The following is a 41,767-nucleotide window of genomic DNA, read 5'->3' as shown; positions in this document are numbered from 1 at the left end:
AGAATATATTTGTAAACTTCAATCAGTAATTTCTTCGAATTCTGTAAACCTATTTCAGTATAAGACAGTATCGAAGGAAACTTAAGGGAATCCCAAGGGAAATAGGAGTGAGAAACAAAACTAAGTGTGAATAATGTTTATCTAAGTAATTTTTGACCTGGAAGATGGTTAAAGAATTGAAAATTTAATGGGCTAAATGTCCTTTTACTAAGAAATAAACCTGCTAGATCAATTCATGGCTTAAATTAACATCATTTGATAGGAAATGAATTCAAATGAATACTCAAAAATAAATATCTTTGGGTATACAAATTCGATTTAGTTGCTTGTCAAATCAATTAGGTCGAATATTGGGAGGAAAACTGATCAATCGCATACTCGCTGGTTATCTGGAACGAAAGGATAAAGTAATCAGCCAAAAATGTATAACAAATGAAGAGGTTCAATAAATTCATATTTTTAATCAGCTTAGTTTTTTTATCGGTAACAGTGTTGCGCTTAAATGCTCAAGAGCGAAATTTAGGTCAGTACGTTAAGCCTTTAATTGGAACGGCCAAGATGGGACATACCTTTCCCGGGGCTACTGTACCCTTTGGTGCTGTTCAATTGAGTCCTGATACAGATACTATTCCCTATGCCGTAAAAGGCGTTTACACAGGCGATGTCTACCGTTATTGTGCCGGTTATCAATATGATGATCCGACAATCGTAGGTTTTTCCCATACCCATTTTAGTGGTACTGGCCATTCCGATCTTGGAGATATATTGGTGATGCCCACTACTGGGAAAGTTCAATTGAATCCAGGGACAGCAGATCGTCCGCAGGATGGATACCGATCGAAATACAGCCATGAGAATGAATTGGCGGAGCCTAATTATTACAAGGTAAAATTGGATGACCATCAGATTACCGCTGAGCTTACAACAAGTACTCGAGTAGGTATGCACCGTTATACTTTTCCAAAATCAGATCAATCGCATTTGATTTTGGATTTGACTGCAGGAATCTACAATTACGATGGAAAAAATGTGTGGACAGTTGTTCGTGTGCTCAATGATTCCACCATTACAGGATTCCGACAAACGAACGGATGGGCGAGAACTAGAACAGTTTACTTTGCGATAAAGACCTCCAAGGCTTTCAAAAATTATGGCGCCAAGTATTTTGATAGTGATGTACAATACAAGGGTTTTTGGCGAAAATTCGATCAGACGGATAATTTTCCGGATTTAGCTGCCCATAACATCAAGATGCACTTGGATTTTGATACTCAGGAAGGGGAGCAGCTTATGATGAAAGTAGCATTGAGTCCGGTAAGCATGCGTAATGCTTTGGCAAATATGGAAGAGGAAGTACCGAACTGGGCATTTGATGCGGTTGTTGCACAAGGAAAACAAGCTTGGGAAAAGGAGCTTGGGAAGATTGAGGTCGAAATGATGAATAAAGAAGATTTGATTAATTTTTATACCTCCGTTTACCATGCTAGTCTTATGCCTACCGTTTATATGGACGTCAATGGCGAGTATAGAGGATTGGATCAGGAAATACATCAAGCGAAAGGCTTTACCAATTATACGTCATTTTCACTATGGGATACCTTCCGTGCATTCCATCCATGGATGAATTTGGTGAATCCTAAGCGTAATGCAGATATTGTATCATCGATGATGGCTCATTACGATCAATCGGTCATGAACATGCTGCCTATTTGGTCTCATTATGCTAATGAAAACTGGTGTATGAGCGGTTATCATTCTGTTTCGGTCATTGCAGACGCGATTATAAAGGGCGTTTATCAGGGCGATGCCAAAGCTGCCTTAGCTGCTTGCGTTCAAACGGCAAAAGCAAGACGATATGAGGGGATAGGGGAATACATGGATTTAGGATATGTACCTGATGATGTCAATGGAACCTCTGTTTCCAATACCTTAGAATATGCTTACGATGATTGGTGCATTGCTCAATTGGCAAATTATCTAGGAGATCAAGCAATCGAAGAAGAGTTTACAACAAGATCACATAATTGGAAGAATTTATACGATAGTCGTATCGGTTTTATGCGTCCGAAAGATAGTAAAGGTAATTTCAGAGCTAAATTTGATCCATTGGATACGCATGGACAAGGATTTATCGAAGGAAATACATGGAACTATTCACTGTATGTGCCGCATGAACCAGAGGCCCTTATGGAAATGATGGGTGGGCAGAAGAAAATGGAGGTTTACCTAGATTCCTTATTTGAAATGCATTTACCAGATAAGTATTTTGAGCAGACGGAAGATATTACTCGAGAAGGCATCATAGGAAATTATGTACATGGCAATGAGCCTTCACATCATATTGCCTATTTATACCATTGGACCGGTAAAGGATGGAAGGCAGAAGAGCGCATTCGTCAGATTTTACGAAATCAATACCACAATGGACCAGCTGGTCTTGGTGGGAATGATGATTGCGGGCAAATGAGTGCCTGGTATTTGTTCAATTCATTAGGTTTTTATCCGGTATCTCCAGGTAGTGCCGTGTATTGGTTGGGAAGTCCATTGGTGAAAACGGCAAAAGTTAACTTAGAGAATGGTAAAACATTGCATATTCAAGCAAAGAACCAATCTGAAAAAAACAAATACGTCAATAAAGTGACTCTTAACGGGAAAGAGATTTTGGGCTTTAAAATTGGGCATGCGGACTTAGTTTCTGGTGGAGACCTGGTTTTCCATATGTCTTCGAAACCGAAGAAATGATAGGAGGGTAGATTGGGCTTTTACTATTTGGCTAAATAGTTTGGAATAAAGATGGTTTAGTATGCTTTTTTGAGATTTTAGATCAATAAAATAAACTTCATACCTTTTTACCATGTCCAATCTGTTTTATCGAAATTGTTATCAAAATATTCTAAAGACTCTATATTTTGTAAAGAGTTTGCTTTTAATAACTTTTCCTCCCAATCTTTACGAGGCTTTGATTTTATTGCTTCAATAATGATTTTAGAATCTTTAACAGTCAAAGTTATTTCATCGGTGACATGAAATTGATCTAGAATCTTCTTTCCTATTATTATTATACAAGAATTTCCGATTATTCTAATCTTTGTTTTCATAATACTAAAGTTCCAACAATGTTATAACAAACCAAAACTTATTCAGCAATAAAACATTAAAGATTTTTGTTTTCGGAATCCTAAAAGCCAAATAGTGAATGCTATTTGGCTTTAAATTTTGTTTCTGATATTGTATTAGCGATTGAGTCGTTTAACCATTTTCAATCAATAGCCTATCTATTAAGCCTGACTGGGTATTTTCGAAGTATATCCGTCAATTCTTGGGCGGTACTATCTATTTCTAGGATGGATACTGGTATAGCACCTTCTTTGGTTTTTAGGAAAGTATCTCTTACAAAGAAGTTTTTGATTTTTCCACTATACTTTTTCGGGTCATGTAGGATGATATGCAGTATGTTCTTCTCCAAATGAATGAATTGTATGTCATCCCATGCAACAAGTCCTATAGCTCTTGCAATTGGCGTTGTAAAGCTAGATATTCCTTGTTGGCTGATGATCATAGCGGCAGCATCAGCTTTTTTTGGCCAAATAGTTAGTTTGAGAAATGCTCCAAATCCTAATAGGGTTATAAAAATGGATGTATATCTCCCAAAAATAACACCGTCATTTTTCATGAACCAGGAATAATAAACAAAAGCGAGACCTATTACGCCAATACCTAAAAACAATAAAGCTGTTTTTCGTTGTCCGCCTGCTCCGTATTTGATTGTTGTAGTTTCCATTTTTTAAGATTTAGATTTATTGTTTTAATGCACTAATAAAGTTTTTGATTTCTTCTTCAGACCAAGGGGCGAACCATTGATAACCATGATCGGTTTTGATTAAATCAACTTGGCGAAGACTCACCATTTTTTCATTTACTATTAAAGCAACTATAGTTTTAGGGTCTTTGTTTAACAATTCGTCTAATAGTTTTTGGTCGCTTTCCTTTAACTGGAATGAAATACCGTATGAGGCCATACTAATCTCTTCGAATTGAGGGTCAATAAAGTTTTTGGCATCGATTAAAGCATTGGTAGCTATCTTCGAGTTTTGAGGTAAATAACTATCATATGCTTCTACCAGATAAATGCCATTTGGGCGTTTTATAGTAAAGAATTCGAAAGGCTTTTCTGGGTTCGCTTGACCAGTCTCCTGAATGCCAGAAAGTAGTTTGTTGCCATCGATGTAAATTTCATCATACAATTTCTCTAAGCGATCTTCAAAGCTTTTGAATTTGTTAGGATCATGGGAAATCATAGCCTCCGGATCCAGTGGCTCGATCATGTCTAACTCTTCCTTACTGTATATGGTTTCCATTTGTTTTGCAAGTACATGGCTTAGATCAGGTTCAAAATATTTGGACTTATAGCTAGCTAGACTATTGCTGTCAATTGTAGCATTTTTATTTACTAGTGCTTCTGGTGTAAAATCTTTTACGGCATTTTGAAAATTCTCCATTACCCCCAGTTTTTCTAGGATACGGATAGTCTGATTATCTGAATTGTTTTTCTGTGCACAAGATTGCATACTGCATAAAATTATTATTACGAATAGATAGGTTTTCATGTTTCTCATATGAGCTAAAATAAACTTAGAAATAGCTTAATCCTAGCTTAATTGGCCATTTGCTTATTGCAATTATATAATTAATGGAAACTTTCCCTAGAAAATCAGTGGATATTATCTTGTCATTGGGATTAAGGGAATAAACTTTTATTGAAAAACATTAAAATTAATTAACGGTCAATCTTTTAAAACACCTTTCAAATGGTGATTCTGCAATCATTCGAATATAATCTACAAAGTTGAAAATACCCTATTTTGGGTATATGTCTATTTCTTTAAAGGATTTATATTTGAATAATGGTGTTTAGTTTAATTTTAGGTTGTTTTGTTGTGGAAAGGTTAATACACCGCATTGAAATAGAATCAAGATAGCCAAAAATCGTATCGATGTGTATTAAATTACTTTGTTTCTTATTAATTGTTTATGTCTTTTTGACAAAGAATCCATGTTTTGGTCAGCAGGATAGTATGTATTATTCTCAAGAGCCCTATAGGGCATCTATACCATCTCAAGTTTTCAGAAAATGTTATTTAGCGCCGAGCATATTATTGACTTATGGTCTAACAGCTATCAAGAATCCATTTCTTCAAGCCCAAAATCAATATTTCAAACAAAGTTTACAAGAGCGAAACCCCATGCGTATTCATCTTGACGATTATACACAATACGCCTCTCAAGCAGCTTTTTTAAGTTTAGATGCGCTTGGCGTTCGGGCGAAACACCCCATTCAACAGCGATTGTTTACTGGTTTGGTTTCCCATGCCATTATGGCTTCTGTGGTTAATTTGATGAAGAAAACGGTACCTATTATGCGTCCTGATGGTTCCGCAGATAATTCCTTTCCTTCCGGACATACGGCTACTGCATTTGTGGGTGCCGAATTGTTATGGCAAGAATATTACGAGAAGAACATATGGTATGGGGTTGCAGGGTATGCTGTGGCTACAGGAACTGGCTTCTTTCGAATGCACAATAACAAACATTGGTTTTCGGATGTAGCAATGGGGGCAGGGATTGGTATCATGAGTACGAAAATTGCTTATTGGCTGTTACCTTCGTTTGAGAGTAAATGTCTCAAACTACCTAAGAATTATTCCTTAGTTCCTTCCTACAATGGTGAGTACACCCAATTAAGTCTGTATGTGAAACTCTAAATTAGGATTAACCTCATTAATCAAATCTGATTTTGTGAATTGGGCAATTAGGGTTATTTTTAATTAATGGATAAGCACACACTAACAAATACTACTAATCCACAAAATGTTTTGGATTACCCCAATAATAATACCTTCTTTTTGACATGGAATCTAAAAGAAGATTTGCCTGTGGAAGAATTACAAGATAAGATGAAAGGCTTATATGCATTAGTGATTAACCTAAATCATTCTGCATTAAATAGATTTCCAGATTCTAAGGCGAGTTGTACTTTGGGGATAGGTCATGATGCTTGGTTAAAGTTGGCTCTGCCAACGCCATTACCAAAGGAGTTAGAAAACTTTATTGCGATCAAAGGTATCAAACATACTGCTGTCAGTACTAGTGGAGACCTACATCTGCATATACGTGCTGATAAGCATAGTTTTGCTTATGATATGGCCGCTGAATTATCTAACTGTTTAATTTCTTTTGCAGAATGTGTGGTTGAGGTTCAAGGGTTTCGGTACTGGGACAGTCGTTCCATATTGGGCTTTGTAGATGGAACAGAGAATCCGCATGGTGCTGCCCGGGAATACTTTGCCATAGTAGACGAACAGGATCCCAAATATAAGGGTGGAAGTTATTTGTTTGTACAGAAATATATTCATGACTTGCAAGCTTGGAATGCAATTGGAGTACGCGATCAAGAAAATGTAATTGGGCGATCAAAGACCAACGACATCGAGATGAGTGATGCGGTGAAGCCCAAAAACTCCCATAGTGCCTTAGCGAACATTGGAGATGATTTTAAAATTGTTCGGGATAATATGCCCTTTGGAAATGTATCTAGCAATGAAATGGGGACTTATTTCCTATGTTATGCCAGCACCTTTAGTACCGTAAAAAAGATGCTGGAACATATGTTCATTGGAAATCCAAAAGGGAATTACGATCGGATATTAGATTTCAGTACTGCCAAAACTGGGGCATTGTTTTTTGTGCCTTCCATGGATATGCTTTCTGATTGGGCAGGCTAGGTATTTAACCTTTAGGAACTAATACGGTCGATTCAAAAGAAACGCCATCCCAACCGTTTTCCATAAATTGTCTGATATTTTGGTGGTCTTCGCCTTGAGGTCGGTCCAATACTGCTTGGAAATGCTCCGCAAATAAGGATAAGGTGTCTTCCTGATTTAGGTTTTCAAGTTTGGCAAAATACAGTACTTTAGCTGAGCCTTGATTTTCATTGCTGGAATTTTCCTGTTTACCATTTTTAAAGGCTGAAGCTTGATAATGATAATGCTCTTCAATGTAGCCTAATACATCTTTAAATTGAGCCTGTTGATTGCTCAGATTGGATAATAATTGAGTAATTGTCATAGACAAAGATATCCTTTCAGAATCAAGGAAAAAATAAGAATGGAAATAAAAACAGCCTTTTCCCAAATAGAAAAAGGCTTGAATATTAATTTGAAAAATCTAAAATTATTTCTTTCCTCCACCTCTTAACAAGGCTACTAATAAAAGAATGAATACGGCTCCCCCAACGACCCATACCCAAGGTTTTGCGAAGAAATTGTCTTCTCCTTTGTCAATATCTACATTGATGTCAAGGCCTTTTTCTTGTGCGAATGTTTGTAAAGACAAAAATAGAAACATTAACATAGCCATTGGACGCATTTTTAGAATTAGATTGTTTTTCATAGTCGTCATGTTTTGGTTTATAATATGATGTTTAACAATCTATGTAATAAAATGTTTGTACATGTATTTTTATCAACTGGAGGTATTTTCAGTCAATAACCTTAAGTTCTGTGAAAGAACAGTAATGCTTCTTGCCAAAACGATTATTTTATTAAAAAGCTGCTAATTGATCAATTAGCAGCTTTTCTATATATGGATGACCAATATTGGTCATTGTTGATATATAGGACTATTTGATAGCTTATTTTGGCTTATAGACCTGAAGTTTCTTTTTTAAGATTTTACGAGCAGTATGGATACGTGTTTTAATCGTTCCTTCCTTTATATTCATGTACTCCGCAATTTCATAGTATTTAAATCCTTCCAAATACATATTAAATATCTTATAATTTTCATCTGAAAGGCTGTTTATACTATTTTGAATATCGGAAATGACAAACTTAGATTCGGCGGAATTATAGGAGTTTACATTGTATTGCATATTGGATGAGATCTCTTTTTCAGCAACACGATGTATAGCCTCTCGTCGATACCGATTTAGATAGATGTTTTTCATGATGACATACAGCCAAGAAACTAATTTTGGGTGATTTATAAATTTCTCCAATGATTTTAATGAACGGACAAATGTTTCCTGAACAAGATCATCTTTTTCAAATGGATCTGTGGTGAAGTTGTTTGCAAGTCTTTTTAAAATGGGTGAATTCTCCAGGATGGTCGTTTCTAATGCAGTTTTCATAAAATCCGTAATTTAAGTAAGCGATGTTAAAAGTGTACTATTATAACGTATTGAATTACAGGATGTTTTGTGGTATTGAAAATATATGTAAAAACGCGTATTTATACAGGTCTTGACGTATTTTGCCCAAAGGAATAAATACGGTGTTTCCCTGTCATAGCAAGGTATAATTACCATAAAATTAAAACAATGGCCTAATTTATAAGTTATAAAAGCGAAGTGAAAAAAGGTATTTTTCCGTTCTCTTCTATTCCATGGGAATTAAAAGATAAAGATAAATTGCTTTGTTGTGTTAAATACCTGAAATAATTTAAAAATACGGTATTCAGCTTAATTGGGATATAAGATGTAAAGAGAAATAAATTTATTCTATAAATTTGAAAGTAGTTAAGAAAGGGCATGCTGGTATGGAGGCTTTAAATGCATCTTAATGAAAATTACATCGACTTAGAAAAGTATTTCATTACTACCTAATTAAACTTTAAAAAGTTTATTATTATGAAATCATCGGAAAATGAATCCTCAGACGATTCTCAAAAAAGGAATCAATATTCCTTATTTGACGAGCGCGCAGATTTAGAAGCTTTAAGTTATGACCTCTTTTTTAAAGAGGGGCCATTTGCGATTATTATATTAGATAAGTTTTTCCAAATTAATAAGGTTAATGATCGGATAAAATCATTCTTTGGTAAAGATAATTCACAGATGATGGGAAGGAGCATATTTACCTTCTTACATAGTGAAGATGCCATAAAGTTAAGGCATACTTTTCAAAATAGACATGCGGGACAATCTCCATTATTGATAAAATTGGGTTTTATAAAGAATTTTGGGCAACCTATTCCAGTTGACACCTTTGTTAAGAAGTTTTGCAATTCATTTGGAGAATCCAATTATGGATTATTAATGTTTGACAAGGAGTTTTGCCCAGATTCTGATTGGCTTTCCCACAATCATGAAATCTACCAAGCCATAATCGATACACAAGAACAAGAGCGACAACGAATAGGCCAACAGCTTCACGATAGTGTTGCACAATTATTATACGCTATTCGTTTAAACATTCAGCATTTGGTGATAAAAAACAAGGAATTAAACCAAGATGTAATTCCTTTAAAACGGTTGTTAAATGATGCTATACATCAAATACGTCATATATCAGTTGACTTAGTACCTGCTGTTTTATATGATTTTGGATTAAAGACAGCCGTCATTACCATGGCTGAACGTTTTTCTACTATAGATTTTAAAATTACTTGTCAAATTCCAGAGCAGGTAAATCAGCTAGATAAGGAAATTCAATTGATTATTTATCGGATTGTTCAAGAATTATTGAACAACTCGATGAAGCATACGGATGGTACGGAAATTAAAGTTTCCATAAGCCCATTTCAAGAAAAAATTGAGGTTGTTGTAATGGACAATGGTACTGGATTTAAGGAAGATACTAAAGAAAGTTTTGAAAAAGGAACAGGACTTAAAACGATCAAAAATATGGCGGAGTTATACAAAGGCGAGATGAACATTAATAGTTCCTCGACAGGCACAAGCATACAGATCGTATTACGCACAAAATAAATATGACTAGGATAAAAATAATGTTGGTCGAAGATCATTCGGTCGTGAGAAACGGAATTAAATTACTGTTGAATTCACAAGAAAATTTTGAGGTTGTAGCGGATGTTGGAAATGGAAAAGAGGCCTTAGATTTATTATACGCAGGATTAGATTGCGATGCAATCCTTACTGACTTAAATATGGAGGTAATGGATGGCTTGCAATTAATTGAGGAAGTGTCGTTGAAATTTCCGGAAATTAAGAAGATCGTGTTAACGATGTTGAATTGCGACCAACATGTAGCAAAAGCTTTTGAATCTGGAGTGGATGGTTATCTAGTGAAAAATGTGGCGACGGACGAGATGATATTTTCCATTAATCATATTGTCGCGGGTGGAAAATATATATGTGAGGAGATCTCCTTAATTTTTGTCAAAAAGTTAATTGAAAAAAATAAAGCAATTGAACAAGAAGAGGGTAAATTGAATATCGAATTATCCGCAAGAGAAGTTGAAGTTTTGGAATTGTTAGGTGAAGGATATACTAATCTGGAGATTTCAAAAAAACTCTTTTTAAGTAAGCGCACTGTGGAAGGGCATAGGCAGAATTTAATCGATAAGACAGGTTCAAAGAACACTCCAGCGCTAATTAAATTTGCTGTTTTAAATGGGTTATTAAAATAAATGGTTTGATCCATAGCAATGATGTATTATTATTCATCAGAGCTGCTAAATGAATTCTATAAATAAGTTGGTCAGGATGCGGAAAAAGTTAAAACACTTTTTCCGCTTTTTTATTTTAGACTTTCTATAAACCTTCTCGGAGCAATCTTGTTCATTAGGGAAAAGGTTTATGGCAAAATTAGGAACATATCAAAAGAAGCGTGATTTCTCTAAAACCTCGGAACCTTCCGCTGCTGATAAATCGACAAGCAAAGGTTCAAAAGGGAAAAAGAAGAAATTGATATTTACTATTCAGAGGCACCATGCCACCCGCTTACACTATGATTTTAGATTGGAGGTCGATGGTGTTTTAAAATCATGGGCTGTACCTAAAGGACCATCACTGAACCCTAAAGATCGAAGATTGGCTGTACAAGTAGAAGACCATCCCATAGATTATGCAGATTTTGAGGGAACCATACCAAAGGGGAATTATGGAGCTGGGACTGTTATCGTCTTTGATCATGGGGCTTACAATTTTCTAGAGGCAAAGGATGAAAAGGAATTTCTCAAAAACTTGGAAGCTGGATCTATCAAGTTTTCACTAAGTGGTAAAATATTCAAAGGTGAATTCGCATTAGTACGAATGAAAAATGACGAAGAAAACCAATGGTTACTCATTAAGCATAAAGATAAATATGCAACAGACCAATCCTTTGATGCAGAAGATTTAGTGACGAAGGGGGTGAAGCAAGCGGGACAAGATTTTAAAAAAAAAGCCCCAACAAAAACAAAGGAAAGCACTAAACTAATAGACGAGCAGAAGCAAGAACTGCAATCTCCTATGCTTAGCAAACTAGCAACTGATTTACCCTTAGAGCAGGGTTGGTTGTATGAAAAGAAATTTGATGGTTTTCGTGCTCTCTGCTCCATAAAAAAAGGTAAGGTAGAGTTGATTTCTAGAAATGGAAATAAGCTAACCAAGAAATATCCAAGCTTAATAAAGGCACTAACAGCTATTTCACATGATGTTGTTTTGGATGGGGAAATCGTGATCGAGGATAAACAGAATAAGCCTTATTTTCAATTTTTAGCATCAGGTGAACCAATAGATAAGAAGTTAAATCTAGTCTATTATGTCTTTGATGCTTTGTTTTTGAATGGGGTAGATTTACAGTCCTACAGCTTATTGGAGCGTAAAGAGATACTGCAGTTATTATTCAAAAAGATAGAGACGGAACATATACAATTAGTTGAGCCATTTAGCTTAGAAGCCAATAAATTAATAGCACATGCGGAAAAATCGCATTGGGAAGGTATTATGGCTAAACGAGCTGATAGTACCTATCAGGCAGGAAAAAGAAGCAGTGCGTGGCTAAAGGTGAAATTAAGACAGACTCAAGAGGCCATTATTTGTGGTTATACAGAACCTCAGGGTGGACGGTCAAAGTTTGGTGCTTTGGTATTAGGGATAAATAGAGCGGATGGCTTACATTATATTGGAAATTGTGGTACCGGATTTAATGAGGAGATGCTAAAAGATCTTCATGCTGAATTTTCAAAAATTACCACTGAAACAAAGCCTTTTCCAAAAGAGGAAAAGGTGGCTAAGGAAGCACAAGTTACTTGGCTCAAACCTGAATTGGTATGTGATGTTTATTATTCAGAATGGACTGCAGATCAACACTTAAGGCATCCCGTATTTAAAGGTCTCCGAACAGATAAAAAAGCAGATCAAGTTGAAATCGAAACAAAAAATGATTTGATTATGGAAAATGATGATCAAAAGGAAAAACAAAAAGAATTGACTTTCGGTAAGAAGAAGGTTAGTCTTACGAATTTACAGAAGATTTATTGGCCAGAAGAAAAGATAAGCAAAGGGGATATGTTGAATTATTATGAGACTATAGCCCCCTTTATCTTGCCTTACTTAAAAGATAAGCCAATTTCCATGCATCGTTTTCCAAATGGAATCGACCAACAAAGTTTCTTTCAGAAGGATGTCGAGCCTGGACAATTACCGGAATGGATAAAGACCACCGAAGTTTACTCCAAAAGTACCGACAAGCATATTGATTATATGCTATGCAATGATGAGGCAAGTTTATTGTACATAGCCAATTTGGGATCGATAGAAATTAACCCTTGGTTATCTACCTATAAAATTCCAGAAAAGCCTCAATTTGCTGTATTGGATTTGGATCCTAACGGAGCAGATTTTACAGAGGTTAAAGCTGTAGCACTTACTGTGAAGGCGATTATTGATAAAATCAATCTTCCAGGATATATTAAAACCTCTGGATCAACAGGGCTTCACATTTATTTCAATGTCAATCAAAAGTACGATTATGATATTGTACGGGACTTTGTACAGTTGATAGCTGAATTGGCACAGCAAAAGCATGAAAATACAACCAGTTTAATTCGTGATCCTAAGAAGCGGAAGGGACTAATTTACTTGGATTACCTTCAGAACAAGCAAGGTCAAACTATTGCAGCCCCTTATTCAGTAAGACCAAAGCCCGGAGCGACGGTAAGTGCACCCTTGACATGGAAGGAAATCAATGATAAATTGGATATCAAAGATTTCGATATATTCAATATGCTCGAGCGTGTGAAGGTGAATGACCCCTGGTCTACTATTTGGAAAGATACCGTTGATTTAAAGAAAGCCTTGGCCATGCTTTAATGAAAGAGGCAGCTTTTTATTAAGCTAAGCTTGCTTTCAGTTTTTCCAATAAATCGGTTGCTTTGGTGTTTTCAACATTGATTTTGCGGATAGTAGCCCGTTTTCCTTTGCTTTTCTGATTGATGATTTTTAGTAATTCTTTACTGTATTCATTCTTGAACCGGGAAATGTTAAATTCATTGCTGTTCATTTTTATCAATTGTAAAGCCATATCCATCTCTGCTTTGGAAATTTTAGCTGAACTTGGAATTTTTAATTCATCAGGGTTTCGAATTTCTTCATCAAACCTTAATTTATTTAAAATAAGCACCTGATCACTTGCTTTTATGATAGCCAGGTTTTCTACATTTCGCATAACAAAGGTTCCAAGACCAGCTGTTTTACTCTTTTGAAGTGCTTTTAAGAGCAATTGGTAAGCTTTTTCACCTGATTTTTGAGGTTCTAAATAATAAGGGGTATCAAAGTAAATACTATCGATTTCCTCTAACTTGACAAAAGATTGTAAGCTAATCATTTTTGTTTTTTCTGGCATGGCTTCTTCAAAGTCAGCATCCTCCAGCACAATGTATTTATCCTTAAGCATGAATCCTTTGACAATGTTATCCCATTCTACTTCTTTACCCGTATTTTCATTGACACGTTTGTATTTGATATTAGCATGATCCTTTCGGTCAAGCATATCAAAATCTAAGCTAGAACTCTGTGTTGCGGAATAAATTTTTATTGGAATATTTACCAATCCAAAACCAATAGCACCTGTCCAAATAGCTCTCATAATATTTTCTTTTTATAGTAAACAATTGTCAGCTTATTAAGTTCTTAACTCGCTGTTGCTTCAAATAGAAAACGATTTACGAGGAAGAATGTTTAACCAAAAAGGGAGAAATCATGAGTCAGATAAATCATAAGCAATTAAACGAACTAGGAAATCAATTGCAGGAAAGAGGATTAAGTTTAGCATTTGTTGAAAGTATGACCGCTGGATTTATGAGCAGTGTATGGAGTTTGCAAGTGAATGCAGGAGCGTGTTTAAAAGGTGGTATAGTATGTTTTCATGAATCGGTTAAGACCGATTTATTAAAGGTTCCTGCCTCGCTAATCGAACAATATACAGCAGAATCCATGGAGGTAACCATGGCTATGTTAGATGGATTGAAAAAATTAATAGATGCTGATATTTATTTTTCAATCACGGGCAGGGCATATGAAGGAGATGAACCTAATCCACATACAGCGGAAGGTGAGGTTTTTTTAATCTGTTCTTGTGAAGAGCATATCTTACAACAAAGGCTTTATATAGCAACTGAAAATGCTGCTGATATTTATATAGAGACATTCAATGCCAGTTTGAATAATTTAGAGGAGTTATTGCATCTTAAATCGTTATACGACCACCCGTTGCAGGAATCGTAGCACCAGAGATATAGGAAGCAGCTGCACTGGCTAGAAATACATATACAGGAGCAATTTCTGCAGGTTGACCTGGTCTTCCTATGGGTGTATTATCACCAAAATGTTCATGTTCAGGGATGGTACTAGGAATCAAAGGTGTCCATACAGGTCCTGGAGCAACTGCATTGACACGAACTCCCTTGTTTTCTTCGAGGAATTTTTGAGCCAAGTTGGAGGTGAAATTTTGAATGGCAGCTTTGCTTGCTGCATAGGGAATGAGGGTAGGATTGGGATCATAGGCATTTACCGAAGTCGTATTGATAATACTTGATCCTGCTCGTAGGTGTGGTAATGCATGTTTTACCAAATAGAACATGGCAGAAAGGTTAACTTCGAAAGTCTTATTCCATTCCTCCGCCGAAATCTCCTCAATAGTTTTGTAAGACATCTGATAGGCAGCGTTGTTAACTAAAATATCGATATGTTTAAATTCTTGAACAGCAAGGTCTATTAATGATTTGCAGGTATCTTCAGATCGGATATCCCCTTTGAAAAGTATGGCTTTTCTTCCAGCTTTAGTCACCCAATCCAGGGTGTCTTTCGCATCTTCATCTTCGATACTGTCCTTGTAGGCAATCAGAATGTCTGCACCTTCTCTTGCCATGGCAATGGCAGTTGCCTTGCCAATACCAGAATCTGCACCAGTTATTATGGCTGTTTTACCTCGTAGAAGATTATTGCCTTCGTAGCTCAGTTCACCATGATCAGGACGAGGGTCCATATGCTTAGTTTCACCAGGAGGATCTTGATCTTGTTTTTTGAAAGGTGGTTTAGGATATAAATTCTTCGGATTTCCTTCTGTTCTAGTTTCCATAGTATTTGAATGATTTTAATATTCAAAGCATTTTGTTTACTTCTAAACAATTTAATGGCATAATCGTTCAATAATAAAAAAACAATTATGGACGGAAATACCTTATATACCATGATATTTGATGGTGTTGAGCCTTCATTTCTTCTAGAAATTATTCTTCGATCCCTATTTATGTTTGTGTTAATCCTAGTGATGTTACGAATTTCTGGGAGGCGAGGGGTTCGGCAATTGACTTTATTTGAGGTGGCCATTATATTGGGTTTAGGTTCAGCAGCTGGGGATCCCATGTTTCAGGATGATTTTCCATTAGCGAATGCGGTTATGGTCTTTATTACCGTAATTCTATTTTATAAATTGATCACTTGGTTAGCCGCACGTTTTGATTTTGTTAATCATCTGTTAGAAGGGGAGATATTTGTTATTGTTCGGGATGGTGAATTTGCGGTCACCTCGGAAAACAAAACAACATTTACAAAGATGGAATTCTTTTCGGAATTGAGGAATGCATCGATTGAACATTTGGGACAAGTAAGAATGGCGGTATTGGAAATTGATGGTTCTTTAAGTGTATTGCGTTATGCGGATGAAGAGGTAAAGTACGGACTCCCATTATTTCCTGATCATTATAAGGAAATTGAGGTTATCGTAGAGGGGAAAGGACCTGTTGCCTGTATGTTCTGCGGTAATATTGAAAAAGAAATTCCTTTGGATAAGGATTGTTGTAAATGCCATAAAAAGAAATGGACTTATGCCATTAACAGTCTATACCATTAAAATATGTTGTGCCAAAAAAAGAAAATCCCTAACAAAGCGATGTCAGGGATTTGGGGTGTATGGTTGTATAAAAAAATATTTTTTTAGAAGTATAGATTTGTAGCACTATAAATCATTTGAATTTGTTTTTTTCTTATGAGAAGCCCGAATATTATTTACCGTAAAGCCTATGACTAAAATCACTACTACGCCTAAAAATATAGATAAAAACATGCTGTCGAAAATTTTATTGTTACCTATTCTTTAGAACAGCCGAACTTGGGTTTAGTTGGGTTTGATATTGAAAAGGCGTATTTGACATAAGAAAAAACGTATTTTTCGCATAAAAAACAGGTAAGGAAATTGGGGTTTTCGCTTACCTGTAATCATATGGATATTTGGGACAAGGAATTTATCGATCTCTTAATTCACGAATATGTTGATGAGCGACTTGTTGATCGCTTAATTGTGCTTGTAATAAATCCACGATTCCGGAATAATCTTCTAATGCATCATTTAGGATATCTTTATAAGCATCTCTAAATTCATCTTCACCGCGTTCACAACTATCTAAAACCGTTTGGGCAGTATAAGGGGCTACCAATGATTTTATATCCATCCACATGCGGAACAATTTACCGCTCATATTAGTACCTTCCTCTGGCTGTTCCCCGTATTGTAGTACATAGGGTGTTAGCTCTGATTTGAATGTTATGGATTGCTCTTTATACTTTTGAAATATGGGTACTAAATCTTGCATGTCGCCTCCACTTACAATCTCGATGGCTTTTTCATAACCTGCAATGCGGTCATTATTAATTTCAATTGCTGAATTAACCACATTGACTTTTTTATCTGTATTTTCCATGATATGATGTTTTTGTTGGATGAACAGCTTGGAGACTTAATTAGTTGAAACTATTTTGAATTTGGGAATTAATTGGTTTTCAGTAGATTGAAAATCAATATGGAAAGAACAGAGAATCCGACTTATTAATGTTGTAATAATTTACGATGGATTGATTTTTCTTGTTCTAATGCAGTTTTTGAAGCTGTGGATGAGATCCATTTATCGAGTTCTTTACTTTCATAGGATTGAATTAGTTTTGGATCAATATAATGTTTTCGGGTTACTGCTCTACTGTTTCCCAATTGCTTAGCGACATAATCGATTGCTGATTTAAGTAATTCTTTTCTTTCTTTATCCTGAGAAGGAATTTCATGGTTGACAACAAATTCTAAAAAATAGAAACAAGCATTCCAAGTTCGAAAGGTCTTACAAGTAATTTCAGAATCGAATATTTCTTGCAAGTAATTGTTCAGGTCTACGGCTTCTAATGGGCGAACCTTTTTATGCTCATCATAATATTGAAAAAGTTGTTGACCAGGTAGATCTTTAATACTTTTCAAAAGCTTGGCAAGACGTTTTTCTTTTAGGTATTTTTGTTGGAGTACACCTTTTTTTCCAACATATTTAAAGAATATTTTATCGGTTTCAATTTTAACCTGCTTATTGATTAAGGTCGTTAAGCCATAAGAACCATTTTGTTTGCAATAGAAGCTATTCCCTGATCTTATAGATGTTTCATCCATAACCCATAGTGCGATAGCACACACTTTTGTTAAGTCTAAGTTTTTTCTTTGGATATCTCTTTTTAACTTCTTTCTAAAGAGTGGAAGTGTTTTGCCAAAATTACTTAAAAGATGGAATTTGCTGCTGGAGCGAAATGATGACCAAGAGCTATGATAAAGGTATTGTTTTCTGGATTTCTGATCCATACCAGTAGCTTGGATATGTCCATTTTCATGTGGACATATCCATACTTCTGACCAATTTGGTGGAATTACTAAAGCCTTAATGCGATCCAAGACCTTTGAATTCTTGATGATCCGGTTTTGGCTATTGAGATAAATAAAACCAGATTTTAAAGCTTTTCGCTTATACCCCGGATCTTTACAATCAACATAAATTAAATTAAGTGCTTTATTGTTTTTAAGAAGCTTGGCAGCATCCATCATATAAATACACCTTAATGATTTCTAATGGCATTAATTAATTCATCTTTATTCATATCGTGTCTACCTTTAATGCCGATTTTCTTTGCTTCTTCCAATAATTCAGTCTTTGACCGATCTCCTAAATCACTAGCTTTGCCACCCTTCTTGCTCGAGTTAGGGTCATTAGAAATTCTAGCTGCCTTTTCTTTCGACATACCTTCTTTTCTTAATGCTTCATACTTTGCATCATTCTTAATGCTGCTTCCATGATCTTTTGTCATCTTATCCTCCAATTCTTTATTTGTGAATGTATGCATTGAACAGTTCATTTTACTAATTGTTACCCGTATAAGTACCTGAATTTGAATTTAAAATAAACGATTATATGCCTTTGCTCAATTAACCTGAAGGATTATGTTGTAGAATTAGGTGGATATTAAAACTAAAATAATTTGATTTGTGGTACTTGAAAATTAATTTTCCCTACCGTTAAACTTTACTTTCTATCTGAAGTCCATAATTACGAATGGCCCCATTATTTCCTTAATGGATAAGTCTTATTTTAAATACTAACAAATACTTAATTATGAAACTCAGTAAAAAACTGCTATCCTTTTTATTATTCTCCTTCATTACTATTACTTCGTATGCACAATCCGGTGAGAAACATCTGATCATCAATAATATCACCTATGAAGAGGTGAATGCAGGTCTTAAGGAATTTGCTTTGCAAAATGATTTTTTTATTGAGAAAATTGACCGGGAAGAGGGTTTTTTCCAATTCAAAAAAAAATATATTCCGAAGGGTATTTTTAGTCAACATCTCCGAATGACCATTAATTTTTTGGTAAGTGACCTAGGAGAAGAACGACAGCGGATTGATATACAGATATACCTCGTTAATTTGGAACATACTGTACAATTGGGATATCAAGAAGAGGAGATTGGCATGCCTGATAGAAAGAAATATTATGATGAGGTTAAGTTAATTTTGGAGGCATTCTTTAATATGAAACGACCTAATTAGCAAAGAAAATCTTGAAGCAAAACTAGCTGGACATTTTTTGAAAAAATATGCCATTTTAAATTAATCCTTTTCGAGATTTTTAGCTCCAATATTAAATATCATAATCATGAAATTATTAGCCACATTCATTACTTTATTATTGTTTAGTCAACAGTTATTTGCACAAGCAGGTAAAACTAGAACCAATATATTTGGGGACTTGGAATTTACTTCTCAGGACGGGAAATATGATGCCAAATTAAAAAAGGATATTTTTAACGCGTTGGTTTTTAGTGATAATCAGGGGAATGAGATTAAATTTGAAAAGAAATATATAGATGTCTATTTCAAGGGTGATCCTGATGAGAAGAGTTTAAAGAGTCGCTTATTCCGTCGGTTAATTCGCGAGAATTATGGTGAAAGGGACTATAAGGCAAGCTTTGAAGTCGATATTTTAGGAACGGAAATCGTCAAAGAAAATAGGAACTCCGAAAGAACATCAAATATTAGGAACAATCGTGATCATGGTAATGAAGGCGATAATAGGTCGGCGAATATTTCAATACGAAGGAACGATCAAGGCTTGGAATATAAAAACGATGGTGAGTCAGCAAGTTTGGAAAAGGATAATTCTGGGAAATGGTGGTATAATGATAGTAAGAGAAATGAAGTTCAATTTAATGAAGAAAGCTGGAGAAAATTACTTGATAAATTCAGTAGTGATACCGAAGTATTACGGTACCTGGTAGACCTTTACTTATATTAAGATATTATTTAAGTTGTTTATTATTTGATAAAAGCCCTGATGCCGTTCAGGGCTTTTTTAATGCTGTGAATATCCTTGCTGCTATAATTCTTCTAAAGAAGGGAATAATCTAGAGCTGAATATTGGAAAGAAGTCATCAGCTAATCCTTAAGCATCGATGAATTCTTTGTTGATGATTGAGATAATGGATTTCTAATCATTTTTATATATCCTTCAGAATCTCCTTTTTCTTGGCATCAAATTCTTCTTGGGTAATAATGTTCTCATCCAATAGAATTTTGAGCTTCTGCAACCTCTTAAGCGGATCATCTGAAGGGTCACCTTTACTTACCTCATCAACTTTGTCTGTAAAGATTTGACTTAAGCTTACGCCTGCGCCTAAAGATGCTCCAACAGCAGCAAGACCACCTTCATTTTTAGCTGCATCACGCAAAGCTTTTAATTTTTCTAGTTCAGCGTAGGAGAGGCCTCCTTCAGCTGCTGCTAAACTATCGGAAGTGATATCGGCAATTCGACCAATTCTTTTCTCCGTTTCTTCATCAAAGAAATTGCCTTCAATACGGAAATCTATTAATTGCATGCCAAGGATTTCAAACTCATTGTTTAATTCCTCTTTTACTTGCTTGCTGATTTCATTCAATTGGGAGTCAATTTTATTGAATGGTAATTGAGCTTTTGAGAAATGAGAAGTAAGGATCTGCAAGATTCTGGATTGGGCAACATCTCTAAACTCTTGCGTGGAGTATTGACGAACTGTTCCCACTAACTGGGTAAATAGTTTTTCAGGATCAAGTAGTCTATAGGAAAAATTCCCATGTGCAGCTAGCTGAATAGGGATGTTGTATTGACTATCCATGTATTTGATAGGGCTGCTGGTTCCCCATCCTTGGTTCATTACATCAGCAGAGCGGAAATAATATAAACCAACTTTATGCTCACTTTCGAATAATTGTACGGCCTTTAGCACATTGGTGATAAAAGGGAAGTTATCTGTGCTTAGGGAAAAAGTGCCTTGTTCCGTGAAGACATCAGTTACCTTTCCTTCTTTTACGAGTATACATCCTTGCCCTGGTGAGACAATTAATTTACTGGCATTTTTTATTTCATCTGTCGCTGCCGGATACTTCCAGATTAACAAATCACTTTGCTGCGGTTGCCATTCTATAACCGTCTGCAATTGTTTCTTAAAAAAATCAAATAAACTCATAATCAATTGATTTTATGGGGTGTTGTTCTCTATAACTTTTATTACATCGACTTCCTTCACAATTTTGCCAGTTTGGTCTAGTTGAACAATTCGATTGTTCGAACTGCTGTTTGTGAGGAATAGATGCATGATTATTCCACCTTTGAAAGGTATAAGCTCATCATCCAAACGATATTTTCCTTCAGGATGAGCATTGAAAGACCATAAAACCTTACCATCATTGGTATCTATTTTTTGGATAATACGGTTGCTTTCTGGGTTGGCATTGGGAAAACCAGATATTATTAAATTGGTACTGTCCTGATATTCAATTTTAGGATCAAAATATAATCGATCTGGTGTCAGGTCAATAAATTTTCTGATACGAGTATCGGTGAATAGTTTTTTCTTGTAAGGGAATGTGCCTATAAAAATACCTGAACCTTTAGGGTATTGATATTCCTTCTTCCATTGTAAGCGATATGGCTTTTCATATGGATAGCCCAAGTTATATCTGTACCAATACTTCAGTAATTGAATCTTCTCGTCTGGGTAATCTGAACTTTTAATTGAGAAGATGTATTTTGGAACTTCAATAGCATTGGGTTTTAAAGTGTTTTTTCCTTTGTTTATCTTTCGAACAGCCGAATATTCTTTAAATATTAAATCTGGTCCTGGGAAGTAGAAAAACTCCTTTCCATCATTGGTCATTATTTTAAAACCATCTCCTTCATTTACATAAAAGAATTCCATAGTTGCAATTCCAGATGAAAATTCAGGCACATTATTAAACAGTTCTTCGGTTACATCAGTGATTGTTTGTTTATCAAAATTGGCTTCATAAACACGATTAATTTTATCAGGAATGATATAAGTTTTACCATTATCAAATGTTCTAAAGCGTAGATAATTTCCCTCACTCCAGTTCTTCATTTGAATATCTGATAGTACTTTTCCAGTATTCCAATCGTAAAAACGTATAAAACTTTGTTCTTTTTGTAAATCTCTGTTGTCAAATCGTCTTTGCATTCGCATCAATATGATAACATTATCCTTGGCTTGGTTGCTGTTAAAAATAAAGTCAGATACATAGTCGCGATAACCTTTCTCTTTTTCTTTTGGAGCTTCCGGAATAACAGGGTTAATTACTGTTTGATTCGTATTACTGAACAAGTTAACAAACAATGGGACTAGAATAATGGCAGCCACGAAAACAAATAGAATGACTAGGTTTTTTTTATTTGAATCATTCCATTGCCACGTATTAGGTCTATTATAATTATGCTTTATATTAATGTTGATATCGTCATTATCTAAATAATATTCAGTTCCGCAATTATTGCATAAATAATGATCCTCTTTGATGGCCTGCTTTTTTACAGATCCACAATGAGGGCATTTTAAAGCTTTAATGTTTTTTGCCATTCGCAGGTAGTGTGATTATTGACATAAAGTTAAAAAAATAGCGGATTATCGCAAATCTATCCTGCCTATATGTAGCGCATTATCCTATAATTTATGCTGGAATTTTGAAATCTGCTGACTATCATTTATTTTTGTTGCCGATAAATATTGTTTAATCTTTTAACACGACAGAGATATGTTTGTACTCGTTACTACCAAAAACAGCAGTCAGTTAGCAAAAGAATTTGCTAAAAGACCTCTTCGTGCTTATACTTTATCATAAAATCAACAATTGATAAATACAGAAAGCTCGAAGAATATTCGGGCTTTTTTTATGTTTTCCTAAGGGAGTATACAAATCTCCAAAAGACCTAAAATATTTGCCCGGATTAATCTAAGGGGTCAAATCATAATGACCCAATTATTAAAAAGTATAGAAAAATCAATGGGAAATAAACTTTCAGGAAAAGACCTAATCAAGTTAGGCTTTCCACAAAATAATACAATAAACATAGCCTTAGGGCAAATATCACGTTATCGAAAGGGTGACAAGAAAGATCACATCCTTTTGGAAGCAAAGGATGTCCTGCTATCGCCAGATAAGTACTTAGGACACGGTACTTGGGGTAAAGTAGCAGAGGGATTGATTAAGCCGGTAGAGGTGAGAAAACAGGAATTATTAAATCATCGAGTACCCTTTCAGATATATGGAGAAAATGAAATTGATGAGGTAGCGAAGCGTCAATTATATGATGCTTTAAAACTCCCAGTTGCTATTCAAGGAGCCTTGATGCCTGATGCACATTCTGGGTATGGCTTACCAATTGGTGGAGTCTTAGCAACAAATAATGCCGTTATCCCTTATGGTGTAGGGGTGGATATTGGTTGTAGAATGAGCTTATCAGTATTTGATCTTCCAGCTTCACATGTTAAAGGACGTGAATTTCAATTGCGGAATATCCTAAAGGATAATACTGCTTTTGGATTAAATGAATCGCAAACTAATCGCTCTGATCACGCAATTCTGGATCATGCAGCATTCCAGGATATACCCTTACTGAAATCTTTAAAGGATAAAGCGTACAAGCAATTGGGATCATCAGGTACAGGGAATCACTTTGTAGAATTTGGGGTCGTGGAATTATTTGAGGATTATCCCGGTTGGAAACTTGGTAAAGGGAGATACTTTGCTGTTTTATCCCATAGCGGTTCTCGAGGATTAGGTGCTAATATTGCAAAGCATTATAGCCAATTGGCAACAAAGCAATGTCCATTGCCGAAGCAAGTGCAACATTTGGCTTGGTTAGATATGGACACGCATGATGGACAGGAATATTGGTTAGCTATGAATTTGGCAGGTGAATATGCCAAGGCTTGTCATGATGATATTCATCGTCGCCTAGCTAAAGCCTTGGGAGCAAGAGTGCGCCTCAATATTGAAAACCACCATAACTTTGCCTGGAAAGAGTTGTTGAATGGTCAGGAAGTTATTGTTCACCGTAAAGGTGCTACACCCGCTTCTGAAGGGACTTTAGGTATAATACCGGGCTCTATGACTACGCCTGGATTTATTGTTGTAGGAAAGGGGAAAGAAGACAGTATTAACTCTGCTTCACATGGAGCAGGACGTTTGATGTCACGAGGCGCATGTAAGGAGAAGATCAGTAAGAGCCAAATGGAAAAAGTAATTGCTGAAGCTGGGATTGAATTAATAGGCGGAGCAGTTGATGAAGCTCCAATGGCTTATAAGGATATACATACGGTCATGAAACTTCAGGAAGAATTAGTAGATGTCCTCGGTACATTTACTCCAAAAATTGTTAGGATGGCCAAGTAATTTCGAGGAATTAATAAACGAAGGAGATTTATTCTCCTTTGTTTATTTCGTTAAAAAATGTCAAAAATATGGTAAAAGAGCTTGTATTTATTCATATTTTACTATTTTGATGGCACATCAACATAAATACTATGAAATGTCCGAATTGTAATGAAACATTATTAATAACAAATCGTCAAAATGTGGAAATAGATTATTGCCCACAATGTAGAGGTATTTGGTTAGATAGGGGGGAGTTAGATAAGCTATTGGACTTTGCCGCTTCAAGTACTGCAAGTCAACCAAGAGGTGATGATTCTTATGAAAGAAGAAATAACGATTATCAAGATCGCCATGATCGCTCCGATCGATATGATGATCGGGATCGAAGATATGATGGGCAATATGGAAAGGATGGTCATCGATACCCTAAAAAGAAGAAATCATTTTTATCAGATTTCTTTGATTTTGATTAGAAATAAAAGAACTTCAGTGAAAACTGAAGTTTTTTTATGGAATTTTAGGTAAATATGACTCTTAATTTAAATAGCCTGCTTATGAACCGAAGACTCCTATTTCTTATTGTTTTCCTTCTTCCAATATTTGTTTTGGGACAGGAACTACAAGATGCTATTCGGAAATTCAAGAGCTTTAAAACGCTTCACTACATTGATCATGTTAAATTCACGGATATTTTTAGTCAAGAGATTCATATGGATACCATTAACGGGTATTTTGATTATTCCTCAAAAGATAGCTTAGTTCAAGTGAAAATGCCGAGATATGAGGTCTGGCGTGATTCTGAAAAGCTGATATCCATACAAGTTCCTTATAAAACTTATGCTATTAAAGAGCCATCTTATCTATCGCCTACCATTTGGAATTCTCTACCTAATTTGATGATTAAGCTGGAAAAGGAATTGAAAAAGGCAAAGGAAGTTAAGTTGGAAAGAGATTCAGTTATTGATGGGATATCCTATAAATCTTATTTAATTACAGTTTTTGATTCTTTGGATCAAGAAAAACGCGTTTTAAAACAACTAAAGATCTTGTTGGATAAAAGCAGTAGCCTTCCGGTGTTTATTCGTATGAAGAGTGAAGGGTTTTTAGATGAAAGTGATCTTCATGTTACTTATTCGGAGGAACATGATATTAAGAAGATCAGTTTCGATCAACAGAATTTTCCAGATTTAAAAAGACTACAAGTCCCTTCTGACTTTACCTTAGAAGTTAAAAAGGATAGAAAACCTTTATTGAAGAAGGGGGTAGCTGTTCCAACGTTGCGATTCATGGATCATTCTGGAAAGTCTTTAGATATCAAGGATATGAAAGGCAAATTGATTTTGTTGAATGTCAGTTGGGTTGGTTGTCCTCATTGTATGCTATCCATTGAGATGTTGAATAATTTGAATGAAAGGTATACGTCGGGTCAAATGCGCATAGTTTCGATTTATCCTCTTGATAAAAGAGAGGATGTGAAAAAAATGAATGAGAGATTTGGAGTTAAGTATGCTTCTTATCCCAATAGTTCAGAGACAAGTACGGATTTAGAAGCTTATCATATTTCTGCGTATCCCGTTTTTTATTTAATCGATAAACAAGGGGCAATAATAAAAGGCTTTGCAGGATATAGTTCAGGAATAGGGAAGGAAATAGAGGAATTAATTGAGAAAAATCTTTAAAGAACAGGATGATTAATAAAGAAAATCTAAATTCTGGAAAACCTTAGTTTTTCTTCATTTTTAAACTTATGCATTACCGCTGCTTTTCCTTTTTTGGCATTTTTGTTTAAAATAATCTTGTAAATATTAAATACATAGGCAACACCGCCAATAATGTAATAGGTAGTTGGACTCATAAAAGATAATTTTTAGTGAATGTTTTGTTTGAAAATAGCGATTGACAATGCTAATTTTTAACCATAATGTATAACTGTGCCTAATTAAATTAAAAATGTTGCATTTTTTTTCAAAAATGTCTTAGCTTTAAATTTGATTTGTAATCAAAACCGTGATTCATAAAAACATTTCGCTTCAACTTATTCGAAGATTTAACTTTTACAGCAACTAATGTCTATTTTTTCATCTGATATTGCATTTAAATATCCTTGGCGAAATTATCAACAACGTGTTTTAAATGACTTGGCGTCCCATCTTAAGGATGACCACTTGCACGTAATTGCCCCTCCAGGTTCTGGAAAAACTGTCTTAGGGTTGGAAGTCATGCTCAGGATAGGAAATGGAACATTAATTTTAGCCCCTACATTAGCAATTAGAAACCAATGGATCGAAAGGTTTGTAGAGTTATTTATCCAGTCAGATCAAGAACCTGATTGGATATCCAGAGATATTCGAAATCCAAAGTTATTAACAGTAGTAACCTATCAAGGATTACATGCTGCATGCCATGATAACCAGGCTGAAAGCATCATTATAGATTTTAAGCATGAAACGGATGTTAGGGAGAAGAAAAAATCAAACTATTTCTTATTGCCGCAGATCGTTAGTAATCTAAAAAAGGTAGGTATTAAAACATTGATATTAGATGAAGCACATCATTTGAAAAATGAATGGTGGCTCACTCTAGATCAAATTAAGAAAGAATTAAACCCTAAGATAGTAGGTTTAACGGCTACACCACCTTATGATGTTAGTCGGATGGAATGGATGCGCTATATGACCATGAATGGCCCTATTGATGCTGAAATTTCTGTGCCTGAACTGATAAAAGCAGGTGATCTTTGTCCTCATCAAGACTTTGTTTACTTTTCATCTTTAGGATTAGTTGAAACTGAGAAAATTCGTCAAATTCGTTCTCAAGGAAAGATTTTCTTTAATGAAATAGTACAGGATCCAACTTTACTACAGGCGATAAAGGAACATCCATTTATGTTGGCACCTTTAGAGCATGATTTTCAAATTCATGAAAACCTAGCATTTTATTCTGCCTGTCTAATCTTTCTTTCTTATCATCAACAAGAATTAGATCAACAGCATTTTGAATTATTGGGAAGACCAAAGGAAGAAAGCCAATTGAAGTTGCCTGATTTGGATTATGAATGGATGGAGGAACTCCTAAAGCAAGTTCTTTTTGATGAAAAGGGCTATTTTGCCATGAAGTATAAAGAATTCCAAGATACTTGGCAACGAAAGCTTCGACGTGCCGGTATTTTAGAAAGAAAGCGTATTGGCTTTGAAAAACAACAAGATATCCTCAAGTACTTAAGCAATAGCAATGCTAAATTATCTTCCATTAACCAAATAGTCGATTTTGAATTTCAAACTTTAGGGAAAGAGCTTAGACAGGTAATCTTGACAGATTATGTCCGTAAGGAATATCTTGACACCATCTCTGAAAATAATATCGAGCTTCAAAAGATTGGAGTCGTTCCAATATTTGAACAGTTAAGACGAAATAACGATAATAATAAGCTATTAGGAGTATTAACCGGAACGCTTGTTATTCTTCCAGAGTCAGCAATAGCGACATTTAATAAATTATGTCTCCATATGGGACGAGTCGTAGAGTATGTTCAGTCGACATTACCTGCTGATCCGAACTTTCAAATTATTCGAGTCAATGACCAGAATAGGGATGCTATCGTTCTTTTAGTAACCAAATTATTTGAACTTGGAGAAATTGAAATTCTAATTGGAACTAAAGCCTTATTGGGAGAAGGGTGGGATGCTCCATCTATCAATAGTCTTATTCTCGCATCAGTTATAGGCTCATTTGTTTCTTCCAATCAAATGCGAGGGAGGGCCATTCGGACGAATCTAATGGTTCCCAATAAGACGAGTAATATTTGGCATTTGGCAACAATTGATCCAACTTCAAGTACGGGTGGAGCTGAATTAGATCTAATCCGTAGAAGGTTCCGGAATTTTGTAGGTATTTCTGAAAAGGAAAATGGGGGAATTGAGAATGGGTTCTCTCGATTGGGAATTCCAGAGGATTTAGAACCTCATTCATGTGATGATATTAATAAAAACACCCTTGCCTTAGCAAAACAAAGAGCCCGCTTGTCGGAACAATGGAAGACTGCGATTAAACAGGGTACTCAGTTAATAGAAGAAATTAAGCTCCCAATATTTGAACCTGAGCAGTACAATCAAGTAAAGGCAGCTGAGATGCATAAGACCATTCGAAATATGGTGGCTACCTGTACTGGTGCCATTGCGTTATATCTGGAATGGTCTACACAAGCTATTGCAAACCTTAGTAAGTTCGTAGGTGTTCATAGTTCTACAGCAATTATGGGTATGATAGGAGTATGGACTGTGTTTTTTGCTAGAAGAACATTTAGAACCTTTAAATACTATACCTTATACCGAGATATTAGCTTAGATATTTACCATATCGGGAATGCTTTGACTAAGACTCTCGTGGAATGCAAGATGTTTACTACACCAATAAAGGATTTGAAGGTTTTAACCTATGCTAACGATCAAGGCTCGGTTTATTGCCACTTAGATGGAGGTACTTCTTTTGAAAAGTCCATGTTTGTGGAGATGATACAGGAAATCGTAGATCATATTGGAAATCCTAGATATATCATTATTCGAAAGAGTAAGGTGTTTAAAATAATCCATCAACAGGATTTTCATGCTGTACCAGAGTTACTTGGAAAAAAAGCAGCTTTAGCTAACAGTTTTGCTAAAAACTGGGAAAATGAAGTAGGAAAGTGTGAGTTGTTTTTTACCCGAAGTATTGCAGGTCGACGATTACTAATTCAGTCTAAGGTGAAAGCATTAGCCAATCATCTAAGTGACGATAGCACAGTACAACATGTTCATGTTTGGCGATAAAGTGAGATTTTCCATATTCTATTCACCACATTATACATTAGTCTCATGTCAAGAGAATGCTATTTTATTTAGGTTATCAGTTTGGTCTTTAATATTTTATGTAATTTTACATAAGTAAACATTAGGGATTCGTCCGATGAAAAAGATCTATATTATTATGGCAGGAATTATATTGACCGTGTTGTTGATGAACATAACAGGATTTACTAATAATACTAATTCCAACAAGACAGAGAAGAAACAGGATTTAATAAGTGATCAAAAGGATAAGCATACCGTTTATTTTGCAGGTGGATGTTTCTGGGGAACGGAGCATTTCTTTAAGCAGGTGAGGGGTGTTGTTTCTACAGAAGCTGGCTACGCCAATGGGCATGTTGAAAATCCAAGCTATAGACAAGTGACTACTGGAAAAACCGGATTTACGGAGACCGTAAAAGTTGTTTATGATCCAAAAATAGTAGGTTTAGATATGCTGATGGATCTTTATTTGAAAACAATTGATCCAACGAGCTTGAATAAGCAGGGTAATGATATTGGAACACAGTATAGAACCGGTGTTTATTTTACAGATCCTAAGGATGAAGCTATTATTAAAAGCAAGCTTCAGGAAATCGCGAAAAACTACAACTCGAAAATTCAGGTGGAAGTATCAAAGATTCAGAACTTCTATGATGCTGAAGGTTATCATCAAGATTACCTAGATAAAAATCCTAACGGTTATTGTCATATCGATCCTTCTTTATTTGAATATGCTAAAAAAGCCAATCCAAAGAAGTAGGATTCATTGTTATTTTTAATTTCTTAGGCTAGTTTATAGTTTAATCTATATGCAATCTAAAGGTGTTTCCAGACCATATATGGTAACACTTACTAATCTGTGCCTTGGTCTCCCAAAGCGCATTAGAATAGTAGTTTAAAATTGAAAATATCATACATGGCTTATGTTCCGATACTAACCCTTCGATGTATTCGATCGAACTAACTAAAACTAATCAGGTAAGGTTTATTATTTGCCTGATATGCTTTATTTAATTGATAAAAAGTAATTTATTTGGAAATATTTGTTTAAAACTTTCCTACGTGGAAAGTTTAACAGGAGTTTCAAACAACGCAATTGATAATTTAATATATTTGTTATGAGAATCAATGCGAAACTACACAAACCTGGACGAAAATGAATTATTAGAAGCAATAGCATCTGATGATTTATTGGCGTTTAATGAGTTTTATTCCCGTTATGTTGATGGTCTATTCCAATTTGTAAATCAAAGGATTGGTGACATAGCGGAAAGCGAAGACATTGTTCAAGAGATGTTTGTTGCTATCTGGTCCGATAGGAACAAAATCAAACACATTGACTCTATTTCATCATACCTATTTAAAACGGCATTAAACAAAAGCTTAAATACATTCCGAAGAGATAAAATAAAGGAAGATTATATTCAATCTTTTGCTCTATACCTATCCAAACATCATTCTTATCAAGAAGATCTAAATCCTGAAGAGGATCAAGAACAGGCCATCAATCTTGCGTTGATGAAATTACCTTCTAAAATGCGCTTAATTTTTGAATTGCGTTATTTTAAAGGCTTAAGTAACCAAGAGATAGCAGATAAATTAGAAATCTCCATACATACAGTATCTACCCAAATGAAAAGAGCGTTAAAAACCATTAGGAAGCATATCCATATCCTGGTTTTTATTACTGTTCTCAACAATTTATAATTTTTTTTAAATTTTTTGTACCCTCAAAGTTTAGGTTATGTGTCATAACCTAAAGAGACCTGATAAACCTCTACCTAAAAATGGATGAAAATTTTAGAAATAAAGCAGCGTCCATCCTTAAGAAATTTCAAATAGGAACTGCTACAAAGGAAGAACAACATATGGTGAAGACTTGGTTTGAACAAAATCAAATGTTCCCTACAAATAATGAGGAGAAATCTTATGATAAAGAAAGGTTATATCATAAGATAGTGAAGGAGATTGAAAAGGATAATGTTAAAATAATTCAATGGAAGAGATGGTTAGTTGCCAGTGTTGCTGCGGTTCTTTTGGTTTTTGCAGCTGGGATCTATCAAGTTTTAAAGAAAGAGCCAGCTATTTCAAAAATTGCAACACGTCCTTTACCCAATGATGTTCTTCCTGGTCGAAACCAAGCGACATTAGTACTTCCAGATGGAAGAGAGGTTGAGTTGACGGAAGAGAATAAAAACCTAAAAGAATTAACTGGTCTTAATGTTGATTTTAAAGCTGGTAAAATATTTATTATCCCTTTGGAGAATGGTGAAGTGACCGGCAAAATATATCAATCGATTAAAACACCAAATGCAGGACAATTTACTGTTGTGCTTCCGGATGGAAGTGAAGTTAAATTAAATGCAAACTCGATAATATATTTTCCAGAAAGATTTACAGATGAGAGAAGGGTGACATTGAGTGGAGAGGCATTTTTTAGAGTAAAAAGAGATAAGCATAGAAAATTCATTGTAAATGCTGGATTCCAAGAAGTTGAAGTGCTAGGAACGGAATTTAATGTGAAATCTTATCCTGAAGAGTCTAAAACAACTACTGCTTTAGTTTCTGGAAGATTGAAAGTTAAATCCAAATTAGAAAATGATCATAATGAATTCATTTTGAATCCAGGAGATATGGCCATCAATGGTAAAGGCAAAAAGCTAATTGTCCAAGTTTCAGATATCAATAAGGAAAGGGCTTGGCAAAGTGGAGAGTTTTATTTTGATGGAGACAATTTAGAAGAGGTGCTTGCCATTATTTCCAGATGGTATGATGTAAAATTCGTGTATGATTTTGAACCATCAGAAACTTCAAGTTATGGTGGAATAATATCGAGAAATAAAAAACTCTCAACCGTATTAGAATTACTAGAAGAAAAAGAAAACTTAAAATTTGAAATAAAAGGAAAGGAGGTCCACATCAAAAAGATAAAACCATAAATTTTGAAAATACTTACTTAATAACCTAATTATTTTACTCAACTAACCAAATTAATTCATGGAATTGAATATACTCCTAAAATTAACAAAGGGTAAAATGGACATCCATTCATCAAAACAATGGATTAAGATTTTAAATTACTGTGTCCTATTACTCTTAATAGTCTTGGCTAATAACACATATGGGTCTGCATTACAGATTTACATGGATAAAAAAAATGCCAAGATTGAGGATGTTTTGATTGAACTTAGAAGGCAGTCAAATATAGATTTCTTTTACAATAAATCTGATCTTCTAAAAGAAGGTCCTAAAGATTTTAAACTTAATAATGAAAGCTTGGATAATGCCATGCGTAAGCTTTTAGAGAATACTAACTTAACATATAACATTAAAGATGGGATTGTTACACTTATTCCAAAAGCAATTCAGCAACAAAAAATTACAGGACGGATTACTAACCAAAAAGGAGAACCCTTACAAAATATATCCATTACAGCTATTAATAGGGCTACGCAGTCCAAAACCGTTGGTGGACAATCTTCGGCAAACGGAACTTTTACCATAATCGTTTCAACACTGAATGATACCCTTACTTTTTCATCCATTGGATACGAAGAAAGAGTAATTCCATTAAATGGAAAATCGCATATCGAGGTTGTGATGAAACAAAAAGTTCAAGAATTGGAAGATGTTGTTGTCACAGGTATTTATGAGCGTAAAGCTGAAAGTTTTACTGGATCTTCAATGACCATTAAGAAGGAAGATATTAAAAGAATGGGAAGCACAAATGTTTTCCAATCGTTGAAGAATATATCGCCAAGTATGTTTTTGGATAATCTGGCTATGGGTTCCAATCCAAATACATTACCTGATCTACAAATACGTGGAAATGGTAGCCTTCCTGTTGATAATGGTAATTTAGCGGCTGGTCTCAAGGGGAATTATTTGAAAGACCCTACACAACCATTATTTATTTTAGATGGTTTTGAGGCTTCTGTAGAACGGATATTTGATTTGGATATCAATCGTATTGAGAGTGTGACAATCTTAAAAGATGCGGCATCCAAAGCTATTTACGGCTCTAAAGCTGCGAATGGTGTCATCGTAATTGAGACTACCAAAATCTCGGGATCTAAACCGATTATTAGTTATAACATGAGCCTAAATGTTGAATTGCCAGATTTAACCTCTTATAATTTAACAAATGCAAGAGAAAAGCTTCAGGCTGAGGTTATCGATGGAATGTATTTGCCAAGGCCTGGTTATGACCCTTCGGCAGATTATATTCAACGACTAAAGACCTATAATGCTCGTAAAAAATTAGTAGAGGAAGGTTTAGATACCTACTGGCTAGCTAAACCAGTGCAAAATGGGGTTGGACATAGACACTCCTTAAGTGCTGAACTTGGCTCAGAGGACCTAAGAGTGCTCACAGATTTTACATACAACCAAGTGACTGGAGCAATGATTGGCTCCGGAAGGCAGAATATTGGAGGAAATATATCTGCATCTTATCGTTTGAATAAGTTCTTATTTAGAAATGTAGCTTCTTTTAACTCGAATAAAGGGAAAGAATCGCCTTATGGTGAGTTTTCTGAATATGTGGAAATGAATCCATATTGGAGAGCTACAAACGAAGATGGTTCAATTCCATATTATGCAGAATTATCCGATAATTCTCGTGTTACAAACCCGCTATATAATTCAACTTTAAACAGCAAAATCGCTGAGAGCTATTTGAATTTTACAAATAACCTGTATATGGAATGGATGCCTATAGATGGATTGAGAGGAACGATGCGGATTGGTATAGATACAAAAACTTCCGATGCCGATGAATTTTACCCAGGAAAACATACCAGATTCGATTTGTATCAAGTAAATGACTTAAATAGAAGAGGTTCTTACCAAGTCAATAATGGCAAAAGCGCTTACTTGTCAGGGGATTTAAATGTTAATTATAGCAAACAGTTAGATAAACATTATTTGTTCGGAAATATTGGATACAATGTGAGTGAACGCAAGTTCTCAGAGCGGGTATATTTTGCTGAAGGATTCCCTAGTGACCGTCTTCAAGATATCATTTTTGCTCGAAGCTATGCTTTGGACACTCGCCCTGCTGGTTTAGATGGTATTACAAGGGATATGGGTTTTCTAGGAGCATTTTCTTATATGTGGGATAATAGGTTTATATCTGATTTTACCTACCGTGCCAATGCCTCATCCCAATTTGGTGCTGATCGTAGATGGGCGTCCTTTTGGTCTGTTGGATTAGGATGGAACTTACATAATGAACAGTTCTTCAAAAAATTGAATTATGTTGATTTGTTCAGAATCAGAGGTTCAGTCGGCGCAACAGGAAATCAAAACTTTAATTCAAATGCCTCAATCGCAACTTACGAATACGCGTTACAAGCTTATTATAATGGTTTCCCTGGCTCTCAATTGTTTAATATGGTTAATCCAGGCTTACAGTGGGAGTCTTCATTTGATTATAATGGAGGGGTCGATTTAAAAATTGGTCCATTTGGTTTACGAGCAGATTATTATCAAAGATTTACAGAGAACCTTATTGCAGATATCACTTTACCAAGCTCTACAGGATTTGAAATCTTCAAAGATAATTTAGGGAAAATCAAGAATGAAGGTTTGGAACTCTATGCAAACTATCAGGTTTGGCAGAAGCAACGAAACTTTGTAAGTCTTCAATTCGGTATTGAAACGAATACAAATAAGATTGTAGAGCTATCAAATTCTATGAAATCCTATAATGATCGTATGGATGCATTAGCAGCTGATAGAGGTAACAGCAAACCTATCAAGAAATACCAGGACGGTATGCCTATGGATGCTATTTGGGCAGTTCCTTCATTAGGTATTGACCCTGCTTCAGGTAATGAAATCTATGTTAAGCAAGATGGAACAACAACATATGCTTGGAATGCCAGCGATATGATTATGGCAGGTATTGCAAAGCCAAAATATCAAGGAACATTCGGTGTTCAAGCAGAATATCAAGGTATTGGTTTATCTGTTACAGCTCGATATTTAGGTGGCGGACAAATGTACAACCAAACACTAGTTGATCGTGTTGAAAATGTAAATATGGTTTACAATGTGGATAAAAGAGTATTAACTGGAAGATGGTTAGAGCCGGGTCAAAATGCATTATATAAACGATTAGGTGAATATTCCATAGACAATGGAGACGGTACAAGTTCTCCTGCCCAGGAACTTACTCGTGCTACCACACGTTTCGTACAAGACCGGAAAGAATTGGATATAGCAGCTATAAACCTGTACTACGATTTCTATAAGCAGTCTTGGTTAAAAAAAGCAAAACTGCAAAGACTTCGTGCGTCATTCAATATGAATGATGCCGTGAAGTTCTCATCAATAGAAATTGAGCGTGGTTTAACATATCCATTCTCTAGGACAGTATCATTTTCATTAAACGCTACATTTTAAGACATGAAAAGATTCATAACATTATATAGTCTGTGTTTTAGTGTGTTGTTTTTAAATCAATCATGTGAAAAATGGTTTGATGTAACAGCTAATAACCAGATCAAAGCAGAAGATCAATTTTCTTCTGTGGACGGTTTTAAAGATGCGCTCATGGGTGTCTATTTAGGAATGGGTGATGCTAATTTATATTTATCAAATACGTCCTTTACGATGGTAGATGTACTTAGCCAGCAATATGCGCCTTTTACTTCATCTCTCGCTTTTTATTACGATTTTCAAAACTATAGATACCAAAATCCAAAGGCAGAAAGTCAAATTAAAAGGGTTTGGGATAAGTATTACTTTGTAATTGCTAATGTCAATAGTGCCTTAAATCAAATGGACAAATCTACCTTTGTCTGGTATAAAGGAGAGAAGGAAATTATCCGAGGTGAATTATTGGCACTTAGAGCATTCTTACATTTTGACCTCATGCGTTTTTTTGGACACGCTAATTATGCTCAAAGACCTGAGTTAGCTTCCAAATTAGCCATTCCTTATTCCACGGTATATAGTAAGGACTATCCACCTCAATTGACCTATACTGAAACGTTCAAACAGATGGAGGGGGATATTAAACAAGCGATGGAATTGCTGAAGTATGATCCTATTTTTAAAAATTCACTGATCACCTCTGAGATTATGATGAACATCAATCGTGACGGATTTTATGATAATCGTTTTAATAGAATGAATTATTATGCAGCTGAAGCCTTACTTGCGCGTGTATATGCCTGGCAAGGAGGTGACAAAATGAAACTTGCTGCTGATGCTGCAGAAGATGTCATAGCCAATTCTCCAATTGAACTGTTTAATAATAACGATCAATTGAGTAATGATCGAACCATTAAAAAAGAACATTTATTTGGTTTAAAAGTTCAAGATCTTCAAACCACAGCTTCTATGTATTTTGAAGGGACTAATAACACCAATTACAATGGTTTAAGATTACTTCATGCCCCTACTGAAGATTTATATGAAGTTGATATTCCAGAGATTGGAGCTTCAGATATTCGATTTATTCAATTATTGAATAATGAACAATATGGATATGTGAGCCTTAAATTAAAAAAGCAGTCTCAAAATGATATTGATGCTAATACTATTCCTCTTATGAAGATTCCTGAAATGTATTATATAGCTTCTGAATATTATAGTCAAAACAATATGACCAAGGCTATTTCTCTATTAGAGAATGTACGTGTTAGCAGAAGAATCGTTCAAGCTCTTCCTGCCACTATGGATTTAGCAACTTATAATAATGAGTTGTTAAAGGAATATAGGAAAGAATATGTAGCTGAAGGTCAATTATTCTTTTTCTATAAGCGTAAGGGATTTAAGCAATTACCAAATTATACCAGCGCTGTTGATCTGGATGATAAGGTGTATATGTTGCCATTCCCAGCTTCTGAAGTTGAATTTGGTAATCGAGTACAATAATGGTTGAAATTAAAACATTTGATATGAAAAAAAATCAAATTAGACTATTAGGGATAATAGTGTTATTCTTAATGGTAGGGTGTGAAAAATCCGAACCCCTTGCTTTTAATTCCAAATCTGCAATAACCTTTGATTATGGACGTGGGGCACCAGTAAATTCTACAACTTTTTCATTCCTTGGTAAAACAAATCCAGTAGGGGTAATCAAGGTGCCAATGTATATAAACGGATTCCCGACTAAGGAAGATCGACCATTCGAAGTCGAAGTGATCACTGATTCGATTACAACTGCTTCTGAAGGAGATTATGTCATTAAACCAGGTGTTATCCATGCTGAAAGGGTTCAGGATACTCTTTTTATTGAAGTTCCTAAAACGGCCAAATTAGATAATGAGGTTTTACATTTATACCTGAGGGTAAAAGCCAATTCAGATTTTGATAAGGGGATTATTGAAAGACAATTCTACAAAGTGTCTTGGAGCAATAAGGCTATTATGCCTACTTGGGGTGTTTATTTTAGAACCTTTATTTCATCTGCTGGAAGTACCAGAGCATATCGGATTTTTGTGGAAACTACTGGTTTGACCAATTTTGCAGCTGCAGATTTCCGAATCTATGGGCAAGCAGGAGCAGAAGTTTTAGGGAAAAAATTCGGTGATTATATCCGTGCTTGGAATGCTGCAAATCCACAAAATGTGCTAACCCATGATGATGGAACACAAATGGGAAAACCAATTGTACCTAGATATTAAACGATCCCATTATCAAACAAATATTTAAAATATGAAAACTATCAAATTTAAATATCTATATGGACTTGTCTCTCTCTTTCTGGTTCTCTTTTATGCTTGTAAGGATGATTTAAGTTCCCTTGATACGAATAAACTACCAAATGTTATAGTAGATACAGTTGGAAATAGTAAACTTACCGTTTTCCAATTTGATAAATTGACATTAGATCCTAAAGTAAACCTTGAGACTATAAAGGATCGTACATTCAAATACGAATGGACAATTAATATAGAACCATCCTCAACGGAATACATTGTTATTGGAAATCAGAAAAAGTTAGACTATCAGGTCTCCTTTGTGCCTACATCTATTGATAGACCACATCAATTGGTGTTGAAAATAACAGATGAAAAATCAGGTTTAGATTATATCCAAGACTGGCCGTTACAAATACGTAATGGAATTGGTGAAGGTATTGTTGTGGTTGAAACATATGATAATACCAACACGGATATCAGCCATATCATGTCACCATTGGTAACACCTGATTTTAACCTGGAAAAAATCCGTTATAAAATTTATTCATCCGTAAATGGAGCTCCTATTTCAGGATTGGTAAATAGTATGGTTTATACCAAATTAGGCGCTAATAATGTCCTGTTGGCTGGAACAAATAATAATCTTTTAAGTATTAAAACTTTAGATTATTCTGCCGGTGATCAAAAGGAAAAATTATTTTATGCGCCACAGAGTAGCTACAGTACTGGATTCTTAGGTAATGTGGTCCAAAATGATATTTATGTGAGTGAAGGAAAGATATATTCTAACTGGCTTCAAATCTCAAAATTTGGTCTTCCAAACGCAAATAATTATACAATCCCAAATATCATTGCAATAAATAGTAGGTATGATTATCCCAATATTGTCCTGAATTTTTATAGCGAGGATAAGGGGCATTTTGCCTACCAACCTTCATTTGCCTCTTATGCAGACCGTACTATGCGTCCTGTTCCTTCAAGTGCAGGTGTATTTAATCCCAACCAACTGCCAAATAAAAAGAATATAGCAGCAAGTGTAAATAACCAAGGAGATTTTTTACACCTTCTAAAGGATAAAACCACCAATAAATATGGGCTTTGGATTCTAACTGCTGGAGGTTATGATAGCGAAAATTGGGTGATCACTCCCTCAAATCCGAAAAAATATGTTGATTTAAGTAATGCACCTGAAATTGACCAAGCGACTCAATTTGCATTTTTGGATAATCAGCAGACATTTTTCTATGCGACAAAAACTAAGATATATGCAGTTATCTATGCCGCTACAAATCCAAGTTTTGGCTTAAGGTATACAGCAGCAGCAAATGAGGAGATTACATCTTTAAAAATGTATTATCAAGCTGATTATCCTTTGGTAAGTCGTGACTTCTTTTCTAAAAATGGGAAACAACTTATTCTGGGTACCTATAATGGAACAGAAGGTAAGGTCCATGTATTGCCGATAGTTAATGAAGGTGTCGGAACAATTGACCAAACCAATATTAAAACCTATACAGGTTTCGGGAAAATATTATTCACTACTACACAATTATAATTAGAGATAGTTCCTTAGTCATTCATGATTAAGGAACTTTCAACACACAAACTATGAGGAAAATTATAAAGATTGCCAGGCTTGAGTTGAGTATACTCTTTTACTCACCTGTAGCCTGGGTTGTTATGATCATCTTTATGATCCAATGTGGAATTTCCATTATGGATCTGATTCAAGAAAAGGAAAGTAGTCAGCAATTGGACAGAGTGATCCAGTCCATTACGGTTGATGTTTTTTCTGGTAATAAAGGTTTCTTTCGTTCTGTCTTGAAGTACACCTATCTGTACATCCCATTGTTGACCATGGGGATTATGAGCAGGGAACTTAGTTCAGGATCCATCAAATTGCTGCAATCCTCTCCAGTTACCAATTTCCAGGTAGTATTAGGGAAATATATAGCACTATTAACCTTTGGACTTTATTTCGTTTTTGTCCTTTTAGGAATATCCTTTACGGCAAGTCTACTAATTGAGAATTTTGATTGGGGATTTGTACTTGCTGGAATAATTGGAGTTTATTTATTGATTGCTGCTTATTCTGCTATCGGTTTGTTCATGTCTAGCCTCACTTCCTACCAAGTCGTTGCAGCCATTAGTACATTAGCAATCTTTGCGGCGCTCAATTTTATTGGAGAAATAGGTAAAGGGAATGAAATTATCCGAGAAATAACCTATTGGCTCTCTATACAAGGACGAACAGACCATTTTATCTATGGGATGATCTCTTCTCAGAATGTTGCCTATTTTGTTCTTGTCATTATCCTGTTTATTGGATTAACCATCATGCGATTAAACGATGGACGTGTTATCCAATCGGAAATCCAAAAAACATTAAAATACATCGGCTTTATTGCACTCATCCTAATCCTAGGATTTGTTACTTCTATGCCTAAAAACTGGCACTTCTGGGATTTAAGTCGTTTTCAAGCGAATACCTTGACACCCAATAGTAAGGAGGTAATAAGCCATTTAAATCAACCATTGAAAATAAAAAATTATGTCAATATTCTACACCCATTAGGTCGATTAGGAACACCGAAATGGAGGAAGTTTGACCTTAAACAATTTGATCAGTATACCCGATATATTCCTGAAATGGAAATGGAATACATCTATTTTTATGATTATGTACCTGTATATGCTGATAGCTCAGTTAACTTGTTGGAGAAGGCGCAAAAGGCAGCTTTGGCACATGACCTAGACTTCAGTCAATTGCTGTCACCTGAGGAAATTAAAAAGCAGATCGATTTATCACCTGAAAAGAATGCATATGTTCGTTTTGTCCATCATGGGAAAGACAGTGTAGTTCTCCGTATGTTCCTTGATGCTACCGGCTATCCTACAGAATCTGAAATTACTTCTGCATTAAAGAGGTTATATACGAAGGTACCTGTCATCGGTATATTAGAGGGAAGGGATGAACGTAGCGTCTACAAAATAGGCGATAAGGGATACCAAAAAATTACCACAGATATTCAATCTAGACCTGCACTGGTGAACAATGGTTTTGACATCAAAACCTTAAGCGCAATGGAGCTAGATAGCCTATCGGATAAACTGGCAGTTCTGGTAATTGCTGATCCATTTCAAAACTATTCCATTGATGAGCAAAACGCCATCCATAACTATTTAAAAAATGGGGGTAATCTTTTAATCGCCGCTGAACCTGGAAAAGAAGTTTATTTGAATCCATTATTAAAGGACATTCCTGCTGAATTTTCCAATTTTCAACTTTACCAACAAACCAAGGATGTTGAAGCAGATGTACTCTTAGGAAGGCCATCTTCAACAGCTATTGATTTGAAATTTACAAAAAACAAAAATCAAATCGTAACGCTTGCTGGTAGCTCTGCCATCCTATTAAAGGAGGACTTGAAAGGTTTTCAAACACAGAATATATTAAGTTCTGATCTTAAAAATGTCTGGAAAGGTAAGCTTACTGTTGATACAGCTTATACCCATGCGGATTCTATGGCTTATAGCCTCGCTCAGACCTTTACAAGGAAAATCAAGAACAAAGAGCAAAGAATCATGTTGATCGCTGATGCAGATTTTATGAGCAATGTAGAGTTAAACCGTTTTAATGTACGGAATGTCAATGCAGATTTTACCATTCAATTATTCAAATGGTTTACCTATGGCCAATTCCCAGTTGATACAGAGCGTCCTGAATCAATTGATAACAAAATCTTAGTGAAGGCAAATACACTTAAAAACATCAAGTACACTTGGACCGGTATCTTCCCGCTTTTGATAGCCTTAGGTGGAGCATTTTTATTAATCAGTAGAAAAAGAAAATAAAGCAAATGAGCACAAGTATAGCAACAATAAAAGCATTGTCCCATAAATATTCTAGAGATTGGGCAATTAGAAATATTAATTTTGAGGTGACGGAAAAGGGTATTTTAGGGCTGTTAGGCTCCAATGGTGCAGGGAAAT

At 35.2% G+C, this 41,767-nt stretch carries 37 protein-coding genes (1 of these 37 only partly in view); 23 read left to right on the top strand and 14 right to left on the bottom strand.

The window, feature by feature from the left end:
• The first annotated feature begins 432 nt into the window (after positions 1-432).
• Positions 433-2,742, top strand: coding sequence for a GH92 family glycosyl hydrolase (locus ABD676_RS00805; protein ID WP_344672784.1), 2,310 nt, complete (start codon positions 433-435; stop codon positions 2,740-2,742).
• Positions 2,743-2,849: 107 nt separating this feature from the next.
• Here the strand turns inward: ABD676_RS00805 and ABD676_RS00800 are convergent, their stop codons facing one another.
• The 3 genes from ABD676_RS00800 to ABD676_RS00790 form a co-directional block, all read right to left on the bottom strand.
• Complete coding sequence (locus ABD676_RS00800; protein WP_344672783.1) at positions 2,850-3,098, bottom strand: hypothetical protein; 249 nt, start codon at positions 3,096-3,098, stop codon at positions 2,850-2,852.
• 173 nt (positions 3,099-3,271) lie between these two features.
• Positions 3,272-3,781, bottom strand: a complete 510-nt coding sequence (locus ABD676_RS00795; protein WP_344672782.1) for an STM3941 family protein — start codon at positions 3,779-3,781, stop codon at positions 3,272-3,274.
• Positions 3,782-3,797: 16 nt separating this feature from the next.
• The gene (locus ABD676_RS00790; RefSeq protein ID WP_344672781.1) at positions 3,798-4,607 is read right to left on the bottom strand and encodes a hypothetical protein; all 810 of its coding nucleotides are present in this window, start codon (positions 4,605-4,607) and stop codon (positions 3,798-3,800) included.
• A 387-nt stretch (positions 4,608-4,994) separates the two neighbouring features.
• On the opposite strand from ABD676_RS00790, the gene ABD676_RS00785 reads away from it, so the two are divergent.
• Together ABD676_RS00785 and ABD676_RS00780 are read left to right on the top strand one after the other, a co-directional pair.
• Complete coding sequence (locus ABD676_RS00785; protein ID WP_344672780.1) at positions 4,995-5,762, top strand: phosphatase PAP2 family protein; 768 nt, start codon at positions 4,995-4,997, stop codon at positions 5,760-5,762.
• Between the two features lie 66 nt (positions 5,763-5,828).
• Positions 5,829-6,782, top strand: a complete 954-nt coding sequence (locus ABD676_RS00780; protein WP_344672779.1) for a Dyp-type peroxidase — start codon at positions 5,829-5,831, stop codon at positions 6,780-6,782.
• 4 nt (positions 6,783-6,786) lie between these two features.
• On the opposite strand, the gene ABD676_RS00775 is transcribed toward ABD676_RS00780, so the two are convergent.
• The 3 genes from ABD676_RS00775 to ABD676_RS00765 all read right to left on the bottom strand — a co-directional run bounded on the left by ABD676_RS00775 (position 6,787) and on the right by ABD676_RS00765 (position 8,188).
• Positions 6,787-7,125, bottom strand: a complete 339-nt coding sequence (locus ABD676_RS00775; RefSeq protein ID WP_344672778.1) for a HopJ type III effector protein — start codon at positions 7,123-7,125, stop codon at positions 6,787-6,789.
• A gap of 105 nt (positions 7,126-7,230) precedes the next feature.
• Positions 7,231-7,449: a hypothetical protein gene (locus ABD676_RS00770; protein ID WP_344672777.1), complete on the bottom strand. Its 219-nt coding sequence runs from the start codon at positions 7,447-7,449 to the stop codon at positions 7,231-7,233.
• 241 nt (positions 7,450-7,690) lie between these two features.
• The gene (locus ABD676_RS00765; protein WP_344672776.1) at positions 7,691-8,188 is read right to left on the bottom strand and encodes an RNA polymerase sigma factor; all 498 of its coding nucleotides are present in this window, start codon (positions 8,186-8,188) and stop codon (positions 7,691-7,693) included.
• A 498-nt stretch (positions 8,189-8,686) separates the two neighbouring features.
• On the opposite strand from ABD676_RS00765, the gene ABD676_RS00760 reads away from it, so the two are divergent.
• From ABD676_RS00760 to ligD, 3 genes are all read left to right on the top strand, one after another.
• Positions 8,687-9,766 carry a sensor histidine kinase gene (locus ABD676_RS00760; RefSeq protein ID WP_344672775.1) on the top strand — a complete coding sequence of 360 codons (1,080 nt, stop codon included), beginning with the start codon at positions 8,687-8,689 and terminating at the stop codon, positions 9,764-9,766.
• A 2-nt stretch (positions 9,767-9,768) separates the two neighbouring features.
• Positions 9,769-10,428: a response regulator gene (locus ABD676_RS00755; protein ID WP_344672774.1), complete on the top strand. Its 660-nt coding sequence runs from the start codon at positions 9,769-9,771 to the stop codon at positions 10,426-10,428.
• Positions 10,429-10,597: 169 nt separating this feature from the next.
• Positions 10,598-13,096, top strand: a complete 2,499-nt coding sequence (gene ligD, locus ABD676_RS00750; protein WP_344672773.1) for a DNA ligase D — start codon at positions 10,598-10,600, stop codon at positions 13,094-13,096.
• 19 nt (positions 13,097-13,115) lie between these two features.
• Here the strand turns inward: ligD and ku are convergent, their stop codons facing one another.
• Positions 13,116-13,871, bottom strand: a complete 756-nt coding sequence (ku, locus tag ABD676_RS00745) for a non-homologous end joining protein Ku (RefSeq protein WP_344672772.1) — start codon at positions 13,869-13,871, stop codon at positions 13,116-13,118.
• Between the two features lie 113 nt (positions 13,872-13,984).
• Between ku and ABD676_RS00740 the strand changes: the two genes are divergently transcribed.
• Entirely contained in the window at positions 13,985-14,509 is a 525-nt protein-coding gene (locus ABD676_RS00740) for a CinA family protein (protein ID WP_344672771.1), read from the top strand.
• Here the strand turns inward: ABD676_RS00740 and ABD676_RS00735 are convergent.
• Positions 14,472-15,362 carry an SDR family oxidoreductase gene (locus ABD676_RS00735; RefSeq protein ID WP_344672770.1) on the bottom strand — a complete coding sequence of 297 codons (891 nt, stop codon included), beginning with the start codon at positions 15,360-15,362 and terminating at the stop codon, positions 14,472-14,474. The two genes, ABD676_RS00740 and ABD676_RS00735, sit on opposite strands and share 38 nt — an antisense overlap.
• Positions 15,363-15,449: 87 nt before the next feature.
• Here ABD676_RS00735 and ABD676_RS00730 point away from each other — a divergent pair, with 87 nt between their 5' ends.
• Positions 15,450-16,136, top strand: coding sequence for a DUF421 domain-containing protein (locus tag ABD676_RS00730; RefSeq protein ID WP_344672769.1), 687 nt, complete (start codon positions 15,450-15,452; stop codon positions 16,134-16,136).
• Positions 16,137-16,527: 391 nt separating this feature from the next.
• Here ABD676_RS00730 and ABD676_RS00725 read toward each other — a convergent pair whose 3' ends face one another.
• The 3 genes from ABD676_RS00725 to ABD676_RS00715 all read right to left on the bottom strand — a co-directional run bounded on the left by ABD676_RS00725 (position 16,528) and on the right by ABD676_RS00715 (position 18,430).
• A complete protein-coding gene (locus tag ABD676_RS00725) occupies positions 16,528-16,983 on the bottom strand; it encodes a PA2169 family four-helix-bundle protein (protein ID WP_344672768.1) in 456 nt (151 codons plus the stop codon).
• 125 nt (positions 16,984-17,108) lie between these two features.
• Positions 17,109-18,134 carry a DNA topoisomerase IB gene (locus tag ABD676_RS00720; protein WP_344672767.1) on the bottom strand — a complete coding sequence of 342 codons (1,026 nt, stop codon included), beginning with the start codon at positions 18,132-18,134 and terminating at the stop codon, positions 17,109-17,111.
• Between the two features lie 11 nt (positions 18,135-18,145).
• Complete coding sequence (locus ABD676_RS00715; RefSeq protein ID WP_344672766.1) at positions 18,146-18,430, bottom strand: DUF7218 family protein; 285 nt, start codon at positions 18,428-18,430, stop codon at positions 18,146-18,148.
• 269 nt (positions 18,431-18,699) lie between these two features.
• Here ABD676_RS00715 and ABD676_RS00710 point away from each other — a divergent pair, with 269 nt between their 5' ends.
• Both ABD676_RS00710 and ABD676_RS00705 read left to right on the top strand, forming a co-directional pair.
• On the top strand, positions 18,700-19,140 hold the full coding sequence (locus ABD676_RS00710) for a hypothetical protein (RefSeq protein WP_344672765.1): 441 nt from the start codon (positions 18,700-18,702) through the stop codon (positions 19,138-19,140).
• Positions 19,141-19,246: 106 nt separating this feature from the next.
• The gene (locus ABD676_RS00705; RefSeq protein WP_344672764.1) at positions 19,247-19,885 is read left to right on the top strand and encodes a hypothetical protein; all 639 of its coding nucleotides are present in this window, start codon (positions 19,247-19,249) and stop codon (positions 19,883-19,885) included.
• A 202-nt stretch (positions 19,886-20,087) separates the two neighbouring features.
• Here the strand turns inward: ABD676_RS00705 and ABD676_RS00700 are convergent, their stop codons facing one another.
• Together ABD676_RS00700 and ABD676_RS00695 are read right to left on the bottom strand one after the other, a co-directional pair.
• Positions 20,088-21,092 carry an SPFH domain-containing protein gene (locus tag ABD676_RS00700; protein ID WP_344672763.1) on the bottom strand — a complete coding sequence of 335 codons (1,005 nt, stop codon included), beginning with the start codon at positions 21,090-21,092 and terminating at the stop codon, positions 20,088-20,090.
• Between the two features lie 12 nt (positions 21,093-21,104).
• On the bottom strand, positions 21,105-22,496 hold the full coding sequence (locus tag ABD676_RS00695) for a hypothetical protein (protein WP_344672762.1): 1,392 nt from the start codon (positions 22,494-22,496) through the stop codon (positions 21,105-21,107).
• A 424-nt stretch (positions 22,497-22,920) separates the two neighbouring features.
• On the opposite strand from ABD676_RS00695, the gene ABD676_RS00690 reads away from it, so the two are divergent.
• From ABD676_RS00690 to ABD676_RS00680, 3 genes are all read left to right on the top strand, one after another.
• A complete protein-coding gene (locus ABD676_RS00690) occupies positions 22,921-24,312 on the top strand; it encodes an RtcB family protein (RefSeq protein WP_344672761.1) in 1,392 nt (463 codons plus the stop codon).
• Positions 24,313-24,443: 131 nt separating this feature from the next.
• Positions 24,444-24,767, top strand: coding sequence for a TFIIB-type zinc ribbon-containing protein (locus tag ABD676_RS00685; RefSeq protein ID WP_344672760.1), 324 nt, complete (start codon positions 24,444-24,446; stop codon positions 24,765-24,767).
• An 81-nt stretch (positions 24,768-24,848) separates the two neighbouring features.
• On the top strand, positions 24,849-25,973 hold the full coding sequence (locus ABD676_RS00680; protein ID WP_344672759.1) for a TlpA family protein disulfide reductase: 1,125 nt from the start codon (positions 24,849-24,851) through the stop codon (positions 25,971-25,973).
• A 26-nt stretch (positions 25,974-25,999) separates the two neighbouring features.
• Here the strand turns inward: ABD676_RS00680 and ABD676_RS00675 are convergent, their stop codons facing one another.
• Positions 26,000-26,149 (bottom strand): hypothetical protein, encoded by a 150-nt coding sequence (locus ABD676_RS00675; RefSeq protein WP_344672758.1) that lies wholly within the window; start codon positions 26,147-26,149, stop codon positions 26,000-26,002.
• A gap of 211 nt (positions 26,150-26,360) precedes the next feature.
• On the opposite strand from ABD676_RS00675, the gene ABD676_RS00670 reads away from it, so the two are divergent.
• From ABD676_RS00670 to ABD676_RS00625, 10 genes are all read left to right on the top strand, one after another.
• Entirely contained in the window at positions 26,361-29,099 is a 2,739-nt protein-coding gene (locus tag ABD676_RS00670) for a DEAD/DEAH box helicase family protein (RefSeq protein WP_344672757.1), read from the top strand.
• A gap of 136 nt (positions 29,100-29,235) precedes the next feature.
• Positions 29,236-29,877 carry a peptide-methionine (S)-S-oxide reductase MsrA gene (gene msrA, locus ABD676_RS00665; protein ID WP_344672756.1) on the top strand — a complete coding sequence of 214 codons (642 nt, stop codon included), beginning with the start codon at positions 29,236-29,238 and terminating at the stop codon, positions 29,875-29,877.
• Positions 29,878-30,245: 368 nt separating this feature from the next.
• On the top strand, positions 30,246-30,824 hold the full coding sequence (locus tag ABD676_RS00660; RefSeq protein ID WP_344672755.1) for an RNA polymerase sigma factor: 579 nt from the start codon (positions 30,246-30,248) through the stop codon (positions 30,822-30,824).
• A gap of 80 nt (positions 30,825-30,904) precedes the next feature.
• On the top strand, positions 30,905-32,056 hold the full coding sequence (locus ABD676_RS00655) for a FecR domain-containing protein (RefSeq protein WP_344672754.1): 1,152 nt from the start codon (positions 30,905-30,907) through the stop codon (positions 32,054-32,056).
• 166 nt (positions 32,057-32,222) lie between these two features.
• Complete coding sequence (locus tag ABD676_RS00650) at positions 32,223-35,525, top strand: SusC/RagA family TonB-linked outer membrane protein (protein ID WP_344672753.1); 3,303 nt, start codon at positions 32,223-32,225, stop codon at positions 35,523-35,525.
• Positions 35,526-35,528: 3 nt separating this feature from the next.
• Complete coding sequence (locus tag ABD676_RS00645) at positions 35,529-37,004, top strand: RagB/SusD family nutrient uptake outer membrane protein (RefSeq protein WP_344672752.1); 1,476 nt, start codon at positions 35,529-35,531, stop codon at positions 37,002-37,004.
• Positions 37,005-37,027: 23 nt separating this feature from the next.
• Entirely contained in the window at positions 37,028-37,756 is a 729-nt protein-coding gene (locus tag ABD676_RS00640) for a DUF4843 domain-containing protein (RefSeq protein WP_344672751.1), read from the top strand.
• A gap of 31 nt (positions 37,757-37,787) precedes the next feature.
• A complete protein-coding gene (locus ABD676_RS00635) occupies positions 37,788-39,329 on the top strand; it encodes a PKD-like family lipoprotein (protein ID WP_344672750.1) in 1,542 nt (513 codons plus the stop codon).
• Between the two features lie 53 nt (positions 39,330-39,382).
• On the top strand, positions 39,383-41,629 hold the full coding sequence (locus ABD676_RS00630; protein ID WP_344672749.1) for a DUF4350 domain-containing protein: 2,247 nt from the start codon (positions 39,383-39,385) through the stop codon (positions 41,627-41,629).
• A 5-nt stretch (positions 41,630-41,634) separates the two neighbouring features.
• On the top strand, positions 41,635-41,767 hold the beginning of the coding sequence (locus tag ABD676_RS00625) for an ABC transporter ATP-binding protein (protein WP_344672748.1). The gene runs 803 nt beyond the window's last position; 133 of the gene's 936 nt are visible here — the first part of the coding sequence; the start codon lies at positions 41,635-41,637; its stop codon lies beyond the right edge, outside the window.

The sequence above is a fragment of the Sphingobacterium kyonggiense genome, assembly GCF_039536825.1.
Classification (GTDB): Bacteria; Bacteroidota; Bacteroidia; order Sphingobacteriales; family Sphingobacteriaceae; genus Sphingobacterium; species Sphingobacterium kyonggiense.
Note: the sequence above shows the minus strand (reverse complement) of the source record. Positions and strands in the feature narration are given on the sequence as shown.

Bases quoted from the DNA above. Each gene is read 5' to 3' on its own strand.
- ABD676_RS00670 (WP_344672757.1), top strand. From the start codon at position 26,361: ATGTCTATTTTTTCATCTGATATTGCATTTAAATATCCTTGGCGAAAT.
- ABD676_RS00725 (WP_344672768.1), bottom strand. From the start codon at position 16,983: ATGGAAAATACAGATAAAAAAGTCAATGTGGTTAATTCAGCAATTGAA.
- ABD676_RS00740 (WP_344672771.1), top strand. From the start codon at position 13,985: ATGAGTCAGATAAATCATAAGCAATTAAACGAACTAGGAAATCAATTG.
- ABD676_RS00715 (WP_344672766.1), bottom strand. From the start codon at position 18,430: ATGCATACATTCACAAATAAAGAATTGGAGGATAAGATGACAAAAGAT.
- ABD676_RS00790 (WP_344672781.1), bottom strand. From the start codon at position 4,607: ATGAAAACCTATCTATTCGTAATAATAATTTTATGCAGTATGCAATCT.
- ABD676_RS00630 (WP_344672749.1), top strand. From the start codon at position 39,383: ATGAGGAAAATTATAAAGATTGCCAGGCTTGAGTTGAGTATACTCTTT.
- ABD676_RS00655 (WP_344672754.1), top strand. From the start codon at position 30,905: ATGGATGAAAATTTTAGAAATAAAGCAGCGTCCATCCTTAAGAAATTT.
- ABD676_RS00695 (WP_344672762.1), bottom strand. From the start codon at position 22,496: ATGGCAAAAAACATTAAAGCTTTAAAATGCCCTCATTGTGGATCTGTA.
- ABD676_RS00765 (WP_344672776.1), bottom strand. From the start codon at position 8,188: ATGAAAACTGCATTAGAAACGACCATCCTGGAGAATTCACCCATTTTA.
- ABD676_RS00685 (WP_344672760.1), top strand. From the start codon at position 24,444: ATGAAATGTCCGAATTGTAATGAAACATTATTAATAACAAATCGTCAA.
- ABD676_RS00785 (WP_344672780.1), top strand. From the start codon at position 4,995: ATGTGTATTAAATTACTTTGTTTCTTATTAATTGTTTATGTCTTTTTG.
- ABD676_RS00805 (WP_344672784.1), top strand. From the start codon at position 433: ATGAAGAGGTTCAATAAATTCATATTTTTAATCAGCTTAGTTTTTTTA.
- ABD676_RS00680 (WP_344672759.1), top strand. From the start codon at position 24,849: ATGAACCGAAGACTCCTATTTCTTATTGTTTTCCTTCTTCCAATATTT.
- ABD676_RS00640 (WP_344672751.1), top strand. From the start codon at position 37,028: ATGAAAAAAAATCAAATTAGACTATTAGGGATAATAGTGTTATTCTTA.
- msrA (WP_344672756.1), top strand. From the start codon at position 29,236: ATGAAAAAGATCTATATTATTATGGCAGGAATTATATTGACCGTGTTG.
- ABD676_RS00720 (WP_344672767.1), bottom strand. From the start codon at position 18,134: ATGATGGATGCTGCCAAGCTTCTTAAAAACAATAAAGCACTTAATTTA.
- ABD676_RS00795 (WP_344672782.1), bottom strand. From the start codon at position 3,781: ATGGAAACTACAACAATCAAATACGGAGCAGGCGGACAACGAAAAACA.
- ABD676_RS00635 (WP_344672750.1), top strand. From the start codon at position 37,788: ATGAAAACTATCAAATTTAAATATCTATATGGACTTGTCTCTCTCTTT.
- ABD676_RS00700 (WP_344672763.1), bottom strand. From the start codon at position 21,092: ATGAGTTTATTTGATTTTTTTAAGAAACAATTGCAGACGGTTATAGAA.
- ABD676_RS00675 (WP_344672758.1), bottom strand. From the start codon at position 26,149: ATGAGTCCAACTACCTATTACATTATTGGCGGTGTTGCCTATGTATTT.
- ABD676_RS00710 (WP_344672765.1), top strand. From the start codon at position 18,700: ATGAAACTCAGTAAAAAACTGCTATCCTTTTTATTATTCTCCTTCATT.
- ABD676_RS00690 (WP_344672761.1), top strand. From the start codon at position 22,921: ATGGGAAATAAACTTTCAGGAAAAGACCTAATCAAGTTAGGCTTTCCA.
- ABD676_RS00705 (WP_344672764.1), top strand. From the start codon at position 19,247: ATGAAATTATTAGCCACATTCATTACTTTATTATTGTTTAGTCAACAG.
- ligD (WP_344672773.1), top strand. From the start codon at position 10,598: ATGGCAAAATTAGGAACATATCAAAAGAAGCGTGATTTCTCTAAAACC.
- ABD676_RS00735 (WP_344672770.1), bottom strand. From the start codon at position 15,362: ATGGAAACTAGAACAGAAGGAAATCCGAAGAATTTATATCCTAAACCA.
- ABD676_RS00730 (WP_344672769.1), top strand. From the start codon at position 15,450: ATGGACGGAAATACCTTATATACCATGATATTTGATGGTGTTGAGCCT.
- ABD676_RS00770 (WP_344672777.1), bottom strand. From the start codon at position 7,449: ATGAAAAACAATCTAATTCTAAAAATGCGTCCAATGGCTATGTTAATG.
- ABD676_RS00755 (WP_344672774.1), top strand. From the start codon at position 9,769: ATGACTAGGATAAAAATAATGTTGGTCGAAGATCATTCGGTCGTGAGA.
- ku (WP_344672772.1), bottom strand. From the start codon at position 13,871: ATGAGAGCTATTTGGACAGGTGCTATTGGTTTTGGATTGGTAAATATT.
- ABD676_RS00660 (WP_344672755.1), top strand. From the start codon at position 30,246: ATGCGAAACTACACAAACCTGGACGAAAATGAATTATTAGAAGCAATA.
- ABD676_RS00760 (WP_344672775.1), top strand. From the start codon at position 8,687: ATGAAATCATCGGAAAATGAATCCTCAGACGATTCTCAAAAAAGGAAT.
- ABD676_RS00800 (WP_344672783.1), bottom strand. From the start codon at position 3,098: ATGAAAACAAAGATTAGAATAATCGGAAATTCTTGTATAATAATAATA.
- ABD676_RS00645 (WP_344672752.1), top strand. From the start codon at position 35,529: ATGAAAAGATTCATAACATTATATAGTCTGTGTTTTAGTGTGTTGTTT.
- ABD676_RS00780 (WP_344672779.1), top strand. From the start codon at position 5,829: ATGGATAAGCACACACTAACAAATACTACTAATCCACAAAATGTTTTG.
- ABD676_RS00775 (WP_344672778.1), bottom strand. From the start codon at position 7,125: ATGACAATTACTCAATTATTATCCAATCTGAGCAATCAACAGGCTCAA.